At 40.6% G+C, this 57,671-nt stretch carries 41 protein-coding genes and 5 tRNA genes (1 of these 46 running past the window's edge); 39 read left to right on the top strand and 7 right to left on the bottom strand.

Translation table 11 applies throughout. From position 1 onward, the window contains the following. The 7 genes from L2764_RS04565 to L2764_RS04535 all read left to right on the top strand — a co-directional run. Nucleotides 1-606, top strand: partial view of an efflux RND transporter periplasmic adaptor subunit gene (locus tag L2764_RS04565; protein WP_248939062.1) — the 3' portion only. The gene continues 537 nt to the left of window position 1, outside the view; only the last 606 of its 1,143 coding nucleotides appear in the window; its start codon lies off the left edge, out of view; it ends in the stop codon at nt 604-606. A gap of 4 nt (nt 607-610) precedes the next feature. Then, on the top strand, nt 611-3,655 hold the full coding sequence (locus L2764_RS04560; RefSeq protein WP_248939061.1) for an efflux RND transporter permease subunit: 3,045 nt from the start codon (nt 611-613) through the stop codon (nt 3,653-3,655). Nucleotides 3,656-3,830: 175 nt separating this feature from the next. Continuing rightward, on the top strand, nt 3,831-4,370 hold the full coding sequence (locus L2764_RS04555) for a GNAT family N-acetyltransferase (RefSeq protein WP_248939060.1): 540 nt from the start codon (nt 3,831-3,833) through the stop codon (nt 4,368-4,370). 252 nt (nt 4,371-4,622) lie between these two features. Continuing rightward, nucleotides 4,623-5,627, top strand: coding sequence for a hypothetical protein (locus tag L2764_RS04550; RefSeq protein WP_248939059.1), 1,005 nt, complete (start codon nt 4,623-4,625; stop codon nt 5,625-5,627). A 157-nt stretch (nt 5,628-5,784) separates the two neighbouring features. Continuing rightward, on the top strand, nt 5,785-6,189 hold the full coding sequence (locus L2764_RS04545) for a GFA family protein (protein ID WP_248939058.1): 405 nt from the start codon (nt 5,785-5,787) through the stop codon (nt 6,187-6,189). 54 nt (nt 6,190-6,243) lie between these two features. Continuing rightward, nucleotides 6,244-6,537, top strand: coding sequence for a DUF4144 family protein (locus tag L2764_RS04540; RefSeq protein ID WP_248939057.1), 294 nt, complete (start codon nt 6,244-6,246; stop codon nt 6,535-6,537). Nucleotides 6,538-6,734: 197 nt separating this feature from the next. Then, nucleotides 6,735-7,274, top strand: a complete 540-nt coding sequence (locus L2764_RS04535) for a DUF2937 family protein (protein WP_248939056.1) — start codon at nt 6,735-6,737, stop codon at nt 7,272-7,274. Between the two features lie 96 nt (nt 7,275-7,370). Here L2764_RS04535 and L2764_RS04530 read toward each other — a convergent pair whose 3' ends face one another. Further along, the gene (locus tag L2764_RS04530; RefSeq protein ID WP_248939055.1) at nt 7,371-7,847 is read right to left on the bottom strand and encodes a T3SS effector SopD family protein; all 477 of its coding nucleotides are present in this window, start codon (nt 7,845-7,847) and stop codon (nt 7,371-7,373) included. A 370-nt stretch (nt 7,848-8,217) separates the two neighbouring features. Beyond that, nucleotides 8,218-8,706 (bottom strand): hypothetical protein, encoded by a 489-nt coding sequence (locus L2764_RS04525; protein ID WP_248939054.1) that lies wholly within the window; start codon nt 8,704-8,706, stop codon nt 8,218-8,220. A gap of 384 nt (nt 8,707-9,090) precedes the next feature. Here L2764_RS04525 and L2764_RS04520 point away from each other — a divergent pair, with 384 nt between their 5' ends. Continuing rightward, on the top strand, nt 9,091-10,011 hold the full coding sequence (locus L2764_RS04520) for a manganese-dependent inorganic pyrophosphatase (RefSeq protein ID WP_248939053.1): 921 nt from the start codon (nt 9,091-9,093) through the stop codon (nt 10,009-10,011). Nucleotides 10,012-10,075: 64 nt separating this feature from the next. Here L2764_RS04520 and L2764_RS04515 read toward each other — a convergent pair whose 3' ends face one another. After that, a complete protein-coding gene (locus L2764_RS04515; RefSeq protein ID WP_248939052.1) occupies nt 10,076-12,481 on the bottom strand; it encodes a Lon protease family protein in 2,406 nt (801 codons plus the stop codon). Nucleotides 12,482-12,886: 405 nt separating this feature from the next. Further along, nucleotides 12,887-14,569 carry a DUF8614 domain-containing protein gene (locus L2764_RS04510; RefSeq protein ID WP_248939051.1) on the bottom strand — a complete coding sequence of 561 codons (1,683 nt, stop codon included), beginning with the start codon at nt 14,567-14,569 and terminating at the stop codon, nt 12,887-12,889. Between the two features lie 247 nt (nt 14,570-14,816). On the opposite strand from L2764_RS04510, the gene L2764_RS04505 reads away from it, so the two are divergent. From L2764_RS04505 to L2764_RS04495, 3 genes are all read left to right on the top strand, one after another. Then, nucleotides 14,817-15,398 (top strand): GNAT family N-acetyltransferase, encoded by a 582-nt coding sequence (locus L2764_RS04505; RefSeq protein ID WP_248939050.1) that lies wholly within the window; start codon nt 14,817-14,819, stop codon nt 15,396-15,398. A gap of 46 nt (nt 15,399-15,444) precedes the next feature. Beyond that, nucleotides 15,445-16,791, top strand: a complete 1,347-nt coding sequence (locus L2764_RS04500; protein ID WP_248939049.1) for an NAD(P)/FAD-dependent oxidoreductase — start codon at nt 15,445-15,447, stop codon at nt 16,789-16,791. A 124-nt stretch (nt 16,792-16,915) separates the two neighbouring features. Then, a complete protein-coding gene (locus L2764_RS04495; RefSeq protein WP_248939048.1) occupies nt 16,916-17,194 on the top strand; it encodes a hypothetical protein in 279 nt (92 codons plus the stop codon). Nucleotides 17,195-17,652: 458 nt separating this feature from the next. Here the strand turns inward: L2764_RS04495 and gap are convergent, their stop codons facing one another. Then, the gene (gene gap, locus L2764_RS04490) at nt 17,653-18,660 is read right to left on the bottom strand and encodes a type I glyceraldehyde-3-phosphate dehydrogenase (RefSeq protein ID WP_248939047.1); all 1,008 of its coding nucleotides are present in this window, start codon (nt 18,658-18,660) and stop codon (nt 17,653-17,655) included. A gap of 751 nt (nt 18,661-19,411) precedes the next feature. Here gap and L2764_RS04485 point away from each other — a divergent pair. The 6 genes from L2764_RS04485 (at nt 19,412) to L2764_RS04460 (ending at nt 21,961) form a co-directional block, all read left to right on the top strand. Further along, nucleotides 19,412-20,848: a glyceraldehyde-3-phosphate dehydrogenase gene (locus L2764_RS04485; protein WP_248939046.1), complete on the top strand. Its 1,437-nt coding sequence runs from the start codon at nt 19,412-19,414 to the stop codon at nt 20,846-20,848. 302 nt (nt 20,849-21,150) lie between these two features. After that, a tRNA-Gly gene (locus L2764_RS04480) sits at nt 21,151-21,226 on the top strand. 51 nt (nt 21,227-21,277) lie between these two features. Further along, nucleotides 21,278-21,351: transfer RNA gene (locus tag L2764_RS04475), tRNA-Cys, on the top strand. A gap of 83 nt (nt 21,352-21,434) precedes the next feature. Beyond that, nucleotides 21,435-21,520 (top strand) — tRNA-Leu (locus tag L2764_RS04470). Nucleotides 21,521-21,655: 135 nt separating this feature from the next. Beyond that, a tRNA-Leu gene (locus tag L2764_RS04465) sits at nt 21,656-21,741 on the top strand. 134 nt (nt 21,742-21,875) lie between these two features. Beyond that, nucleotides 21,876-21,961: transfer RNA gene (locus L2764_RS04460), tRNA-Leu, on the top strand. Nucleotides 21,962-22,354: 393 nt separating this feature from the next. Here L2764_RS04460 and L2764_RS04455 read toward each other — a convergent pair. Beyond that, a complete protein-coding gene (locus tag L2764_RS04455; protein ID WP_248939045.1) occupies nt 22,355-23,689 on the bottom strand; it encodes a hypothetical protein in 1,335 nt (444 codons plus the stop codon). A gap of 327 nt (nt 23,690-24,016) precedes the next feature. On the opposite strand from L2764_RS04455, the gene L2764_RS04450 reads away from it, so the two are divergent. Both L2764_RS04450 and L2764_RS04445 read left to right on the top strand, forming a co-directional pair. Beyond that, complete coding sequence (locus L2764_RS04450) at nt 24,017-24,313, top strand: cupin domain-containing protein (protein WP_248939044.1); 297 nt, start codon at nt 24,017-24,019, stop codon at nt 24,311-24,313. Between the two features lie 214 nt (nt 24,314-24,527). Beyond that, on the top strand, nt 24,528-25,727 hold the full coding sequence (locus L2764_RS04445) for an amino acid aminotransferase (protein WP_248939043.1): 1,200 nt from the start codon (nt 24,528-24,530) through the stop codon (nt 25,725-25,727). A gap of 103 nt (nt 25,728-25,830) precedes the next feature. Here the strand turns inward: L2764_RS04445 and yvcK are convergent, their stop codons facing one another. Next, on the bottom strand, nt 25,831-26,736 hold the full coding sequence (yvcK, locus tag L2764_RS04440) for a uridine diphosphate-N-acetylglucosamine-binding protein YvcK (RefSeq protein WP_248939042.1): 906 nt from the start codon (nt 26,734-26,736) through the stop codon (nt 25,831-25,833). A gap of 178 nt (nt 26,737-26,914) precedes the next feature. Here yvcK and L2764_RS04435 point away from each other — a divergent pair, with 178 nt between their 5' ends. The 20 genes from L2764_RS04435 to L2764_RS04340 all read left to right on the top strand — a co-directional run bounded on the left by L2764_RS04435 (nt 26,915) and on the right by L2764_RS04340 (nt 57,568). Further along, complete coding sequence (locus L2764_RS04435) at nt 26,915-27,742, top strand: glucosaminidase domain-containing protein (RefSeq protein WP_248939041.1); 828 nt, start codon at nt 26,915-26,917, stop codon at nt 27,740-27,742. Beyond that, entirely contained in the window at nt 27,720-28,379 is a 660-nt protein-coding gene (locus tag L2764_RS04430) for a DUF2987 domain-containing protein (RefSeq protein ID WP_248939040.1), read from the top strand. Before L2764_RS04435 ends, L2764_RS04430 begins: the two co-directional genes overlap by 23 nt. Before the next feature lie 218 nt (nt 28,380-28,597). Beyond that, nucleotides 28,598-30,076, top strand: a complete 1,479-nt coding sequence (locus L2764_RS04425; RefSeq protein ID WP_248939039.1) for an ATP-binding cassette domain-containing protein — start codon at nt 28,598-28,600, stop codon at nt 30,074-30,076. A 431-nt stretch (nt 30,077-30,507) separates the two neighbouring features. Next, nucleotides 30,508-31,092 carry a contractile injection system cap protein gene (locus L2764_RS04420; protein WP_248939038.1) on the top strand — a complete coding sequence of 195 codons (585 nt, stop codon included), beginning with the start codon at nt 30,508-30,510 and terminating at the stop codon, nt 31,090-31,092. A 1-nt stretch (nt 31,093) separates the two neighbouring features. Further along, nucleotides 31,094-31,972, top strand: a complete 879-nt coding sequence (locus tag L2764_RS04415; protein ID WP_248939037.1) for a contractile injection system cap adaptor — start codon at nt 31,094-31,096, stop codon at nt 31,970-31,972. Nucleotides 31,973-31,974: 2 nt separating this feature from the next. After that, the gene (locus L2764_RS04410; RefSeq protein ID WP_248939036.1) at nt 31,975-33,528 is read left to right on the top strand and encodes a contractile injection system sheath protein; all 1,554 of its coding nucleotides are present in this window, start codon (nt 31,975-31,977) and stop codon (nt 33,526-33,528) included. A gap of 68 nt (nt 33,529-33,596) precedes the next feature. Beyond that, complete coding sequence (locus L2764_RS04405; protein ID WP_248939035.1) at nt 33,597-34,070, top strand: phage tail protein; 474 nt, start codon at nt 33,597-33,599, stop codon at nt 34,068-34,070. Between the two features lie 80 nt (nt 34,071-34,150). Next, on the top strand, nt 34,151-34,624 hold the full coding sequence (locus L2764_RS04400) for a phage tail protein (protein ID WP_248939034.1): 474 nt from the start codon (nt 34,151-34,153) through the stop codon (nt 34,622-34,624). Nucleotides 34,625-34,626: 2 nt separating this feature from the next. After that, a complete protein-coding gene (locus L2764_RS04395) occupies nt 34,627-34,794 on the top strand; it encodes a hypothetical protein (protein WP_248939033.1) in 168 nt (55 codons plus the stop codon). 11 nt (nt 34,795-34,805) lie between these two features. After that, nucleotides 34,806-35,447: a CIS tube protein gene (locus tag L2764_RS04390; RefSeq protein WP_248939032.1), complete on the top strand. Its 642-nt coding sequence runs from the start codon at nt 34,806-34,808 to the stop codon at nt 35,445-35,447. Nucleotides 35,448-35,555: 108 nt separating this feature from the next. Next, nucleotides 35,556-37,346, top strand: a complete 1,791-nt coding sequence (vgrG, locus tag L2764_RS04385; RefSeq protein ID WP_248939031.1) for a type VI secretion system tip protein VgrG — start codon at nt 35,556-35,558, stop codon at nt 37,344-37,346. Nucleotides 37,347-37,521: 175 nt separating this feature from the next. Then, on the top strand, nt 37,522-37,821 hold the full coding sequence (locus tag L2764_RS04380; RefSeq protein WP_248939030.1) for a PAAR domain-containing contractile injection system baseplate protein: 300 nt from the start codon (nt 37,522-37,524) through the stop codon (nt 37,819-37,821). 73 nt (nt 37,822-37,894) lie between these two features. Next, nucleotides 37,895-38,308, top strand: a complete 414-nt coding sequence (locus L2764_RS04375) for a gp25 family contractile injection system sheath assembly initiator (RefSeq protein WP_248939029.1) — start codon at nt 37,895-37,897, stop codon at nt 38,306-38,308. A 15-nt stretch (nt 38,309-38,323) separates the two neighbouring features. Beyond that, nucleotides 38,324-42,682: a baseplate J/gp47 family protein gene (locus L2764_RS04370; protein ID WP_248939028.1), complete on the top strand. Its 4,359-nt coding sequence runs from the start codon at nt 38,324-38,326 to the stop codon at nt 42,680-42,682. Continuing rightward, nucleotides 42,683-43,552, top strand: a complete 870-nt coding sequence (locus tag L2764_RS04365; RefSeq protein ID WP_248939027.1) for a contractile injection system tail -fiber like adhesin — start codon at nt 42,683-42,685, stop codon at nt 43,550-43,552. Between the two features lie 80 nt (nt 43,553-43,632). After that, the gene (locus L2764_RS04360; RefSeq protein WP_248939026.1) at nt 43,633-46,269 is read left to right on the top strand and encodes a contractile injection system baseplate wedge protein; all 2,637 of its coding nucleotides are present in this window, start codon (nt 43,633-43,635) and stop codon (nt 46,267-46,269) included. A 35-nt stretch (nt 46,270-46,304) separates the two neighbouring features. Further along, nucleotides 46,305-52,079, top strand: a complete 5,775-nt coding sequence (locus L2764_RS04355; protein ID WP_248939025.1) for a contractile injection system tape measure protein — start codon at nt 46,305-46,307, stop codon at nt 52,077-52,079. A gap of 80 nt (nt 52,080-52,159) precedes the next feature. Then, nucleotides 52,160-53,578: an ATP-binding protein gene (locus L2764_RS04350; protein WP_248939024.1), complete on the top strand. Its 1,419-nt coding sequence runs from the start codon at nt 52,160-52,162 to the stop codon at nt 53,576-53,578. A 1-nt stretch (nt 53,579) separates the two neighbouring features. Next, entirely contained in the window at nt 53,580-56,663 is a 3,084-nt protein-coding gene (locus tag L2764_RS04345) for a hypothetical protein (RefSeq protein WP_248939023.1), read from the top strand. A gap of 569 nt (nt 56,664-57,232) precedes the next feature. Continuing rightward, complete coding sequence (locus L2764_RS04340; RefSeq protein WP_248939022.1) at nt 57,233-57,568, top strand: thiamine pyrophosphate-binding protein; 336 nt, start codon at nt 57,233-57,235, stop codon at nt 57,566-57,568. The last annotated feature ends 103 nt before the right edge of the window (nt 57,569-57,671 follow it).

The raw sequence follows: 57,671 nt of genomic DNA, 5'->3' as shown, positions 1-57,671 counted from the left end.
GCTGCTAAGCAGGATGTTTTTGCTCTTCAAGGAGTCAATAGTTTAGATGTGGTGATTAATATTCCCGAGTCCATCGTACGAAATTTACGGGCGAGTGCAGTAGAGGAAAGGAAGCGAAATCTTACTGTTTACGCTGAGTTTGACGGCAAGAAAGAACATCATTTCCCATTACAAGTTAAAGAAATAGCCACCAAGGCCGATCCCGATACGCAAACGTTTCAAGTGCGTTTAACCATGCCATCACCTAACGTTTTTACGGTATTACCTGGCATGACTGTCAGTGTGGTGATTGATTTTTCAAAATTCACTCAAGCCGAGCCTGTTTTTTGGATCCCGTCTTCTGCGGTGGTCGCTAATTCGGTTTTAGGCTCGCAAGTATGGGTACTCGATCCAGACACTATGACCGTCAGTGCGAAGGCGGTGAAAGTCGGGCGTATGAAACGCGATCAAATACAAGTGACAGAGGGGCTTAGCGGCAATGAAGAGATTGTTGCTGTTGGGGCAGCCTATTTGGCACAGGGGATGACGGTTTCTCGTATGCCGCAATCTGAGCAGGCGATCCCTCGAACAGGTGAACCAAATCAAAAGCAGGCTGAAGGGGAATAGCAACATGAATATTGGTGAGTATTCAGTTCACAATAAAGTTATTTCTTGGTTATTTATCATTGTGCTATTGGGCGGCGGGATCATTGCGTTCAATCAAATGGGCAAGTTAGAAGATCCGGAATTTACCATTAAACTCGCAAAAGTCATTACGTTATACCCAGGAGCCACAGCACAAGAAGTGCAAGATGAGGTGACCTATTACATTGAAGATGCCGTTCAAAAATTGCCCCAAGTCAAGTGGATTAAAATGTCGGTATCTCGCCCTGGTCTCTCCGATATCACGATTGAGTTTAAAGATAAGTATAGAAAGAAAGACTTTCCGAATATCTTTGATGAATTGCGTCGAAAAATTGCCGATGTCACGCCGTCTTTACCTTCAGGTGCAAGTGCACCGATGGTGATTGATGACTTTGGGGATGTGTATGGCGTGTACGGTATTTTAACGGGGAAAGGTTATTCTTGGCGGGATTTGTGGGATACGGCCGATAAAGTCAAAAAACAAATGGTACAAGTACCAGGCGTAAGAAAGATAGTCATAGATGGGGAGCAAAAAGAAGTCGTTTATGTGGAAATATCTCGTTCAAATTTAGGTGAGTTGGGTATTTCGTTACACAGTATTGCCAGTATTTTAGCCTCACAGAATGAAGTGATTGATGCGGGGGGGATCCGCGTGGGCGATGATTATCTTAGGATTAGCCCAACAGGGACGTTCCAGTCTGTTCAGTCTATTGGTGATGTACTCATTAGCTCTAAAGATAAGCGGTTGATCTATTTGAAGGATATCGCCACCATAACGCGAGCATATAATGATGTGCCCAATAAACTGTACTATGTTAATGGTGAGCCAGGGCTTGCAATTGGTATATCGATGTTACCCGGTGAAAATGTGGTCAAAGTAGGTAAACGATTAGCACAGCGTTTTCAAGAGCTTAAATCTATTATTCCCTTGGGTATGGGGTTCAAACTTATTTATAACCAGCCTCAAGAAGTGGATAAATCGGTGAGTGGTTTTATTGTAAGTGTGGGGCAAGCCGTTGCCATTGTGATTGTGGTTTTATTACTGTTTATGGGGATGAGAGTCGGGTTGATCATTGGCAGTGTGTTACTGATCACCGTTGCAGGTACCTTATTCTTTATGGATTTGTTTGCTATCGATTTACAGCGGATCTCTTTGGGAGCCTTAGTGATCGCCTTAGGCATGCTGGTGGATAATGCCATTGTGGTTGCCGAGGGCATGATGGTTCGTATGCAAAGGGGAATGAAGGCCGCAGAAGCCGCTGCGCAAACAGTAGGGTCCACCATATGGGCACTATTGGGCGGCACAGCCATTGGTATTTTAGCGTTTTCGGCTATTGGTTTATCGCCTGATTCCACTGGAGAGTTTGCCGGTTCATTATTTTATGTCATTTTTATTTCCCTTTCTTTATCTTGGCTGACGGCCGTGAGTACGACCCCCTTGTTGTGCGCTTTATTGATGAAGCAAGGCGATGAGTCTGCGTCTGAGTCCGATCCTTATAAAGGCCTCTTTTTCACCGTGTATCGAAAACTGGTGTGCACTGCGATCCATTATCGTTGGGTGACGGTGGGCAGTGTTGTGGTGTTATTTGTTATTGCTGTGATGGGGTTTAGTTATGTGAAGAGTGGCTTCTTCCCAGAATCGAATACGCCAATGTTTTTTATTGATGTATGGGAGCCTGAGGGCAGTGATATTCTTAACACCCGCGATACGGCGTTAAAAATCAGTCAGTATTTAGATAATTTACCTGGGGTATTACAAACCAGTACGGTGATTGGCGGGGCGCATCAACGCTTTACCCTTGTTTATGATTCAAAAGAGCCTGCGCCTGCCTATGCGCAAATTATTGTTCAAACTGAGTCGAGGGAAATGATCCCTGAGGTGTGGCAACAAGTTGAAGACTACATGCGAGCCAATACGCTGTCTAACGATCCCATTATTAAGGCATTGCGCATAGGGCCCGGTCGAGATGGTAAGATTGAAGCGAGGTTCAGTGGGCCTGATGCGAGTGTGCTAAGGGAGTTGTCAGTGAGGGCGCAAGCGATTATGCGCAGCGACAATGAGGCCAGAGATATTCGTGATGATTGGCGAAATCCGGTGAAAGTCATTACCCCTGTCTTTAATGAACAAGTGGGGAGGCAGCTTGGGATCACCCGAGAAGATTTAGCCCTTGCATTGCAATATTCATCAGAAGGTAACACGGTCGGTGCATATCGGGATAGTCATCGTTCATTACCGATAAAGTTGAGAGCCATTGATGATGAAAGAGGCGATGTGGCCAGCTTGCGAGATGTACAAATTTGGAGCCCTGTACTGGGGAAAACCATTCCCGCGTCTCAAGTGGTGAGCGAATATCAAACCCGTTGGGAAAATACGGTGCTACGGGGGCGGAATCGTATTCAAACGATTATTGCATCGTGTAATCCTAAAGGCGAATTTACCGAACCGTTATTCGAACGGTTAAAATTGAAAATAGACGCGATGACATTACCGCCTGGCTATCATTTGTCTTGGGGAGGAGAATATGAAGACTCTCAAAAAGCACAAGCAGGGTTAGCGGGTGCATTACCTGTTGGTTTTTTATTGATGATTTTAACCTCTATTTTACTCTTTGGTAAATTGCGTCAGCCGCTGATTATCTGGCTGACGGTGCCGCTGGCCATTATTGGGATCACTGCAGGGTTATTGGCGACCGGCGGGGCATTTGATTTCATGTCAATACTTGGGGCGTTGTCGCTAGTGGGGTTATTGATTAAAAATGCCATCGTACTCATCGATGAAATCGATCAGCAAATTGCAATGGGAAAGCAGGGGTTTGATGCGATTGTTGACTCATCCATGAGTCGGTTAAGGCCGGTGGTGTTAGCGGCCGCGACCACTATTTTGGGCATGATCCCGCTGTTACCGGATGTGTTTTTTGTGAATATGTCGATTACGATTATGGCGGGGTTAGGTTTTGCAACCTTTCTTACTATGCTGGTGGTACCGACTTTGTATGCGATTTTCTTTCGCATTAAAGCGATTAATGAATAAAGAGTGTTCACTTTTTATGGTGTTGATTTTTGGGACTTGATAAAGGGTCGTTAGCTACGCAAAAGTGATAAAGATGTGTTAATTGGATGATTATGAGGGAAAGTATGTATACCTGAGTCATAAAGGTATAGACTGGAACAATAAATAAAAATAAGTATAAGAAGTGGGTAATATAATGAATATTAGGCTGGCTAAACCTGATGATATCAGTCATTTTTTTGAGTATTTACAGGCACATTTATCTGATGATAGTGTTGGCGATACCCATCTTTTTCAGTCCTTGTCGAGTGCGGAGTCGAATATCACCACGCTAATCAAGTCTCAATTCTATGATGGAATCAAAAAAGGCATTGAACAAACGGGTTGGCGTCGGCTTTGGCTTGCATTTGAAGATGACATCGTTGTTGGGCATATTGAGATCCGTGCTCACCCTCAAGCCTATACTCAACATCGAGTATTATTGGGGATGGGGGTGTCCAGAGACTATCGGCAGCAAGGTTTGGGGAAACAATTATTGAATACCCTAATCACTTGGCTTAGCGGTTATCCTCATATTGAGTATTTAGATTTATGGGTGGTATCGAGTAATCTAGCCGCAATAGGTTTATATTCGCGCAATGATTTCAAAGCGGCAGGTGAAATTGAGGACATGTTTAGAATAGCAGGTACCCCTTTACCCTATACTTTTATGTTTCGCCAACTCAATATTGAATAGTCTTTGATAGCAGAATAAAGATAAAGGGTGACGACGCTTATTTTATTGGTATGCTAAATAGAGTATTGGTTACCACAAATAAGCGAAGCTTGAGCTGAATGCATTTTATTTCTAGCATTTTAGCGGTAATTTATTAAATAAAAGGGGATATTGGGTCGCAGTAAGCCCTTATGACTCGATACTGTAGCGTATGAGTAATCGCAAAATACATATTACCTCAATAATGGAATACTAGAGAGGGTTAACCAATCAATGGCTCATGCAAGAAAACTTAATCAGCCTAAATCAAATACAGTCGACATTGTTGAAACAAAACCCACAAAAATAGCATCGCCATCTCGTCGTAAGTCGTCCCCGAAAAGGCATAGGCAGTCGTTGTCAGCAGAAGATATAGTGGTGATCATTGCCATCGTCATGACGCTTCTTTTAGCCCCTATTTTAACCATGCTGTGGTATATGAAAGATCCTATTTTAGTGCCACCGCCCATTATTGCGATTTTTCTGGGCATTGCTGTTTCCTCTATTCTCTATCGGTTTCTTGGGGGCGTTCATAATGCGTCTTTTACCATTGGGGCGTTAAAGGTGACAGGCTCTGCGGCAATATTGATTTTTGTCGCTTGGTGGGCCAATGATGAGCTAAAAACATTCATGCCAGTGCTTACCCTGAAAAAGCCTGCTTTTGATTTAGCAAAAGACGTGGTACCGACACATACCAGTTGGTATGCGGTGAGTACAGCAACGGGTAACCCTATTTCACTGAACTTTCCTCATCATCAGCAGCAGCATCTGGCACCGTCTTTTGCTCGGTTAAGTGAGCAAAATTTACAACGTTCATTGAATTTACATCAAGGGGATGACGGGATTGTGGTTGCTGTAGATAATCATGCAAGGCACATCATAGGGACATTATCTCAAGGGGAACTCAATGAATTGGGCTTCTTTAATAAAGTGGATATGAGGCTCAATCCTTTTGAAGTGGCGACGTTTGGTGCATTACAAGGCATTGATATGAGTTCAAAATTACCTTTTACGATTCACACTAAGGGATTTTCTGAAAACTATACCCGTTTTGCGCTTAAATCCCGAATCGATGATCAAGTGATTTATGAAGACTCCATTTTGTTGAGGGGGGCTAAATTGTTTCAATATCATGATCAGTACTATTTAATCAGTGTGGTACAAGTTAATCATGCACCAGAAGACATTGAACCTTATGCTAAGATCTATCTTGCTGAGCTTAGCGTCAGTTACTTATAGTTCAGTTATTTATAGTATTGAAATGAAATAGCAGTGAAGTAAAGAGACCTTTAAATGAATCGTATTGGTAAGCAGCACTGACAATATACAATATTGGAATGAATCATTTATAATCACCAACATCAATGATATAGAGTTAGTTATACAGAGGGGAAATATGTACCAAGGACGTTGTCTTTGTAAAGGCGTTAAAATTGAACTGCAAGGCGCGATTGAACACATTATTCATTGTCATTGCTCTTTATGTCGAAAATCTAGTGGATCCGCTTACGCGACTAATGGGTTTATTCAGCAATCCGACTTCAGTATTGTTAAAGGTCATGATTTAGTGAGTTTTTATGAGGTGAAATTGGGGCGAAAACGTTATTTTTGTCGTCGTTGTGCTTCCCCCTTGTACAGTGAAAACAGTGCTGATCCTGTACGTTATCGATTACGTCTAGGGCTACTGGATTCAGATATTGTGGAGCGACCTTTATCACACAATTTTATTGACTCTAAAGCCTGTTGGGGTACGATTGAGACGTCTTTGGCTTGTTATAGTGAGCATGAACCTGGACGATAAGCTGAATAAACACGCCTCGGTTAAAATATGACCAGTTTCAGATGGGCCAATTGAATGAAAAATGATACAATATCAAATACACTTAACCCCGATGTCCACTGGCCTGCGGTGATTTGTTATCATGGCGATGATGAACTCATTTATGTTGCAGATGAAGCGGGTTGGCAAGAGAATACTCAGGGTGATACTAGTATCATTGAAGGGGAAGATAATTTAATTGATTCAAAAGGGCAGGTTTTTAATTTAACAGAACACAAAGGTAAATTGAGGCTGATGGTCACGAATAAAAGGATTTTGTTAGTCGATTTGTTATTGTTGATACAACAAAATGCTTGTTTAGTACAGTAAGTGTGTTCAGCAAAAATTCATACGACAACTTATTATCAAGCCATTGAAATTATCAGTGATATTAATGAAATTGCGGCTTTATAATGTGTGAATTTTTCATTATGAGTCATTTATTTCGTTGTCATTTATATTCAATCACCCATTGTCGCTCTTATACCGTATGATAAATATACCTTACATACTGGCTGTGGATCATAATGAAAAAAATAATTGAATATTTACGTTTAATGTTGTTTATGGCTGGCGTGCTGGTGGGCATACAAGCACCGAGTGTGGTGGATCAATATGGTAAACGTCTGCAGGCGCAATTAACCGAGTCGAAGCTTAGTCTTAACGCATTTCAGGGGGATGCTGATCGTTACTTTGGCGGCAGCATTGACAAACTCATTACTTATTATCAAAGTAATGATGATCCTGTTTTTAATGATGCCGGCACCAATGTTGAAGGATTAATGCAAAGACAAAATAGCTTGTCGATGGCATGGCAACGCTTTTCAGCAGATGAATATAGCCCCTATATACAGTTTATCTGGGATCCTTTGCTGGATATCAAAGCGGCTGTGTTAAAAAATTATACTTACTCTATCGTATTAAACAGTAAAGCCATTATGGTCGGTTTGATTGCGGGTGGATTACTGGCTGCTGCGGCCGAACTGTTGTTAACCTTGATTTGGCAAACGTTACGTTTAACAAGGCGAGTTGTCTTTGGTCCGGTGCATCCCAGAAGACGTCTTTAACATGCTTCGGGAAATGTGTAATCATTTCCCGAAGAGGCTAAGTGAATAACCACAAGCTAATTGGTGGTTATTCTTATGAAAATGTATTGGCGGATATTACCAGTTTAAATCTTCTTCAATTATTTCGCTATTATTTGAATTTGTAATGGCATTAGCTGAAGCAATAGTATGACCATCTATTTTAAATGTTGTTTTGGTAGGATTTTGATTTGTGTCAATCATAAATTTACCTTTTGTGCCATCGTCGGCAAGGTCAAATAATTTTTGAAAATTGTTCTCTAGTCTAATTAGTAAGTCAGCCTCTCCACCTTTTTCCCATTCTGGGAGGTTGGCATTCTCACTTTCCCAGCCAATCATTTCACTGATAGTTTGTAGTGCTTCTTCTTTATTGTAAGAAGGATAAAAAAAGTCGATGATATTATCCCAAAATGACATTTTTGTGGCTTTATCCATGTCGCCTGAGATGAACCCTTCTAATTGACTTTTATTTAGGGTGACTTCTGAGTGTGCATTATCGTCTATATTTGAGGTACAACGAGGTATATTAAGAGTCGCTGATGCGAAAATAGTCATAAGTTATTCCTTAGCTAATGCTGTAATAATGAAATCATTTTTTGAACTTGAAATGACTGATAACCACTGGTTTAATCTTCTTCAGTTAAACTAGGATTTACTGGGTTGTACTGTTAGCTCAAGTAAGCAGCGATTATCGATTAAGCTAACCTGTACCGCTATCAGTTTTAGCATAAATATCGGTAAAGTCATCCGATCAGTTAGACCAAAGGTTAGTTTACTGCTTGCTAATGTATTATCGATAAATCAATGTGTGATTATTTGATGGGATCATAAGCCACTATGAAGGTGGCTTATATTGTATTTAGTTGTTCTTTTTATCTTTGCTTATTAAGGATAGGGGGGCTTGGAGATATTAAGTTTGTTTGGGTTAAATACTCAACTCTTCTGCTATCCAAGCGCCTGACGCTGACATTTCTTGGCTATTTTCAAACCCACCACAGACGGCGTTGATTTTAGCAATGGTATGATTGTCGATGATGAAGGTCGTGGTGCTTTGGGCATCATTTCGTACCACTTTAAATAACCCGTTATTCCCTTCACCTGCGAGTGTTTTCAATTGTTGAAAGTTTTTCTCTATCGCCAGCAGTTGTTCGCTTGGACTATTCTCTTTATAAGTCATATCCAGTTTGATCATATCATTAATAATGTTTAGGGCATTGGTTTTTTTACTGGCACAAAAGTGCCTATCAATGGATATTTCAAAGCAACCAAGTTGAGTCACCTTGTCCATATTGCCTTCAACAAAAGCCGTTAGGCGACTCTTGCCCAAAGACACGTCTTGGATCGGTTGCTCTGAGGCGTGAAATTGAGTGCTCGGTATCGTCACTTTTGGATGAAACAGGTGAATAGTGGGCATAAGTTTCCATTGCGTTAATCAATAAGCCGTTAAGATCATTTAAGATGAAAAAGAGTGTTCATTTTCATCTGTTTTCATTAAAAGGCTTAGCAGTTCGAAATTCAACCTAACTTATTGTAAAACAAGATAAGTTATTAAATTGATATTATCGTGATATAAGCTATGTAGGACTATCATTTTTACCCGTCATTTCTGTAAAGTGGACCAATCTCTCATTGGGAGTAAAGTTTTGATGGATGCAGGATTAAATTTATTGACCGATCTTGCATCAGTTCACGAATAAAGTGCGTTTTATGAGTATAATTTAAGCATCGTGCAGATTAACTGTTTCCGAAGTCCTTGACGTTTTGTTAAAATAAAGAAAATTACAGGAGAGATGTGTATATGTCAGTTTATGTAGTAGGCCACAAGATCCCAGATTCAGATTCGATTTGTGGGGCGATTGCACTAACCTATTTAAGAAATCAAATTGGTGAAGATTCTATTGCGGCTCGTTTAGGCGAATTGTCCCCAGAAACGGCTTTTATTTTAGATAAGTTTGGTTTCGATGCGCCAGAGCTTAAATTAAGTTACGCTGGCGAAGAAGTGTATATTGTTGATCATTCTGAATTAACCCAAGCACCGGATGATATCGCTGAAGCGACCATTGTCGGCATTGTGGATCATCATAAATTAGGTGATTTAACCACATCGACGCCTTTAGAGTGCTGGATCCGTCCAGTGGGTTGCAGTAACACCATTATTAAAATGATGTATGATTTTTATAATGTGGCTATTCCGAAAGAGATTGCAGGCATCATGATGTGCGCCATCTTAAGTGATACGGTGATTTTTAAATCACCGACTTGCACCACTGCGGACATCCGCTGCGTGGAAGCGCTAGCTGAAATTGCTGACGTGCAAGATTTTAAAGCGCTTGGCATGGACATGTTTATCGTTAAATCCGCTGTTCAAGGGACGCCTGTCCGTGAATTAGTGATGCGTGATTTTAAAGATTTTAATATGAATGGCAAAAAAGTCGGTATTGGTCAGCTTGAAGTGATTGATTTAGCCGTTTTTGATGATCTAAAAGCGGATTTAGAAACCGATATTGCAGCATTAAAAGCAGAAGGTGAGCGTCACAGTGTGTTATTACTGCTGACGGATATCATGAAAGAAGGCTCTGAATTACTGGTTAGCAGTGATGATGTGAGTCTTATCGAACAAGCTTATGCTAAACCACTTGTTGATGGAAAAGTGTGGCTTGACGGGGTACTGAGCCGTAAAAAGCAAATTGTTCCCCCATTACAGCAAGTGTTTAGTTAATATTGATCCGTTATCATGAAAATGAAGAGCCTCAAATGAGGCTCTTTTTTATGGGTGGGTAATGTTACGATTGAGGCGAATGAGGTGACTGAGCGCGCAGTGCCGCTAATTTGGCATGAGCGAGGCCTAATACCGATGTTTCAGGATAATGTCCTTGGGGATTGTGCTTTCCTATGGCCGTTCCCATCAAGAGTTCGATCGCTTGGTCCACATGATCTATCGCCCAAATGTGGAACTGACCTTTTTTAACGGCAGTAATAATATCTTTTCTTAACATTAAGTTATGGATATTTGAACGGGGGATTATCACCCCTTGTGTTTGTGTGTACCCTTTGATCTGACAAACATCGAAGAAACCTTCAATTTTTTCATTCACGCCGCCAATCGGTTGTGACTCACCAAATTGGTTCATTGAACCTGTAATGGCAATGTCTTGCCTTAAGGGGAGATCGGCAATAGAAGATAAAATGGTGCATAGTTCTGCCATGGTGGCGCTGTCACCATCAACACCGCCATATGATTGCTCGAAAGTGAGATGAGTCGAGAGAGGGATTTTATCAGTTTTACCCAATATGGATGCCAAAAAGGCGCTTAAGATCATTACACCTTTGGAGTGTATACTACCACTTAATTCTACTTTTCTTTCAATATCAAATACTTTCCCTTCACCAAATGAGGTTGTCGCAGTAATACGACTCGGCGCACCAAATAAATAATCAGAGGTAGACATCACCGATAAGGCGTTGACTTGCCCTATGGTTTTACCTTGAGTTTGTAATAAAGTGGTGCCGTTGACGAAGCTTTGCATAAACTCATCTTTGGCTCGACAAATGCGCAGTTCTTTATTTCGCAGGGCTTGCTCGATATGGCTGGCGCGAATGAGCGTGGCTTTTGCACTGCGGGCACAATAATTGGCCTCTCTTAATAAATTGGCCACATCGACAGAATGCAAGGAAAGCTGATCTTGGCAGTCAACCTGACGTGAGCTAAATTCAATAATGCGGGCGATAGCGGCGCGATCGCAATGCAGCATCTTATTACTGTGAACAATGCTGGAAATAAACTGAGCATAGTGACGTTCAGATTGATGAGTACGGGGCATTTTGTCTTCAAAGTCGGCGGTAACTTTAAAGAGTTCACAAAATTCAGGGTCAAAACGTTGTAGTAATTTATAAGTGTGGTGATCGCCAAAAAGAATAATTTTGATATTGAGTGGAATGGCTTCAGGATCTAAAGAAATGGCGCCCGATAAGGTGACTTCACGTTCGAGTGAACTGAGACTGAGCTTCTTAGAGCGTAAAGCACGTTTTAAGCCATCCCAAACATGGGGATGTTCCAGTACTTTCACTGCATCTATCATTAATACGCCACCGTTGGCTTTATGTAAACTGCCGGCACGAATTAATGAAAAGTCTGTAATGACGGTCCCTTTGTAGGTGGCATTTTCGACATAACCAAAGAGAGTATGATAATTAGGGCTATCTTCAATGATGATGGGCGGTGACTTTTTTGCTTGTGACACCAGTACATTGACTTGATAGCGTCGGGGCATTTTTTTACTCAGGGCGGCATAAGCCAACGCAATTTGTTCTTCATTTTCTTCAAGAAAAATGTCTAAATTATCTAAAATGTCTTTTCGCATTGCTTTCAAATACTGTTTAATTTGTGGCAATGCTTTATATTTTTCTTTTAATTTATGCAGAGAATGGCTAAGTACATCTTCAGCGACTTGTTCATCATGCTTTTGTTGCTTATCGGTGTACTCTTCTTCCCAAACGGTAATTTGCCTGATCAAGCCTCTGAGTTTGGCTTCAAGTTTACTGATGGCGGTTTGTAATTTTGTTTGCTGAGCATAACTCAGTTGGCTATAGCTTTCTTCGGTATGGGCTTCTTCACCATTGAGTGCGATTAATTCATAATTCCCTTTAGTTGAAATGCTTAAACTGACACCGAGTTTTTGTGCATCATTGGTGAGGGTAATGATGGCTTGCTCTTGCTTTGATGCTAATTGATTTTTAAGTTTATCGGCTCGAGCGTAATACATTTCATTATCGAAAGCCAAGGGCAAGGCTTTCGATAATTTTTGCATTAATGTTTCAATGTCTTTTTTTAATTTGGGGCCCATTTCTGCAGGGAGTTTCAGAACACGGGGTTGACGAGCATCATCAAAATTCACCACGTAGCACCAGTCATAGAGTGGATCGAATGATTGACTCTTATCTGAAGTGGATTGTTTGTTTAAATGACGTAGGATCATGGTGCGCTTACCAAGGCCATTACGACCTAATGCATAAATGTTATAGCCTTTTTCTTTCATCGATAGCGCAAATTCGACAGCGTGCTGAGCACGGGCTTGACCGACGATCTCATCGAGCGGCAATAAGTGTTTCGTGGATGTACAAGTGGCATCCAGTTCATTGAGTTCAGAGCGACGATAAAGTTGCTCACTGCTGAGAGGGTGTATGGGCATAAGGCGTCCTCTTGATGCGTGGTTTTTTCTACTTTATACGCTAAGTTCATTCATTACTGCAATAATTGATGGTTTTTGAGTATTTATTAACGAAATGAGGATTGTATGGTTGTTTTTTAACCTTAAGGAAAAGGGAGTGGCTGAGGATGGGAGCTCTTTTTGAAACAGACATTCAAGTCAGCGGGATCTTCAACTGACTCGGGTGGCTTCAGTCAATGTATAGGGAATGGATTGTTGATCGCCTAAGGTATTGATTATGATTCCACGTAGATCAGCCATAACGGCTAGATAGTAAAGTAACACGGAAGAGAGCAGTAATCTTATGAGCATTGTGAGGGGGTGATAGTGGCTAAAAAAGGCCACTTAGCGTGGCCTGTTAAATTGTATTTTATGGATGAGCATTGTTTAGATTTTAGGGTAAATAGGCTTAATATCCGTTGGGATGGCAGCCATTTTTTGGTTTACTTTCGCGACTTCATCCGCAAGGATGGCATATTTAGCTAAAAAATCTTGAGAGGCTTGGTAGTCTCCGAGCGCTTGGATCATGGTGACTTGTTTGACAAGATCGGTGATGGCCATTTCCATCTCAACAAAATTCACTTTAAAGGTCTGTGTTTTCTCATCGAAAGTGAATGCTTGTTTTTCTTTGAAATAATTATATTGGAAAGCGGCTCCGGCGCCATGAGCTTCATGAATGCCAAATCGCATAGAGCGGAATAACCCCGCAAAATAAGTGACTAGCATATTTTGGCGTTCCGTATTCGGTAACTCGCCTTTATCCATTAAGAATAGCATGTTATATGCGCCCATCACATCAGCTTTGCCTTCTTCTATTTTCGAATAAGTCTCTTTAAGCTGTTCACTGACACTGGTTTTTTTGCCCTTTAGCGTTAAAGTGCCAGGGCCTAACCCATGTGATAGTTCATGAAATAATGTTTCATTGAAGAAATACTTTTCCATCAATAAAGGTTGTTGTTCTTTGGTGATGATCAGTGATGAAATGGGTTGCATAATGGCTTGATATTTTGCATTGAGCACATTTTTTAGCATGACTTTTTTACTGCCTTTGACTTCCCTGACGTACTCATCATTGGGGAGGTTAAAGGCGACTGTTTGCACGCCGGGCTTATTATCGCCGCCGCCAGCGACTTGATCGACGACTGAAATGGGCGATTCTGCACCGCGTTGTAAGTTTTTATATTCATCTTTAATGGGTAAGTTAAGCTCCATTTGCGTTAAATATTTTTTATAAACGGCGAGCTTGGCACTGTCTTCTGGATTGCGGACGGTAATAAAGGCTTCAAAAAAAGTTTTGTAGCCAAACAGCTTATCGGTATAGGTTTCATAAGGACCGATAGCCACTTCCAAGTTTCCATCCAGATCCATCCAAGCCATTTCTGAATCGCGATAATCATCATTGAGAAACGCATCGGCGCGTTTAAGTAAAAATATCCGTAAACTTTTATCTTCAGTCATTGCGGCCGCTTGTTGCATTAATTTAGCAGCAGCTTGTAGATCCTTGGCATAATAAAGACTATAAGGGATGGCTTTTAGCTTATCGGCTTCACGTACAATCACGGTGTAACCACTTTTAAAAGCCGCTTCATCTTCAGGGTGTGAGACGATCCACTGATTAAACTCTTCGCGAGTCAGATCGACAGGGTAAACACCAGCACCATCCGGACGCTCTGTTTGGCCAAAAAACGGCTTATCACCTTCTAATGTATCCCAAGGGCCATAATGTAAGTCATACAGTGACAGTAGGGCTTGTTGATGAGGATCCTTCGAATCTTTAATGGCTTGTCGGATCTGCTCATTATTTTCATAGGTCTGTCTTAAATAAATGCCATCAAGAATATTGGCAACGTGAATAAGCTTCCTGAGTACTTGAATATCAAGATCGGATAAATTATTCAAATCGGCTTGCATATCGACGTCGACAAAGCGATTGAGCATTTGTTGGTAATCTTGTTCTGTATGCGTGCTGGCGGTTTTTGAAACCGGGGTTGAGAGATCATTTGTATCAGGTTTTGAGCAGCCATTTAACATGCCAATAAGGGCAAGTGAAAGAAGAGTAGGTTTTATCAAGAGGAAGATCTCCGTTTTTATGATTGTTCTTCACATTTATCGAGAGTAATCTACATCTTGTTGGCGCATTAATAAAGTTTATCTGGTTTTATTCTACTCAATGAGCCGTTATTGACCCTTTTATGCCCGTTTACGCGCTTACCTTGGTGTTTATTATGTTCTATAAGACAGTTTTTAATTTATATTAGGTTGTTAATATGTGATGATTATCCCCATGGGGTAGTAGTCAGTTAACAAGGTGAGTGCAGTGAAAGGTAGTTTAGATATTCACTCGGTGATTAAACCGTTAGAAATAGAAGATTTTTCGGCTGTTATTGCATTGGGAAACCATGTACATGGGGAAGGCTATTTAACGATGTCGAGTTTAATGACCATGAGAGATAAGGGCATTAAGGCGGGCGTGAATGCAAGCTTTGTCTTGCATCAACAAGAGACATTAATTGGCTTTAGACTGACTTATGCTCCAGGCCAATGGCAGATCGATCAATGGTGTAGCCCAACGTTATGGGGGGTGGATGTTCAAGACTTGTGTTATTTCAAATGCAATACCATTGATCCGCTTTTTCAAGGGCAAGGTAGCGGAGGGCGTTTATTAACGGCAGCAATAACGGCGGTAAAAAAACAAAGGGGACTGGGAGGCGTGAGTCATCTTTGGCAACAAAGTCCCAATAATGCGGCGGTTAAGTACTTTACAAAAGCGGGAGGAGAATTGATCGCGACTCATTTAGGGCGCTGGAGTGATCCAAAAGAATACAGTGATTATGAATGTGTATTATGTGGCTGTCCTTGCCAATGCAGCGCATGTGAAATGTTATTACGATTTAATTAAACCGATACCATCATCAGTAAGTTAGTTCATGGAGTTATGATTTCTCATGTTGAAGCATCATGTTAATTTCGATCCCCTCATACACGATTTTCCTCATCGTTTAGACATGCCAGATTCTTATTGGGCCAGTACACAAGATTTGCCGGCGATGTGTCCCCGTTTAAGGGGAACGCATCAAACTGAAGTCGCGATTATTGGCGGGGGATATACTGGATTATTAACCGCTTATTATTTAGCGAATGAATTTAATATTGATTGCTGTGTGTTAGAAGCCAATCGAGTCGGCTTTGGGGGCAGCGCCCGTAATGCCGGATTTGTACTGAAAGGTTCTGGGCGTTTAGGCTACCAGAAAATGGCCAAACGTTGGGATTTAGCCACGGCAAAAGGCATTTATCGAGAATTTAGTGATGCAGTCTCAAGAGTGGAGGGGTTAATTCAAGATCACCATATTCGCTGTGAGCCGGAGCAGAAAGGGTATTTAAAAATAGCGCATAATGAAAAGGCAATGACGCAGCTCACACAGGCTGCCCGTTTTATTAGCGAGCATTTAGGTGAAGATGCCGAATTTATTCACCGTGATCAATTAACAGCAGAGCTGATGGATCATAAGCAAGCATATGGTGCATTAAGGTTAAATGATGGATTTGGGATCAATCCCTTGAAATTACTATTGGGTTATAAAAAACTGGTTCAAGCACAAAAAGTACCTCTTTTTGAGGATGCGTGTGTGCTGCAATGGATTGAAGAGCGGGGGAAGCATAGATTAATCACCGGAACGGGTGAGTTAACCGCTAAAAAGGTGATCACAGTGGGGAATGCTTATACCCCAAAGCGTTTCAATCATCGAGTTGATAATCATTTTTTACCGATCTTAAGCCAAATATTTGTGACCGAACCGCTCACTGCTGAACAGTTAACGTTATCAGGGTTAAAGACTCATCAAGTCACCATGGATACTCGGATCTTAAAATACTATTATCGGCTATTACCCGATAATCGTTTATTATTTGGGGGGCGAGGAGCCATTAATGGTAAAGATGCCCATAAAGAGCGATATCTACAACGTTTGTATTTGGCCATGTTGCAGTGTTTCCCAAGTTTATCATCCATTAACATTGCCTATAATTGGACCGGTTGGATCGCGGCTGCGATGGATGATATGCCGCACGTATATGAAAAAAATGGGGTTGGATACAGTTTGGGCTATTGCGGTTCAGGAGTGTCTTTCAGCGCGCAGGCGGCTTTTCGATTGGCGCAACAAATCGCGGGTGAAAGTGTGCCTGATTTGCCATTATACACGCAAGCATTACCCGCTTTTCCTTTACCTAGATCCAGAAGAGCGGGGCAGTGGGCGTATTATCATTATGCTTGGTTAAAGGATAAATGGGGATAAAACCAACATATTTTAAGGAATAAATGGCCTTTTTGAATGAAGCCAGTAATGGGATATAATGGATCCCTGAATGTCTTGAAAGCAGGTTGTCGGGTGATTTATTGGTAACGTTAGGAGTGTAACGATGGCTTCAAAGAAAGTAGATAAAATGCTAAAAAAACATGACCGTTTAGTTCATTCTGAAGCAATGAAAATTATCAGCCACACACAAAGAGAAAAAGAAGAATGGGTACTACATACGTTAATGGCTGAAGGCTGTGAGACACCGTTTAAGTTTCGCCGTACTCAAAAATACAAGAGTTTGGCGGGTGCGAGAGTGAATATAACTTATTATAGTGAAACGGAGCAACTTGCAGGATTTGAGATTGATATATTTAAAATCGTACGTATTAAAAGAGCATGAATAAGGCAAAAGAAATGCTTAAGAGTCATACCAATCCGCTTTGATATGTGATCTTTTAGTGGGAATTCAACGCGCGGTAGGCATTAACGGACATTTCCGTCCTCTGCTCGTGAGGTCTTTGTTGTTCCAGACAACAATAAAACCTTTCCTATCTCCATAGAGGTCAGATAATAAATGTCGTGATCACATGGATGTGAGTGAACGACCATGGCGGTAAATGGATCCTTGACCGCTCATCGTTGTGCTCGGCTTTGGTTTAAACGTCGCTCTACTTTCCCCCATCTATGAGGGCGTATATTGAAAGTCTCCAGCACAGTAAACGTGTTTTGAAACCCGCACAGAGTGACTTTGAACTGTTCTCGGATTTGTTCATTGAGTTTGGGGTTGAATATGGTATAAAAAAACCTGTCAGCGACAGGTCTTTATTTTATCATATTAAGCGGTTACGGCTTATTATGTTATGCGCTCATGAATGCCACGGTGTTATCTAGCATGCGATTGCTAAATCCCCACTCATTATCATACCAAGCCATCACTTTAACAAGGCGACCACTTACGCGAGTTTGTGTTGCATCGAAGTTTGATGAATAAGGGTTGTGATTGAAATCAATGGAGACTAAAGGCTCATGATTGACGGCAAGCACTTCACTTAATGGCGAAGTGAGTGCTGCTTTTTCAATAATGGCATTGATTTCTTCGACACTAGTATCACGTGCAGCAATAAAAGATAAATCAACCAAAGAGACATTAATCGTTGGGACACGAACAGCAAGGCCATCGAACTTACCTTTCAATTCAGGCACCACTAAGCCTACAGCAGCAGCTGCGCCCGTTTGTGTTGGGATCATTGAGACGGCAGCAGCGCGTGCACGACGAAGATCGGTATGATAGACATCAGAAAGACGTTGATCATTGGTATAAGCATGAATAGTGGTCATTAGACCTGATTCAATACCCACTTCATCATTCAAAGGCTTAGCAAAAGGCGCTAAACAGTTAGTCGTACAAGATGCATTTGAAATAACAGTCATATCTGAGGTGATAACATCATTATTCACACCATAAACAACCGTCGCATCGACATTTTTCCCCGGTGCTGAGATGATAACTTTTTTAGCGCCGGCATTGAGGTGAGGTTGCACCGCTTCTTTTGACGTAAAAATACCCGTACATTCATAAACCACATCAATGTTGAGTTCTGCCCAAGGAAGATTGGCAGGATCGCGCTCTTGGAAAGTGGCGATTTTGTCTTCATTAATGAAAATGGTGCCATCAGAATGTTCCACTTTGGCGTTAAAACGTCCATGAACAGAATCATACTTGGTCAAATGCGCGTTAATAGAAGCGTCACCCAAATCGTTAATAGCAACGATTTGAATAGGGTAATCTTTTTCACTTTCATAAAGTGCACGTAAAATATTGCGGCCGATACGGCCATAGCCGTTAATTGCAACGCGGATAGTCATCTCATATCCCTCAAGTCATGTATAAACTGAAATTAGTTATAAAATTACCAAATTGACAGAAATCGTCAAGTTATATCGCATTATTTACCCCATTTGGGCGAAAAAAAAGGGTTTTTTATTACATTGAGCACATTTCCCGCTTTTAAATAGTACAAAGAGGCATATTATTTTATCATTAGACTGAGGTGGCGTTGCTCAAAGAAGTTCACAGCCTAGCTCCCTAAGTGAAAGTAAGCCGCAGTATCATTTTTATTTCACTGGCTATAGTAAAGCTTACTTCTATTCTTCCTGCGTTATTTTTACTCATTAAGGTCATTTATCTGAGAAACAGATCAAATTTTATCGATTAAATGAATAAGAACGCTAAGCCAATTATTGGCAGATAATCGGTGGTATGAGGCTGGAAAATCAGCTCTAACTTCTATCTGTGCCTATTTACTCATCTGTCAGTATAATAAAAGGTGTTTTTTCTTTTTATCTTACTGTAATAAAAAAGCGTTATTCAGTATTAATTGGGGGGATCGGAGGCTTAAAATCAAGAAATGATGTAAACATTACAAAATTATGAGCTATAACCCCCTTTAAATTCATTTATTGCTAATTAAATTACATGTTTATCAAAATGCCATGACTAGATTGACGAGACGCTTTTCATTACAATAGAGCCGTTTTTAATATGAATAATCATCTTTCTTTTTGTTACTCAATGAGTTCTGTTTTTCGACAGCAATATGAGATCAAGGATTTGTAAATGAGCGCTGATAAACACCTGCAAAGCTGGCAAGAACGTTTTGAAATGGCAGAGGCTATGCAGCCTTTGTTGGGAAAATTATATCGTAATCAAGGTGTTGAAGTTGTTGTTTATGGTAGGCCATTATTAAATGCTTCGACTATTGATATTATCAAAGCTCACCGTTTGGTTCGTCATCATGTTGGCGAGAAGCTGAGATTACGTGATAGTCTGCCTTTTATCGAGGCTTTGACTCGGTTAGCGGTTAAGCAATGTAAAGTGGATATTGGCAAAATTGCGGTTAATTATTGGCGCGAATATCAAGATGTTTCACAACTGGATGCTTACATGAGTGATGTGTTGGCATCCGCTATCAATGATAATAATGATGATGAAGCAAAAGATGTCGTTCTATATGGTTTTGGCCGTATAGGGCGTTTGTTAGCGCGTTTATTAATTGAAAGAAGTGGAGTCAGTAACAAACTGAGATTACGTGCGATAGTACTTCGTGGTGGGCGTAAAGGTGATTTAGAGAAGCGAGCGAGTTTATTACGTCGCGATTCCGTTCACGGACCTTTTAATGGCTCCGTTTCGGTTGATGAAGAAAACAATGCCATTATTGCCAATGGCACCTATATACAAATTATTTATGCAAATTCTCCTGATGAAATTGATTACACCCAATATGGCATAGCAGAGGCTCTCATTGTTGATAATACGGGAATTTGGAAGGATGAAGCTGGCTTAGGCTTACATCTTAAATCCAAAGGCGCGGCAAAAGTGTTATTAACGGCTCCAGGAAAGGGTAAGATTAAGAATATTGTCTATGGTGTTAACGAAGCGGATATATTATCAGAAGACACCATTATTTCTGCAGCCAGCTGTACCACTAATGCGATTACCCCAGTGTTAAAAGCGGTGAATGATGAATATGGCATTATTAATGGCCATGTCGAAACGATCCACTCTTATACCAATGATCAAAACTTGATTGATAATTACCATAAGGCGGATCGACGCGGACGCAGTGCGCCACTGAACATGGTGATCACTGAAACGGGCGCTGCACAAGCGGTTGCGAAAGCATTACCTGAATTAGAGGGGAAGTTAACCGGCAATGCCATACGGGTGCCAACCCCCAATGTGTCTATGGCCATTATTAATTTAAATTTAAATGTAGCAACCGATAAAGCTGATATTAATGATTATTTGCGCAATAAGGCATTACATTCTGAATTGCAAAATCAAATTGATTTTACTGGATCAACAGAAATAGTGTCGAGTGATCTTGTGGGTTCTCGCTATGCTGGCGTACTGGATTCCCAAGCGACGATTGCTGAGGGCAAGCGTGCCATTTTGTATGTATGGTATGACAATGAGTTTGGTTATAGTTGTCAAGTGGTTGGCGTGATGCAAAAAATGTTGGCATTAAATTATCAATCCCTGCCTCACCTTTAACGTTTTTGTTTAACCTTGCTGCTAGAAAGATAAAATATTGAACGCCTTAATGAGTTAGGGCGTTTTATATTTAATCAAAAAAATCAAAAAAACAACAGCTTGGTTGATTTGGCAGCAAACAAACCAATAAAATCATTTTGTTGATTGACTCTTAAAAACAAATCGGTAGAATGCCATTCCGTAGTCAAGACGAAGCGAAATAAACAAACTGTTTAGCGGTTTAACTCAGTAGCGTTTAGGTGTTGTCGGGGATGTTTTGAATAACAATGTGATAGCAGTCAGTACAGATGCATTTGATTAAGGCGACATTAGCTCAGTTGGTAGAGCGATACCTTGCCAAGGTATAGGTCATCGGTTCGAACCCGATATGTCGCTCCAATATTTCAATAACTTTTAGGCTTATACTGAAGTTGAAATAGAGGAAGAATTGGCGCGATGGCAGAATGGCTATGCTGCGGATTGCAAATCCGTCGATCTCGGTTCGACTCCGGGTCGCGCCTCCAAATATAGAGTAAGGTGAGTCATTTCAAAAAGGAATGACAGTATTAACTTCCGATAATACGTATTATCTTATTTAAACAGTTTTGCCCGAGTGGTGGAATCGGTAGACACAAGGGATTTAAAATCCCTCGCTCAATAGGCGTGCCAGTTCAAGTCTGGCCTCGGGCACCAATTTTAGATTAACGATTTGAAATCGTTAACAACAGGAAGTGAGTTGATAACACATTACGACTACCGAAGTAATGCGGTTAACAATGAAAGGGGATTGTTCCCGCTTTCTTAAAAACATTGAGAGTAAACAGTTTTGCCCGAGTGGTGGAATCGGTAGACACAAGGGATTTAAAATCCCTCGCTCAATAGGCGTGCCAGTTCAAGTCTGGCCTCGGGCACCAATTTTAGGTTAACAATTTGACATTGTTAATAACAGGAAGTGAGTTGATAACGTATTACGACTACCGAAGTAATGCTGTTAACAATGAAAGGGGATTGTTCCCACTTTCTTAAAAATGTTGAGAGTAACAGTTTTGCCCGAGTGGTGGAATCGGTAGACACAAGGGATTTAAAATCCCTCGCTCAATAGGCGTGCCAGTTCAAGTCTGGCCTCGGGCACCAGTTAAACGAATAAGCCTCGATATTAGTCGGGGCTTTTTTGTCTCTATGCTAATACCTCCAATGAATATCAAGGTGTTGAGTTGGGTAACACAAGGAGTGTAAAATCCCTCGCACTCTTGCTATAGAATGCGCGTGCCAGTTCAAGTCTGGCCTCGGGCACCATTCATCAAAGCCCTGACTCATGTCATAATGCCGATTTTTTATGTCTGAATTGTTGAAAGGACTACATGTTACTTCCGAGTTTTGCCAAGCGCATGAGATTGATGCATTTTAGTAAGCATATCCCATATTAGAATGGGTTGAAGAGGAATATTGGAGGGATCTGCGCCCCCTCTCCCTATAAGTGTAAGGAGAGGGGGGAAGCAGTCAATCAAAGCCGAACTTACAAACTACTTATTCTAGCGGGTCAATAACTAGTTGGTATGGATTGTTTTCGCTTCCAATAATCCAATTACTGTTTCCGGTTCCAGTCAAATGACAATGATAAAGATCAGGCTGATATTGTTCTATAACTGTCAGCACATTATAAGTAGACTTACTTATCTGACACATTGGCGAGCCATCGGCGGTCGTAAGTGTATATTGACGCTCCTCGATGTGCATGCGTTTAGTGTTTGAATAACTTTGCGGATAAGTTTCTAATAGACTTTGTAAAATAACACTTTCGTTAGTGTGATTGGCCAATTGAATTGTAGGGCTAGTAGTAGGCGCAATACCCAGAAATGTGTCGATTTGGTTAGGCCCAGTTTTTGAAATGGTGCAATAACCATTACCAAAATTGTCGGGATTTTGCGCAGCGATTTGTGGTACGCCAAATTTAGACAATCTAATCTCGCACAGATCTCGCTCCAGAGTATACTGAGTAGATATAAAATATTGATTGTTTTTTAAGACTGGCAAGTCATGAAGGGGTGACGTAGTGTTTATGTATGCATTTATTTGGAACTCTGGATCATTTGTGGCTGTCAACACATTGAATACGCCAGTTTTATTGGCTATTTGAACCTGTGGGGGTTTCTCCATAATAGATGCGGTATTAATATTCACAAGCATCTTTTGATCATTAATATTTTGGTTTCTCTGGGTAACAAATTGTGCACTAAGTGTTTCATTGTCCTCGTTTCGTATCCTCACAATCATAGCTAGTTCACTATGGTTAACTTTAATGCATCTTGCATTATCAGCGACTTGCGGGAGGCTCAGCCCAAAACCAACTCTATAAAACGACCCGAGGTGCTGTATTACAAGTGGAGTAGAAAATTTCGATACCGTTCCATTATCATGCTTATATGCTAAATCAAGCATGCCGATAAAGGCAAACTTAGACGTTCTAGAATTGGGGTCCACACCCCTCTCATCAGAGGTATTTTGACACGTAAGGCCATCTTGTATTTGAGATTGGTAGTAATGGTTATACCAAGCCAACGGTTCATGGTTCATATATGTTCCGCGAATGAAACTGATGCTGCACTTCAAAATGTTTGAGTCGTTATCCTGTGGGCAGTGATATGAAAAGTTCGTCGCAGATCTTGGGTTTACATTGCGATCCCCTCCTGGCCAGTAGGGATAAGGCCCAGGGGTAAAATTAACTATCTCCATGTTAGTAGGAGCAGAAAATTCCAAATCTATATTCATGTACGAGCTCTTTAGCGGCTGAGCTAACAATGATGATGAGAATAAAAGAACTGAACCAATAATAAAGGGAATGCTAATAATCAATTTTTTCATCAGATACTCCAATACTCTAATATTAAATCAACGGATATGATTCTAGCATGTAATTTATAAATTCATTTGTTATAATTGTTACTAAAAATGTCACGAAACAATCCCCACTTAGATATAAAAGAAAAAGCGCCACTTGCTCTTAAGCGAGTGGCGCTAGACTTATGTCAGGGCTTTTTTGTATCTTTCGCTTTATCGAGCTAAGCCATTTTGGTGATTAACATGGAAGGTAAAATAAACAGATGAAAACAACAGCACTAGCCGATAAACCAGATACACGATCGCCAGCTGGCGCCGATGTTTGTTTTATTATGGAGGGGAGCGGGTGGTATGATCCATAGTACACTCGGACCCTTTCAAATCAATAAGGCTGTTGTTCATGCGACTATTAATGAGTTTTGGTACGTTTTGGAAGGGAATGGGGAAATATGGAGAGATAATGGTGCTGAAAATAAAGTCACTACACTTGTTGCCGGCACGTCAATCGACATCCCACAAGGAACCGCTTTTCAGTACCGTAATGTATCCAATAAAGAGTTGAAATTCATCTGTATCACTATGCCACCATGGCCTAGTGATTCAGAAGCCAGCTATATTGATAGTGGTAAATGGACACCGACGGTTTAGCATCACTGCGCACCTCGTGGCCGTGGGGATACGTTACATTGGGTGGCGATAAATTTTGATTTTTTGTAAAAAAAAGTCACATTTGATAGTTAAAACAACAGTTGTTAATGAATATCATAATAAGGATGAAATCTCTCTTTGAGAGTCCTCGGGACAATGGTATAACTAAGCCAGAAATGAGACCCTTTTTATTATTCTTTTGAGGAAAACTGTCATGATATTCTCCCTGGTTGAACGTGCCGCTGCTGATCCTATTTTAGGTCTTACCGATGCCTTTAAAGCAGATAAGCGCACTAATAAGGTCAACCTTGGTGTGGGGATCTACAAGGATGAGTCAGGTCAGACGCCCATTTTAAAGTCAGTGAAAATGGCTGAAGCCAAATTATTGAGCGAAGAGATCAGTAAAAGCTATTTAGGCATGGAAGGCGTACTCGCTTATAATACGGCGGTACAAGGTTTATTGTTCGGTGAAGCGCATCGAGTTATTCAAGACAAAAGAGTGTTTACGGCGCAAGCGCCAGGGGGGACGGGCTCACTACGTGTTGCTGCGGAATTTGTGATGCGTCATACACCCGTCCGCACCATTTGGGTGAGTGATCCTACGTGGGCCAACCATCAAAATATTTTTAGCTCAGCTGGTCTTGAGGTTAAACAATATCGTTATTATCAAGCGCAAACGCATGGTTTAGATTTTGAGGCGATGATTGCGGATTTGTCTTCAGCTAATATCGGGGATTTAGTCTTATTACATGGCTGTTGTCATAACCCAACGGGGATTGATTTAAATATCGAGCAATGGCAACAGCTGGCGGATTTATGTTTAGAAAAGTCATTAGTGCCTTTGTTTGATTTTGCTTATCAAGGTTTCGGTGAAGGCGTTGAAGAAGATGCACAAGGGTTAAGAGTGGTTGCCAATACCGTTCCTGAATTGTTAGTGGCCAATTCTTTTTCTAAAAACTTTGGCCTTTATAATGAGCGGATCGGAGCGATTACGGTCGTCGGTAACGATGAAACACAAGCATCGAATAGTTTTAGCCAAATCAAGAGTACCATTCGTGGTTTATATTCAAACCCGCCAGCACACGGTGGTTTGATTGTGAGTACGATTTTAGCCGACAGTGGACTTAAAGCCTTGTGGTTATCTGAGTTGCAAGAGATGAGAGAGCGCATTGGTCAAATGCGTACATTATTTGTTCAGTCGTTGAAAGCTCATGGCGTGACACAAGATTTTAGCTTTATTTCTCAGCAAAATGGCATGTTCAGCTTTTCTGGCTTAACAAAAGCGCAGGTTGAGCAATTACGAGATGAGTTTGGCGTGTATATTGTGGGCTCGGGGCGGATCAGTGTTGCGGGTATGACAAAAACCAATATGCCGGTGATCTGTAAAGCCATCGCGGCGGTATTAGCGGTCTAAAACGGTTAGTATATTAATGAGGATGCCTTAAAAGGGCACTAAAAAGGACGATTGATATCGTCCTTTTTTAATGTTTCTTTCGTATTTTAAATAGGCAGTAATGTTAGGCTGTCATCGCTTTTAATGAAACCATGTTGGATAATGCATCGGCTAACGCTAATCTATCATGTAAGGCGATATGATGTTTACTTCTTAAAGGATAAAAGTAAGTATCCTGCTGTTGAAAAGGCATATCGGCATGACATAAGACTTTATCAACAATTTTTACCCCTAATATTTGGTGACACCAATCCAGTTTGTCATTGAGACTACAATGACTGATAGGAGAGGGCTCCTCTGTTAGATTGTCAATTAGAATTATTTCAGCTTTTGATTGCGCTAATGCATGGGAAAATTCAGGCAGTAATAAAGGTGGCATAATACTGGTTAAAAAACTGCCGGGCCCTAAAATAATCAATTCTGCCTCCTTTACCGCTTCACAGGCTTCAGCGGTAACGGTGACTTGAGGTTCTAGTGACAGTGCGGTGGGCCTATCGGTCATATTATCAACGTTTAATTCACCCAAGACCCGATTACCAGAAGCTTCAATGGCGACTAAATGCGTCGGCTGTTCTGACATGGGGATCACTCTTGTTTCAATTTTGAGTAATCGACGGATCAAATTAACAGCTTCAAGGGGACGGACACAGAGTTCATCTAATGCTAATAAAATAAGGTTACCTAAATTATGCCCTGCCAATTCTATGTCACCCGAAAAGCGATATTCAAATAATAAGGTTCCCATAGAAGGTCGTTCGGCTAACTGAGAGAGGCAATTACGGAGATCTCCCCAAGCAATACAATCTTGGCTAGCTCGTAAACGGCCTGTTGAACCGCCATTATCTGTGGTGGCGACAATACCAGTGAGACGATCGCCTAAAAAAGAGAGAGAAGAGAGCACACGCCCTAATCCATGGCCTCCGCCAATAGCAACAACATGATTAAAGCGATTGAGTGCATTATGTTTCATAAATGCCAATCCTTTTGAGTGTTTAAGTCATTTCTAAAACATAAAGAAAACACATTATACATGTTTGTTCGATGTTTTAGCTATGTAATCTTAACTAAGCTAGCATATAATAGGCTGAATTTGTCTACTTATACCCAAGCCCGTTGAAGATAAGTAGGCTTTATAATAAGGAGTCAGCGTGAAAACAGGAAAACTTGGACGTATTACAATTGTATTAGGTTGTGTCATTATTCTGTTTGTTGTGGTGCGCCTGATTTTCATTCCATCACTTTCAACGAAAGAGGGGGGAAGTCAGAAACTAACTAAGAATGCGACGCAAGCCAATAAGATCCCTAATTTTGCGGATATGGCAACGATCAGTGAAAAAAAACGGGCTTTTTTTCGTTATTTAAACCCGTTAGTTCATCAGCAAAATGCCATTATTAGTGATGAACGGCAGTTTTTATTTTCAATACGCACTGAATTAGCACAAGGGCGAACATTAACGACTGCAGAAGAGTTTCGTTTGAACCAAATTACTGAAAAATACCAATATACCCTAAGAAGTCTCAATCAGCAGACGTTAAATGCTTTACTGATCAGAGTCGATATTATTCCTGATCCTTTAGTGTTAATTCAAGCGGCAAAAGAATCAGGCTGGGGGAGTTCACGTTTTGCGCGTGAAGGGTTTAATTTCTTTGGGCAATGGTGTTATAAGAAAGGTTGCGGTTTAGTCCCTCGTTCGAGAAGCCAAGGGTTATCTCATGAAGTGGCTGTATTCAGTAGTGTTGAAGCTTCGGTAGCGGCTTATATGCGTAATTTAAATTCTAATGCGGCTTATAGCTTATTTCGTAAAATTAGAGCCGATCTACGGGAAAAAGGAGAAACACCAATAGCGGATCAATTAGTGTATGGGTTAATCAATTACTCTGAGCGTCAACAGGCGTATATTAATGAGCTATTGAGCTTGTTACGACATAATAAAAAATATTTAGTGGAAAATCATGAACAAAAACCTGCGGTCTAATCGTTTCTTACTGACTCAGTTATTATTGAGTTGTCTTATATTTACTCAATTTTGTGCTTATGCAGCCCCATTTTCGTTAGAATACCAAGGTTTTTATCAACGACTCAAAAAAGTCAATAAAGGGCATTTTCAATTGGTTGAGGTGGCTTTTTTAGTCCCCAATAAAGATAAATGCCGTATTCTAAGTGGGAATATTGCGACGGAGAATAATACTTACCCCTTAGCTTATAGTGATGCTCAACAGCTATACATTCCTTATGATCCAAAATTAAAATCGAATAGGGCCTTGATCAATATGGATATTGAAGGGGAATCAAAAGATTGCAGTCTCATGATGCAAGTGAGGGTTAAAACGCCAAAGCTATCTTATGATGCGGCTGAAGTGCAACAAATACAAACTGAAATGGATACTTTATTAAGTGATATGCAAGGTTTTCCAATGAGATATTTTTCTGATCCTATCTCTGGATTAAATGTTGAATTTAATGAACCAACCCAAGTGTCTATTGATGGAATAGAAGTGTATGTGGGTCAGAAATATCATTTAGGCCATAAAGAGGTTGAGCAATTTTCGCGTATTTATTTTAGTCACAAACCTAAATTAATCAGCCCTTGGATCGAAGCAAACGTACAATAACAATGGTGTTGAGTGTAAGCGAGCTGATATCAGCTCGCTTACTGGCCTTAGAGTTTATCTTCTGGTTTATTTAATTTCTCGATCCAGCATTTTTTTAAATTGTCGTCAACAAATATCACTACCTACATTCTATGTTCAGTGCGACATAGCCCTTCATTGCTTTCTATCGATGAGCAGAGTATAAAAATAGTCAAGTTATCGAAAGGGTAAGGTTTCTAATGGAAATAACGTTTGAGCAGTTTAGTACTCAAGATGAGAGCTCAATATTAACAATACCGCGTTGGATAATTGAGCATAATCAGTCATGGGCTATTTTTTGCCCTGAAGGAGAGGTGGGGTCATTACTGGCTAATGTGTTAGGTGGCACACTGGCATACCAAGGACAATTCAGTAAAACAGAGGGGAAAATTGCACAAGTTTCTTTGGGTAGACAGCAACTTTTATTAGAGGAAGAGTTGGCCAAGGATGAAACCGATTTTCTTGATGTGATTGATGCAGGTACAAGTGTTTACACTCTTATTTATCAAGAGTGTAAAAATGATGAATTAGCACAATCATTATTGATGGAATTGGATTTATTACACCTTAAGGACAGTGGTTTTCGACAACTTTCTTCTGGAGAAACAAGACGTGTTATGTTGGCTAGATCACTGGCCACAAAACCTGACTTTTTAATACTTGATAATGTATTGACGGGGCTTGATGTTGCTCATCGCCAATCTTTGGTTCGTTACTTTACGCGTTTATCACAAAGGGTGAAGCGACCCATACAAATGATGGTGGTTTTTTCCCGTGAAGAAGACATGCCGGATTGGATAGAGCATATTGCGCTGTTTAATCAGGGGGGATTTGAAGGTTTGATGGATAAAGTCACTTGGAATACACATCCTTTGATCACCCAAATCAAAGCGCAATCCATGCAGCAAAGTGAGAAAATGATGGCACTTATTCGCCATCATCAACACCCGTTTCAATTTGATAATCCTGTTTTTGAGATTAAAGATGGTCAAGTGAATTACCTTGATAATATTTTTTTTACGGGTGTTAATTGGCGCATTGAGAATGGTGATCATTGGCAAATAAAAGGGCCTAATGGCTGTGGTAAAAGCACGCTGTTAGGGTTGATTTTTGGCGATCATCCTCAGTGTTACAGTAATGACATCGATATTTTTGGTCGAAAACGTGGCTCAGGCGAAACCATTTGGGAGATAAAAAAGCATATTGGCATGGTTTCCTCAGCATTACATTTGCAATATCGCGTCAACTGTAGCGCATTACAGGTCATACTATCAGGGTTTTACGATTCCATTGGCTTATACAGTGAACCGACACGTAAAGAGCTCGCATTAGCCAAAGAATGGTTAGCCATTTTACACATGAGTCAATATGAAAAGACAAGCTTTAGACAACTAGCTTATAGTCAGCAACGACTCCTTTTGATTGCTCGTGCGATTGTTAAGCAACCAAGGTTGTTAATACTGGATGAACCTTATCAAGGACTTGATTATTTGGGGCGAAGACTTATGAAAAATACTCTTGAGTTGATTGCAAAAGAAAACTTGAGCCAGTTACTTTATGTTTCTCATTATCAGAATGATAGTTTAGACAGTGTTCATCATGAATTAGTCTTTGTATATGATGAGGCGCTTGATTGTTATCGAACGAGCGTTATGCATAAAAAAGAACAACCTGAATAAGATCCTTTGATTAAAGATAATAGGCTTTTCTATAGAGTGATTGAATTTTACCGATCGGACAGCCTTTAATGACCGTTGCAAAATAAGTCACTCATTCAATAAATCACTACCTACATTCTATTTTTGTTTTTGATAACACTGTTAATCCTTTATGACTAGTTCAATAGTATTGATGTTATTCCTGAGTTTTTAGCATTAATTTATTTTTTAATCTTTACTTACCTTGAGTTATATTTATTTTTTATTTAAATTTAGTCTTATTATTGTTGTTACCTTGTTGACTTTACAGCTGTGAGAACTAAATTTATTATTGCTTTAGAGGTGATTTTTAACGTTTAAATGTGATTGCTGAGTATGAATACTGGCCGTTAATGTATCAATGCTGGATAGTCGCGATGAGATGATAGTAGTGATATAGGTGGAGCGTATTGATGATCCTTTCGTGTGTTAATTTCATTGCACTGCAATTAAATCAGTATATCAAAAACACTTTTGATATAAATGAAGATATTGTGATTATTTCTAATTTAGTTGAACAAGATGGCTCTATTATTCCTCAAGTCAATAATAAATTAGTGTTGTGTGTGGTCAATTTAGAAAAAGAAACATCAGTACAAGGGCGAAACCATCACAAATCATCTATATCTGCAACGAGTTTGAGTAAGGCGCTACCAATCCATTTTAATGTTTATTTGCTTGTATGTGCCAACTTTAATGGTGACAACTATCCTGAATCATTGAAATTTATTTCAACAGCAGTTGCTTTCTTTCAACAACGAAACATGTTTAACCATCAAAACTCACCTGAATTGTCAGCGGGTATAGATAAACTTATTTTAGATATTGAGAACGTGAAAAGCCAAGAAATGTGTAGCTTATGGAATATGATTGGGGCCAAGTATATGCCCTCCATTTTATATAAAATAAGATTGGTCAGTATTGATCCTGACAGTCCAGAGTCTAGAGAAACCCGTATTTCCAAACCCGATTACAGTATTCATCAGCAGGCTAATTAATATGGGGTACACTCCATTCTTTTCAATTAAAGTGAGACATGAGTATTTTGAAAACAATATTTGTCAAAATATTATTTTTGAACCTTTAATAGAAACACAGCAACTGTCAGTGAATGCAGATTTTGTTTTTAGAGACAGTATTGAAGGGTTTTATATATTAGCGGATGAAAATAGTGTTGAAAAATTGAAATTATTTATGGCCGATGAACCCTTGTTGTTAACATTTTTCGTATATTGCCAAGATGAGGGTTTTTCTCGTTATACCACGCCTAATGTATTAAAGGATGAACAGATACTTTATTTTGAACTGGATCCTGAAAGTCATCTAGATTATTCATTAACAAAAAAAAAATGCGTGTCGAATAATGATTTTAAAAGTCTCAATGATATGGCTGATATCGGTCTATCGTCTGATGATATTCCTTTTAAGAAGCCGTTGTGTTTAGTGAATATCGCAATATCAAAAAACGATCCCCGATTTTTTAGTCATAATGATAAAGAGCCTTTCTTGGCACCAACCTTAATGATCCATTTCAAAACCCGTACGACTTTTTGGGAGTACGCGTTGACTGGGCATGATTTTACCGGAGAGCCCCTTATTCAAGACATGAATGATCAATGTGCTTTTGCATTACAAGCCAGTGATGTTGATAAGGATAACAATACGGCAATGCTACGATTTCGCTCGAGTATCCCACTGGCTTTAGAGCATAGAGGTAAAAGACGTTTCCAACTCATTGATAAACAAGCTAATGGCAGTAAGGTTATTGTGAAGCGTTTGCCTATTGCTTTGGCTGGGCAAGGATATTATGACTCGATTGATAACACGTTAGCGGAAATATCGGAAATATTTATTAACTATTCATTTAAAAGGAATTAATCATGGGTGTGATGAAAACTCCAGGTGTCTATATTGTCGAAAAAAATGCTTTTCCTAATTCGGTCGTTGAAGTTGCGACGGCGGTACCCGCTTTTATCGGCTATACGGAGCGGGCGGATAATGGGGGAAAAAGCTTATCGGGCAAGCCGTGGCGGATCACCTCAATGGCTGAGTTTCGCATGTACTACGGCGAAGCACCCAAATCATCCTTTGCGATTGCTGAAAAAGCGGCAGATGCTTTAGAAGAAGCGGCATTCACTTTAGATGATAAAGCCTATTTAGTGAGTCAGTCGGGAACAAATTATTCGCTTTATAATAGTATGTTACTCTTCTTTCAAAATGGCGGCGGCCCTTGTTACATAGTTTCTGTGGGTCATTATGGCGATGATATTGAAGCCGATAAGTTACGCTCAGGGATCACGCCTCTGCTCAAAGAGCAAGAGCCCACAATGGTGGTGATACCCGAAGTGGTTCAGCTCGCAGAAGATGATTGCATCAGTGTTCAGCAGGCCGCGCTATCTCATTGTGGTGGGGTGATGAAAAATAGAGTGGCTATTTTAGATGTCTATAATGGCTTTAAAGATCGACAATCCCCAGATGGTGATTGTATTGATAGCTTCCGCTCTAAACTCGGTATTAATTATCTAGATTATTCAGCAGCTTATTATCCATGGCTGAACACAACGATTGTGCAAGACAATGATCTTTCTTTTGAAAATCTCGATGATATGAAAATGTTGAGTGATCTATTAACCCAAGAGGTCGCTAATCAATTTAAAGATTTAGAAGGGTTAAGTGAAGATGATTTAGCCACCCCAGCCAATAAATTAAGAGCGGCAAAGAAAACACAAATGGAAGCAGAGATCAGTAGCTTAAGTACGGTTGATGGTCTTTCTGAGAAAAAATTGTTGCATAAAACCTTAACGACCATGAGCCCAGTATATTCACAAATACTCTTGGAAATTAAAAATACACTGAATTTATTACCTCCTGCTGCCGCGATGGCTGGTATTTATACTATGGTCGATAATGCGAGAGGCGTTTGGAAAGCGCCTGCCAATGTCAGCTTAAATGCGGTCGTGTCGCCAGCGGTGAATATTTCTCATGATGAACAAGAAGATTTAAATGTGACCACTCAAGGTAAATCCATTAATGCCATAAGAGGTTTTACCGGTGAAGGGACGCTGGTTTGGGGCGCGAGAACCTTAGATGGGAACAGTTTAGATTGGCGCTATATTAGTGTGAGGCGGACGCTCATTATGCTTGAGGAGTCTATTCGTCTCGCGGCTAAAGCTTATGTGTTTGAACCCAATACTGCCAATACTTGGGTAACGATTAACAGCATGATCACTAACTTCTTAACTGGCATTTGGAAACGAGGGGGATTAGCGGGCGCCTCTCCTGAGGATGCGTTTAATGTCAGTGTTGGCTTAGGCACGACCATGACCAGTGAGGATATTCTTGAAGGCATTTTACGGGTCTCGGTGTTAGTGGCTGTGACGCGTCCGGCTGAATTTATTGAGATTACTTTCCAACAGCAAATGCAAAAATCATAAAAGGACGATCGTAACTCGATTTGCGATTAATCAATTTTGACTTATTCATTTTGTAAAGGAGCAAGACTATGGCAGATGATGGATCAGCACAATCGGAAACGGTTTGGCCTATATCAAAGTTTTATTTTGAAGTGAAATGGGCAGGCGGTGCAGGCGAAGGTATGGTGTCTTCATTTCAAGAAGTGTCTGGTTTAGACGTGGAGGCACAAGTCATTGAGTATCGCGCAGGCGATAATAAGGTGTTTTCTACCATTAAAATGCCAGGGATCGTGAAATCCAGCAATGTGACGTTAAAGAAAGGGGTTTTTGTTAAAGATAACAAGTTTTACGACTGGTATAGCAAAATTAAGATGAACACGGTGGCCAGAACGGCAGTGACCATTAGTTTACTTGATGAAACCGGCGCCCCGACGATGGTATGGACTTTATCCAATGCTTGGCCGACGAAGATCACTGGGACCGATTTAAAATCAGATGGAAATGAGGTGGCGGTGGAAACCATTGAGTTAGCCCATGAAGGTTTAGTGATTGCCAATTCTTAATATTCATTGCGGTGTTTGTTCTGTTTATTGACGAGTTGTGCAAGTGCCGCGAATGATATCGCTAAAAATAAAGGGGGTGAATGATGCCGGGTGAGACACAAAATAACGATATTTGGCCCATTCCCGCTTTTTATTTTAAGGTGGCTTTTCATGGGGCTAAAAATAAATCGGATACGGCCTTTCAGGAGATCTCAGGTATTGGTTCGCAGCTCGATACTGATGAGGTTTTTGAAGGGGGGGAGAATCGGTTTAGTTACCATCTTCCTAAGGCGGTAAAGCACACCAATGTTGTGTTTAAACGGGGTATTGCAGAATTAGATTCTTTCTTAGTGAAATGGTGCAAAACGTTTTTTGAGGGAGACTTTAAAAGCCCATTAGTACCAAAAGATCTGTCGGTTCATTTGTTGGGAGAAAAAGGCACGGTGATCCGCAGTTGGAATTTTTTTCAGGCTTATCCTGTTAATTGGAAGGTTGATGGGTTTCATTCAACCAAGAATGAAGTGGCCATCGAGGAAATTGAACTCTGCTATCAATACTCAAACAGGGTGATGTAATTATGTCAGTTGAAGTGAAGCAAATGGTGATTAAATCTCAGGTTAAAAGCAAGGGGATAGAAGACACTGCATTAGCGATAGACGCATTTGATGAGCGACAATTAGAAGCGCGTTTAAAGCAAGAGATGCGATTAGTGCAGCAAAAAATCAATGATCAAAGAGAGCGCTAAAGGATAGCATAATGGCACAAAAACTGACCATTGAAACCCAAGATAAAAGCAGTCAATTTGAGGTGATGATTAATCCCAATAGTGTTAATCATCATTATGTGATCAAATATGATGATTCTAAAAATAAGCCGTTGGGAACATCGGGATTAGAGACTAAATTTGCCGGTTATAATTCAGAAAATCTTGATTTTAATATCACTATCGATGGAACCGGTGTGGTCAAAACGAAAAGCGCAGTGGATGTGGCAACACAGATCACCCAATTAAAAAAAGTGATTTATGATTATATCGGTGATATCCATCAGCCTAATATCGTGAATGTGATTTGGGGAACGTTTCACTTTGTTTGTCGGTTGACGAATTTTAAAGTGGAATATACTTTATTTAAACCTGATGGTACGCCATTGAGAGCTAAAATTCAGTTGGCTTTTATTGGTTATATGAGCAGTAAAGAAGAAGCCTTAAAGGCCAAGCGTTCGTCTCCTGACTTGAGTCATATTATTGACGTTAAAGTGGGGGATACTCTACCTTTATTGTGTCATCAAGTGTATCAGGATAGTAGTTATTACATTGATATCGCTAGGATTAATGATTTAACGCATTTTCGTCCCTTAACACCCGGTAGTCAGCTCTATTTTCCGCCTTTAGATTAAGGCGAATGGCTTTAAATGAATCGGGATTCATTTAGCGTTTTTCGATTTTAGCGATCTCTAGCTTAAGGGGTATTCCATTAAAAAGCACAATATTAATAAGGAAGCGCTATGGCGGCATCACCTTTAGCCAATAGTGACGGTGTACTGAGTTACAGTATCACCACTAATGGCGCGCCGTTAAAAGATACGGTGAATGTGCTGTCTATTGAAGTGAGCAAGATGATTAATCAAATCTCAAAGGCAAAGATTGTTATTGAAGATGGGGATATGCCAACCAAAGACTTTATTATTAGTAATCAAGATGATTTCAAACCGGGTGCCGAAATTGTGATTAAAGCCGGCTATGCGGGCAGTTTAAGCCAAATTTACAGCGGGATTGTGATCCGTCACGGGATCAGTATTGGTCAGCAAAATGATTCAAGATTAGTGGTTGAATGCCGAGATAAAGCCGTTGCGATGACCTTGGGGCGTAAGAGTAATAATTACGTTGATCAAAAAGACAGTGACATCATATCCACATTGATAGGTCAATCCTCAGGGCTCTCAGCTGATGTCACTGCGACGACGACGGAATATCCAGAGTTAGTGCAATTTAATTGTACGGATTGGGATTTTTTATTGGTAAGGGCGGAAGTGAATGGTTTTGTCGTGTGTGTGGATGATGGCAAAGTCAGTGTTAATGCTCCAAAAGTATCAAGTTCTGCTGTATTAACGGTAACTTATGGGGAAGACTTGATCCGTTTTAATGCCGATATCGATGCAAGATATCAATTTAAATCGGTGACGGGGATCAGCTGGGACAGTAAGAATCAAGCCAGTATTGAAGCAGAAGTGTCAGCACAAACCTTGAATAGTCAGGGAGATTTAACCACTGATGATTTGGCTGAGGCGTTAAATTTGTCAGAGTATCGGCTACAGACGTCCAGTGCTTTGGCGCAATCGGCATTAAAAGATTGGGCGACAGGTCAACAAGTTAAGTCAGGGCTATCTCGTATTCGGGGTAATATGGCTTTTCAAGGTAATGATCAGGTGATGATTGGTTCATTGGTGGAAGTCGCTGGGGTGGGTAATCGTTTTAATGGTGATGTGTTTGTCAGTCAAGTGCACCATGAATTAAGTAATGGACAATGGTTAACGGAAGTGGAATTTGGTATGTCGCCTAATTGGTCTGCTGAGCATCGTGATTTAGCCCCTCCAGCGGCTTCTGGGCTGATCCCTGGTATTGAAGGTTTACATATCGGTGTGGTGTTAAAGTTGGATGAGGATCCCGCTCAGCAAAATCGTATTCAAGTACAGGTTCCCGTTGCGCAAGCGCAGACCCAAGGCGTTTGGGCAAGACTGTCGACCTATTATGCATCAGAAGGTTTTGGCAATTTCTTTATTCCTGAAATTGGTGACGAGGTCGTATTAGGCTATTTTAATCAAGATCCAAGTGAGCCGGTGATTTTGGGGAGTTTATACAGTAGTCAGCGATCGCCCCCTGATGAACTGAGTGCTGAAAATAATATTAAAGCTATTGTGACCAAGAGTTTACTTAAAATTGAATTTGATGATGAAAATAAAGTCATTACTGTCATTACCCCTGGGAATAATAAAATTATATTGAGTGATAAAGATGAATCCATTTTATTACAAGATCAAAACAATAATAAGGTTGAATTGAGTAGCAGTGGCATCAGCCTTGAAAGTCCAAAAGACATTAAGATCAGTGCTCAAGGGACCTTGTCTCTTGAGTCTGAGGGTAAAATGAGCTTGAGTTCAAATGCCGATTTATCGGCTTCAGGTTTGAACGTGAATATGGAAGCGCAGGTCGGCTTTACTGGAAAAGGCAGTGCGACGGCAGAGTTGTCGGCTTCGGGGCAAACGACTGTGAAAGGGGCTATCGTTATGATTAACTGATTAACTGATTAACTGATTAACTGATTAACTGATTAACTGATTAACTGATTAACTGATTAACTGATTAACGATGTTGAGATGATTAGTTGTTGAAAGTGGTTGATAAAAGTTGAACAGGGTCATTCAAAAAAGCCATTCAAGGCAAGGCTACAAGGAGAAAGCTTAGGAGAAAGCGATGCCACCAGCGGCAAGATTAACCGATATGCATGTGTGTCCGATGGTGACGCCGGGATTGCCGCCAATTCCTCATGTGGGAGGGCCCGTTATCGGCCCTGGAGAGCCTACGGTATTAATTGTGAAGCTTCCAGCGTCAGTATTGGGTGATTCTTGTGTGTGTGTGGGGCCACCCGATAGTATTATCAAAGGCAGTGCAACGGTGATGATTGGAGGAAAGCCTGCAGTAAGAATGGGAGACAGTACCGCACACGGTGGCAGCATTGTACTCGGAGCGCCTACTGTTGTGATAGGCGGCTAAGGTGTTAGCCCGCTTTTTTATAAGAGGTCATGGTGAGGTTAAACAGGGTTAAGTTAAACAAGGAAGTGCAAATATGGATGATAATACATTCCTAGGTCGTGGTTGGTGTTTTCCCCCAGAATTCAGCTTTGATGATCGAAAAGTGAAAATGGTGACAGATGTCGATGATATCGATGAAAGCTTAACCATTCTATTGTCTACGACACCGGGTGAACGAGTCATGCAGCCAGATTATGGCTGTAGGATTAAAGCCATGGTGTTTGAAGAGATCAACCAGTCTATCTTAACCCAAATAAGGCATGCTATTGAGCAAGCCATTCTTTTTTTCGAGCCTCGAATAATATTAGAAGAGATTGATATTGATACTCATCAAAGCCTTGAAGGCCGACTCAGTATCCATCTGGACTATACCGTGATTACCACTAATTCTAGACGCAATAAAGTGTATCCTTTTTATATTCTAGAAGGCACCTTGGTCGATCTATAGCTTTAGGAGTGACTGTTGCAAAAAGCCATTAATAACAAGCCTCGCATGATCGGTACGACTCAAGCCAATCGCTTGAGCGAAGCGCTAGTAGAAGGCTTTTTTCATGTGGATGAAATGTCCTTTGAGGATTTACTCTTGTTGGCTAAAGAAATAGCCGAGCAAGTACATTATTATGACTTAACGCATAATCGTGTGGGACATTGGGGAGGATTATTTACCGCTCATGATGTGGTGATTATGGCGATGATGTTACGGCTTGATTGCAGCACTAAAATGGCTGGATTCAATCAATGCTTAGAAATCGATCGCTATCGTGCGGTTAATGAATGCATTGAATTGTTCATTGATATTGATTTTTATATTAATGCCTTGCAAAAGTCAAAGAGTGAGTTCGCGAATGAATTATGCCTAAAAATCATTTCCGTGGTTGATATGAAGCTGGGCAGTGAGCTTTTGAGCATTATGCCATTGGCATTTTCAGCGAGTCAGCAGGTAAGAACGGAGCAAAACAAATTAAAAATCAGTTTAGAAAAGGTTAATGCATTAAGTGCATTTTGGCCAAAAACGCTTAGAGATAAAATAGCGACCTGTTATCAAGCGACTTTTGATCCTCAAAGTACAGATAATACAGAGTGTGATGGCATTGAGCTTTATAGAGACGATGCCAAAACGCAACTGTATCGTTGTTTTTCAACGTTGATGAATAGTATTGATTATTTACAATTAGAAACTCAGGTCTATTTTCAACAAGCGATAGAAAGCTATCGTCATGATCCCGCTCTCGGATTATTGATGGCATTTCTAAAACTGTTTGGGAAGGCTCAAGATGAGCTTAATCAATTTACGGTTAAGCATCGGCAATTTTATTATTGCGATTTATTAAAGTTTGAGCCGATGAGTGAGCATTGCGAACAAGCTTATTTAGTCTTGAGTTTAGCGAAAGGCGTCAAAAGATCCGTATTATTGCCAAAAGGGACCGTGTTTAGCAGTGGCAAAGATAAGCCATTTCAAGAAAGCCTCTATGAGACGAATGAGGCGATCTGGTTGACTGACGTATTGGTCAAACAAATTTGCACTTTACACTTACAGCGAGATCCACTTATTTCCCCTGAGAGCGAATTGCATTATGTGACAGGTGTGCGTCATTGGCAGGGATGGGGGCAAGATGGGGTCAAAGAGAGTGATGAGGTACTCATCGGTAAGCGACAAAGAGGATTTTCTTTATTTGGTCATGGGAAGGATCCCGATGTGATATTTGAACAATCCGAATTAGGATTGGTGGTGACAGATCCTGTTCTATTGCTTAAGGAAGGTCAAAGAACGATTGAAATTGCGGTAACTTTAGTTGAACCTGATTCTGTCCCAGCCGATCAACTCAATGCATTGAGTCTGGCTGGTACTCAAAAAGATAAACAGCATGCATTGATGGCCATATTTAGCCATCTACTCGATGTTGATTCGGATTTTCATGACAATGCCTTTCGTCTCGATGAGGCCAGTTTACAAACATTATTATCTGAAAAGAATATTCATTCACTCAGGCGGAGTTTATATAAGTACTACTTATTGGGGTTATTAACGTCTTGCCAGAGCGTACCATTGCTGTATCGATTATTGGGGCGACTTTTTAGTCGCCACACACTTTCGATTGAAACGTCGAAAATGGATGAAACATCCATTGAACAATGTCAACCTTGGCTCAATGAAACCGATCTCCTTTTAGTAAAAAAGAAAGTGACGTCACTTCTCGATGGAAAAGATCTGTCCAGATTATTGCGCTTATTGAGTCAGTCTCGCTTACTGACCTTTTATCAGCTTTATGAAACCATGTTTAATATTCAATTAAGCACGGAGGTTGGCTGGAGATCACTTCAAAAATATCAAATACATCCGTTAGTCAATCATGATGAAGGGGAGTATGGTTTTAGGTTTACGTTGATCTTACCCCCCTCATTTCCTGCATTGATGCCTTATGCTTGTCAGTTTAATGGGCAAGATTGGACAATGCCTTCGCCAGGGGTGCAATTGACGATCAATCCCTTAGCGACTTTTTTCCCTTATTCCATTTTTAGGGCCTTATTACTCAGTAGTATTCAGTTTGAGGTGGATGTCGCTGGGATCACTGAGCTGGTCGCTTATAATCAGCATGGCCGAGTCGATCCGAGTAAGTCTTTTCATCCTTTTGGTGCTCAAGCGAGTCTGCAGTCTCATTTTATTTTCGGTAGTCATGAAATGGCATTGAAGAATATTAAGCATATTGCCATGACGATCACTTGGTCAGAACTGCCTACAGAGAAAACCGGTTTTGCATTTCATTATGCACAATACCCTGACAATATCGTCAATGAGCATTTTCTCGTTGAACTGGGTTGGTTAAAAGAAGGCGGATGGTGCTCTGATCATAAACGCTATTTATTATTTAGTGCGTCGGATGAGGACGTATTACGCAGTCAAAGTCATATTATTGCTAATGTTAATTATGACAGTGTGTTTGAGCCTAGTCGAAACAAAAAAGAGGTGTTTGACAGTGCTTCATTTGATTATAATTTAAAGAGTCGAGGCGGCTTTTTTAAACTGACGTTAGTGTCACCTAAAATGGGCTTTGGACATCGTGATTATACGCCTCTATTAACCCAGTTATTGGTTGACAATGCGAAGACAAAACGCCATCAAAGACCGCTGCCTAATTTACCTTACACTCCGATTATTGAACGGTTTAGTCTTAATTATAAAGCCAGTGCCATGATTGATTTTTCTCATACTCAAATGAACATGCAAAGCTTACAATCGGTTGTTCATATTCATCCTTTTGGTTTTGAACGCATTTATCCTTTTCAAACCGACTCGTCAACATCGCCAAAAAGAGTGTCTAGTCAAGACATGAGGCACTATTTATTTCCTCGATATCGCGCTGATGGGCATTTATTTATTGGATTATCGGGGACATCTTTAAGTGGGGTTATTCAGCTTTTTTTCCATCTTGATTCTAATATGGATCAAGAAAATAGCACCTTGTCCCATAATACAAAAAAAGAGAGTTATGATGAACGATCGGAGCCATCGTTAACCTGGTTATATCTAATGAATAATCAGTGGAAAACATTATCCGATAAAAACGTGCTTTCAGATTCCACGCAAGGCCTACTGACTTCTGGGATTGTGACTTTAGATTTACCGGAAGCCCTTAATCAAATTCATTCAATCATGCCCGCAGGATTATTCTGGATAAGTGTGGTATCAAATAATACATTATCATTATTTTCGAAGTGTTACAGTGTTTCCGTGCAGGGGGCGACGGTGACGCGCAAGCTTCCATCCACAGGCAACCTTGATAAGGGAGCGCCACAAGCACCCATTGCGCAAGGTGGCACCATCAGTGATAAATGGCGGGCGATCCCCAGTATTGCTGAAATGGGGACAATAGATCAAAAAACGCCTGTATTTGGGGGGCATAGAAAAGAGCAACAATGGGAATTGGTTCAAAGAGCGAGTGAAAGGTTAAGGCATAAAGGTCGCGCGATCAGTACATGGGATTATGAACGCCTTATTTTACAAGCTTTTAGTCATATTGATAAAGTGGCTTGTTTACCTAATATTGTGTATCCCAAACAAGGTGTTTTTCCTGGGCATTTATTGATCGTAGTCAGGCCTAAAGTGACTCAATGTCACCACGGACGTTGCAATGCCGTTAGTTTAAGTGATGTGCTCTTAAAGCAAGTAACAATATTTGTTCAGGATCTCTGCTCGGCATTTGTTCAAGTGGAAGTACGAGAACCTGAATATGAGTCTCTTCAAGTACGCTGCAAGGTTAAGTTTACGTCCAATATGAATAAAGGGGCGTTAATGGCCCAATTAAATCATGATATTTGTGAATACCTATGTCCTTGGACTGAAGCGAATAGAGGACAGACGGGGTTGGAAACCGCTGTCGTTAAAAATAGTAATCTAGGCTTAGGTTGGCATGTTAAAACGAAAGATATTGACTCTTTTATTCATCAATTGGATTACGTTAGTTTTGTGACTCAATTATCGGTATTACATCTTGTTGAAGAGCAAGACAGTCTGTTGCCTTATTATCAGTTAAGAGACTCGGCATTCGATAATACTGCTGCTCAAAATATGCGGCAAGATACTTCTCAAGAGGCATCCCCCACTATCGCGGTGCTTGAAACGGATATTTTTCCTAGTCGACCTTGGAGTATTTTAATGTCACTTGAGCATCATATGATTGAATGTATCGAGGAAGAAGTCTATTTAGCGCCAAGTATCACGGGGATCGATGCGTTAACGGTCGGTGAGAATTTCATTATTGGTGACGATTTATCTAGCCAAAGCTGTCAACAGCAGCCCGAAGAGAGTAATGAGGTGAAGTAAATGGCGAAACGCAATCGCAGTACCTTAAAAAACTATTTTAGGAAAGGGGCATTGCCTTCATCGGAACATTTTTCAGACTTGATTGATTCTTCTTTAAATACACTCGATGAAGGATTTGATAAAACGCAATCAGAAGGATTTAAAGTGTCTTCTTTAGGGGAGTCAGCAAGTTTAATGAGCTTTTATCGTGAAGAAGGTAATGGTTCAACGTTATGGTCGATTAGGTTCGATGATGCGACTGACTCACTTTTATTTCAGCCCAGTGCTCATAACCCATTAGAGACGCAAGTTGATAAGCCGTCTCAGCAGAGTATATTTTCACTAACTCAAGAAGGACACGTTGGGATCAACCGCACCTCTCCGGCTCAATGTTTAGATGTGAATGGCATTGTTAAAGCGAAGGGACGAATGGGAGGTTTGTTTGATGAAGAAAGCCATCATCTTCCTTATATTAAGGCTGATGGGCATTGGTACAATATTACCCCCTTGTTAGAAGGGTGCCAAGCATTTGAAATCATGGCTGGTGTTGGCATAAAACGCAGTGGACGATATGGATTACTGCATGCGATAGCCTTAAATACCTGTAATCCTAACGCATCATGGTTTTCTCGCTGGTTTAATCTCTTTAATTGGAAGAAACAAATTCATGCATATCATGCGTTTTATGGCTCTCGGGCAGATAAAGTCAAATTACGCTGGATAGAGGTTAAGGCGAATGATAATGATCATGGTGCTTACCGGCCCTATTATTTACAAATGCGTTCAAACACCCGTTATGGTGAGGGGATGGTGATCCGTTATCACATGACACGCCTTTGGTTTGATGAGTATATGGCAGACAGTCAATTGCCAGTGGATGGATCGCAATAAAGCTAATATAAAAAGCGGATGCGACAGATAGGTAGCGTACAGAACGAATGACAGCGCACAAAGGGAAAGGTGGATTGAATATGAGCCTGCAACCGAAGAGCCAATCTCAACCTGAAAAACAGTATAAAGGGCTTCAAGATAACGGTAGCCTTAAACGACATAGCCATAATAATCCCAAAGAGGCAGGATTAAGTTTTGATAGCTTAAGGCAAGCTGGGATCGCTTATGCACAGAGCTTTTCAGGCGAGGTATGGACTGATTTTAATACACATGATCCAGGCGTCACCATTCTTGAACAGACTTGTTTTGCTTTAACCGAATTAATGTACCAAACCCAGTTTAATGTTGAAAATTATTTAGTGGATCATTTAGATCAGCTGGATCTGGACCGTTTGGCTTTACATTCTCCACAAGATATTTTTCCAGCAAGACCCTGTACCCCGACCGATTATGAAGCCGTGATTTTAGATGCTGTGGAAGAGGTAGATAAGGTGTGGGTATGGCCTGTTGCACTGCCTGCTTTGAAAAGGGGCGCAGAAACAGACAATCAGTTGCAAGGATTGTATCGAATTGATCTCCAGCTGACGTCAGAGGCTTTTAAGCGATGTCAGCAACGTGACAGTTTGCGGCAAAAAATCATTGAGAAGGTCAGTGGTATTTATGGACGTAACCGACAGCTATGTGAAGATATTGAGGCGGTCAGGATCCTTGAATTACAGGGATATGAGTTGGTGGCTAATATTGGCATTGAGCCTACGGTTGATTGTAATGAGGTGTTAGCCGACATTTATTTTGCCACTCAGGAGTGGCTAATGGGTAAACGAGATATAGTGACTTATGAAGAGAGAAAAAGATTGGGAGCCGGTTTAGACACGATTTTACTTGGGCCTCAGCTAACCCATGGGAAAGTCATCAATCAGCAACAGTCGGTAAACACCTTATCATCGCTTTATAGTTTAATTCTGAACATTAAGGGCGTTAATCGAGTTTCAAATCTACAGCTACAAAAACTCGTCCAATTAGTCGAAGGCGTGTTTATTGCTGAAGGCATGACGATAGAAGACACTGCGGCAAAAAATCACACGCAATCAGCTCAAGAGCATGAGGTTATTCAAGACAAAGTTTGGTTTAAATTACCTCAAAAAGAAGCGGATCTTAAGGTGATATTAAGTCAGCAGCAAGAAAGTTGTATTAACAATATTAGTAATGTGAAGGCGCGTCTGGAATTGAGACGCTTTAAACAATACTCGTTACGTTTTGTTAGGCAAGAGATCAGTTCAATTTATCAATCTCCAAAGGGAATATATCCTTGGTTAATGCCTTATTCTTCCATTTTGGAGCAATTCCCTATTCATTATCAATTAGGGCAATATGGCATGATGGCTTCATCGCCAGCAGAAGACAAAGCCAAGGTGAGTCAGCTTAGAGGGTATTTATTGATCTTTGAACAATTAATGGCAAACTTCAGGGCGAATACGCAAGGGGTTAGGCAATTGTTTTCTATCGATAAACCTCAAAAAAGTTATCAGTTCCATACTTTTTCTCAAAATGAGATTAAACATATTCATACTTTATATCCCCAAAACGCGCAAACTGTTTTTGATTCTATCCTGGCTAAGTTTGATCCTTTTATTGAGCGTAAAAGCCGAGTGATAGATTATTTAATTGCCCTCTATGGAGAGCAGTGTGATGGGCATGTTTTAAGGCAATATCACTATGATGAAGAGCCTTCCCTTGATGAAAGGTTATTAGATCATAAAATTGCTTTTTTAAAAAATATCATCTCTATAGGGAAAGAAAGAGCCGGCGGGTTTGATTATCGTCGATACCAAGAACCGCATAAGAATAAAGGCGGCTTTCACGCTCGTCTTTGTCATCACTTAGGATTGTTTGAGAGTGCAGCTCCTTACTGTCAATATTTAGCTGGACTCACCTTAGTCACAGATGATGAGTATCAGCAAGAAATGAGTCCCCATTCTGAGTTTGAATGGATGGAAGGCTTAGCAGAAAGTCAGGCTGTGGCCTTTCAAGATCCTTTGAATGAAGTGCCTTTAAATGATGCCAGACAATCCTTGAGTATACTGAAAATAGAGAAAATATTGTTACAACTGCCTTTGTTTCATCATAAATTGATCAGCAAGACCTTTTTGACAAAGGGGCATAAACCGAAATATTTTAAAATATATCAAAAAGAGACCGTTTATCATCTCTTTTTTGAATATCGCTTCAATGATAAAGACAGTCTGCGTATTTATATTGGGGAGAGTCATAGCTTAAATAAAGCCGTTAGGCTTATACAATTGCTCAATCACTATATCAAGTATGTTAATACCCAAAGCGAAGGCATGTATGTCGTTGAGCCGATATTATTACGACCTCTTTCTACGTCTCCTCCATCATTGAACGATACTCCTCAAGCGGCGAAAACGGTAAAGAACACCGACTCTTTGTCTTTTTTTGTTCATATTGTTATGTCTGGATTTACCAGTCGTACCATTGAGCAAGGCTTTAGAGGTTTGGTTGAGGATGAGGTCAATAAACATTGCCCAGCTCATATTCAACCCATATGTCATTGGCTCGAGTTTGAAGCACTGCATCATTTTGAATCGTTATATCTTCCTTGGATTGAGGCGAGACGATTATCACTTTGCCCCTCTAAAGAGTGTGACGGATTGGCTGCGCAGTTATTAGATTTTTTACAAGTAAGCCATTCATAGTAGCAACACCTTACTTGACCCAGAAGCGGACGAATATGGCAGAATGTGAGCATTTAATTGAGCAAGCAACGTTTGATGTGACTTTCGATTCACAGTATCAAAATGATCTGTTTCAAATGCAAGCTGGACGCTTTATGACTCAGACGATTTTGCCCCTTATCGATAAAGTGTTTAGTGAGTGTGCTATTCATCATCAAGTGATCCAAATTGATAAGTTAGAAATTGATTTAGGCTGTATTCAGGGACAAGATTTTTTCACTCAATTAGAAGACAAATTACCGAGAGTATTAAAACAGACATTGTTAAATCTGATGTCATCAGCTTCAGGCTGTGGGGTAGATAATGTAGTAGAGAGTGTAATCGATAATGTCATTGATAATAGGGGGGAGGGAGAGACTCACATCGCCAATAAACCACTTCACTCCAGCCTTGGAGCAACGGATAACAACCCATTAGTCAATATTCGTCATCAGCAGGCGATAAAATGGCAGCAATTATCATTTTATTTGTTATTTGGCTACTTGCCTTGGAATGTGGATCAGGCTGATTTTGAACGGAATTTGTCTGGCTATGTGCTGCAATATGCTGATCATATCTATCGCTACTTACTTGATAAAGCCAATACATCCACTTCTAGCACGTCTCATCAAGCGAAAAAGAGAAGTGATATGGTCAGACGCTTGATTTTGCAATTATTGCCATTCGCGTTGAAAAGATTTTTCCACGGGTTATTAAAGCGGCTTTCCTGGGGTAAAGGCACCATTTCTGATATTGATAACGTCGATGATATGCCGTTCATGATAATGTGTTTGGGTACACTTGAGGATTATTTGCCGACAGAAAATGTTGTAGGGATACGAAGTCATGTAGAGCATTGGATACAGACAGGAGAAAGCCACTTAAAGCGCCAAATATTAAACGATCAATTAAAAGACCAAAAGCAGAACATTTATCCTTTAGCGTCACATGCGAATACCCATTCATGGGGCGTTATTTTACCGCCTAGGCATGGACTGCAATCGCATAATGTCCATAATAATACATTTCCTGTCTCGGTTGCAATAGACTTACATCCGCAAGCTGAGGGGCAACGTTTTAATCAAACGTCAGTGAGTCGTGAGCCACATATTACATTGGATAATATGACTTCTTATCATCGTCCAGTATTAGCAGATGATATTGTTATACAAGGTAAGATATTACAAGGCCTAATAGAGAGTCGTAAGGATAAGCTCTTCGAGTGTTGGCCGTTGGCAATGGGACCCTATCGACATTTTTTCATTCATGCCTTTCGTCATCATGCTCAGCAAAGTCAGCGTAGAGGTAAGCTTGCGAGAGTACTGAGTTTGTCCATGCTAATTGATATCCTTAAGCTGCTGGAGCCGGTGGAATATGTGTTTATTGTTGAGTTGCATAGGCAATTACAATCGGTTGAAACTCTCACGTTTGAAAAGAGTCAAAGTGAGAAAACAAGTACGGCGCTAAAGGAGGGGTTGCCTTCTCGTGTGGTTCATCATGACAGGCAAGGAAAAAGCGTAAAGCATCGACAGCCTGCTATAGCATCAAAAGGTCCACTGCCTATTGCATCCCTTAATGGGCACTTTTGGGAATTTACGCTTGGGTATTTGCTGGTGGATAGAGGCAGTCAATTTAATCGTAAAAGTTATTTGACTCATATGATTAAAAATATGGCGTCACATCATAATGTGTATGCTGGGCAATTACATCAAAGTTTATGTGTGTCCTTAGCCGGTGTGACAAAACCTTCTCCCTTGAAACTTAGTATGTTACAGCTGCTTCAAGATATGGACTTTCAAACGCGTGTTATTGATGAGGAACAGAATGTTGAAGAAGAGATCCATAAGGAAATAAGTAATGAGCATATTGTGCAAGCCTTTGAGGAGGATCCCTTTTGGTTGTATAGGCTCCATACAAATAAAGATAAGGGGATACATGAGGGCATAGAAAGACTCAATGCGCTATTGATCGAACTCATTTATGCGAAAAATGAACCTCAATTGTTAACGCTTCTGGCTCAATTGACACTCAATCGACCTCAAGGGCTGCAGCTTGTGTTGAGTCGTTTGCTGTTACAATCTTCCATACAGAGGCAATTAGTTGTCTTCATATCAGAAAAGTTGTTTTTTACCTTACTGAGTCTTGTTGACATTATGCCGAACGTCGTGTCATTGATCCAATGGCTGATGAAGCAAGAAGCGATGCAGTGTCGGCTCATATTGACTAAGGCCATCAAGGATGATCATCATAGACAAGGGCTGACGGCGCCGATGAGAGTGGATAGGCTGGCAAAGATGCTGGATCCACCGACGATGTGGCAAGCGAGTCTAACGTATTTATGTTGTTATGCGGGCAGTCAGCTTTGTCCGGTTAATTATATTGCTTGGCTTATTGATTGGTTAGCTCAAAAAAGTCAATGTTCCTATGCTATGTTGTTAGCGATCCTGGGTAGGCGGACGGTTTCAATCGGTGTGTCGTCACCTGATGATATTTTATTTCATTCTAGTGTGAGTCAACTGATCATCAGTGAGTCTGCCATTGCTAATGGTGAGAGTCGTTATGACAGTGATACTCGTTATAAAAGTGGACAGTATAAACGTCACAAAGCGGTTTCTGCTTTTCCAGAGCCAGAGCAAGGGCATAAAGGCGGAGAGGGTGAAGTCGGCATTGCCGTTTCTCATGACGCGGCACTTTTATCCTTGGAGTTTTCATCTTTGGCACGGGCCTCAAATACATTATTAACGACCCATGATGCCTTTTTAGTGCCTGCCACTGCTTCATTAGCCTATTTAAATCGAGTGGGTCCAAGATTACAGGATAAGCGGGATAATGGATCTCAAGACAACTTTTTACCTAAAGTCAAAGAAGATCGCTTTGTATTTTTAGCACTCTTTGGGGAAGCGCTAAAAATGCGTAACGTAGAGCAATTACAAGGTGTATGGCCAAGCTTATTTCAGTATGCTGATCATCAACATAATCCCCACAAAACCAGTATAAAACACTTGTTAATGCATTATGGCGCGCAGTCGAATGTACGCTACTTTTTATCATTTCATCTCACAGAGCAACAACTCATTCAGCTCTGTTTATTATTTGTCCCCGCTGCTGGTGGCCTTTTACGCTCGATGCTTGAGCTCGCGCCGTATTGTTATCTCTCTCCGGCGCTTTTTAAGGCAAAAAGTCCACATGGACATCGAATGAATGCCAATAGATCGAATGGGAGTCGAGAGCATGATCAAGGGGGTCACACAGGGTTAAGCTTGATGTTTAATCGGGCCTGCACTGTCAATAAGGGGGACATCGCTCCTTATTTATGGGGGGCGACGTTATCTTATCTCTTCTTAGCAAAAGAGAAACCGTTTAATTCTCAATCCTATCTTGATAGCCTGATAAAACAATTAGCGGCGCATTATAATCTGCATTATGGACACTTTTTACACTTAGTCATACAAGGTCTCAGTACCCGTTCGACTGTGTCTTTTAAGCTAAGACGATTAAATCACATGCTCATTCAATCATTGAATAGACTAATTGAGCCGCATGCCTTGGTTGAAAAAACGGATAACAGGGCTCTGGGCCTTTTACAAAAAGAGGTCGGCTTACAAGCCCCTAGAGATGATAATGAATGGGATCGTATGGGACACCACACTCGTCATAGCGATCCTGATACGGTTGATATTGGCTCTGGGGTCGCAATATTGGCCAATGCTCATGTCTGTGAGTTTCACATTGAGCGCTTGCTTCAAATAGAAGAGGCGCAAATACACCAAGTATTAAATGCAGAGAGGCTTTATTTTTCACTATGGGATCGGCTTAAACAGTCTTGGATTAAACCAAAGAGTCTCAAAGGCGCTGCATGTGATGATCAAGGGCAGGGCGATGAAAATGAAATCACGGTATTATCCAGTGGATTTACGGATGACTTTATATTGTTAGCAAAAGTATATCCATTACTCTTCTGGCGGCTATGCCTTCGTTTATCCCATGATAAAATGCCTTGGGCACAAGTGTGTGGATCATTCACATCATCCCAAGCACGAAGGTTATCGAGACTGCTATGCGCGTTTTATCAAGAGGCCGTGTCTAAAGCCGCTTTCTACAAAGACTCTAATCAAGAGCGCTATCAAGCAAGCCCTGTTTTGCGGGATCATACGCAACAGGCGAATGTTATCACTGAGGATAACAATAATCATGATTGTGATAGCCAAAAGAGTGAAACTATTTCACTTTGGTTTCAGTCTGTTGCTGATTTTGAATGTTTATCATCAGCGCTTTCACCTTCAGCATGCTCATCTGTTGAACGTTTATCCCAAGCTCCCCCCAACAAAACGCCATCAACGGCTTCGCATGAGATCATGGTGGAAGATATACCCACGAGAGGACCTAAAAGAGTCTCGTTACGGAGGAAAAATAAACATTACTTTTTATTAGTTGACGCTTTATATGCCGTGATGCAGAGGGCAGAGGATCACCAAGCTCAACAACAAGGCGATCCTTTAAGGGGAAATAGACGCTCAGATGAGCAGGACCTTTTTGTTCAACAGATGCAAACCTGTTTAGACGAAGCGCCTGAGATGGTATTGCGATTATTTTCAGCTCTCAGCGAGGGAGCACTCAATATGAGTCCCCCACATGGAGTAAAATCGCTTGAGATCGCATCGTTCACTTCGTTGTCTCAAGCAGAATGTGTATTACAGCAGTTTGATAAAGCTGATGTCTTACAAAGAGTAGTGATGTTTTTACCTGAGGAGGTATTACAACATTTGCTGGTTTTATCAAAAAGTACGGATTATTTAAAAGCCCAAGTGCTATCAGATTTACTGATCCAAGCTTGTTATGGTTTGTTTTCATGTACCAAGGAACTGGAAAGACTCAAGTGGCGTTATTTATATCAGTTTTTTATCTTAGAGGAACGGCGCTTTTCTCAAACGGTATTGACAGATTTATTTGTGGACTTCTTATTAGAGGTGATCCCTAGCAGTCAATATTCACCGCGATTGGCGACGTTATTATCGAAGCCTTCGTTACAGGCTAACGCTTCAAAAGAAGCATTAGCCACAGTCGCCTCAACAAAAGAATGCAAGCAAGCGATGTGCCACGCACTGAAGGGCTATCGATTGAAGGAGTATCAGCCGGAAGTGGAGATATTGAAGGCGATCTTGGCCCCTGATATTGGGTCGTCAGTATTCAATCAACAGCAACAGGCGAATAAGAAGCTGTCAACGGTTAAGCATTCTGATCAAACGTCTCAATGGGATTTTGATCCTCAAGTTGAAGAACAATCCCAGCGTATTTATATTAATAATGCGGGCTTAGTGCTAATCGCACCTTATATTCCCAGATTATTGACCGTGTTAGGCGTGGTATCGCCACCGCAAACCCATATGATCCAAGATAAACAAAAAGCGGTGCATTTATTGGCTCAGTTGGTTAGTGGAAAAGATGTCAACGCGGAATATTTATTGGTATTCAATAAATTATTATGTGGCCTTTCTCTGAGTATGCCAATATCGACGAGCACAGACATCACGCTCAAAGAGAAACAGACAATAGATAACTTACTCAATAGTGTGATCACGCATTGGCAGGCGATAGGGAAAACGTCTATTAGTGGTTTTAGGGAGACATTTTTACAACGTGATGGCGTGTTAAGCAAAGATAATGAAAAAAACCATTGGCATTTGCAAGTGCAGCCGAAAGCCTTCGATATGTTGTTAGATAAGCTACCTTGGAGCTATTCATTAATCAAATTACCTTGGATGGAATGTCCACTGCATGTGACATGGCGATAAAGACATAAATAGGGCGTTGTTATGATAATCGCAAATATTTTGGTTGGTATAATTTAAGGCTGCTTTAGATAAGGAATATCATGAAAATAGCAAGGGTGAGGCCTCAGGGTGAAGGCGCTATGCATACTGTAGAGCATGCATTGACAGAGGATGAGCAGATATTCGATGATAATGCGGCTTGTTTACAGCGAGAAATTGATTGGTTTTCGCAAGCGTTAGAGATTCGGTTGCAGCAGTATTTTACGTCATCAGCGGCATCGAGCATATTCACCAGCCTTCCTCCACCGGATCTTCATTTAGATAATGCTTTATATGCCCAATGGGCTCATAAAAACAAATTAAATCAAGATGAACGTTTGCTGCTTATCTTGGCGTTACTGCCCCATATTCAACCTCAAATACTGGATACATTTTTTATTCATAACGCACAATGTGAGCGTCAATTTACGGAGTTTGGTGGAAGAAAAGGGCAAGTGCATTCTGGTTTTTTACCAACGGGTGAAACGGCGATGTTTATTATTGCGGGTAACGATTTAAACAAACGTTTACAGCTGTTGTCATTATTCGATAGTGGCCATGTTTTTAGTCAAGAGCAGGTGCTCGTTTTTAGATCATCGTCTTCTGATGAACCCTTGTTAACTTGTCTGTTAACGGTGAGCTGTGAATTTATTAATCGCATACTGAGAAACCGTCATGATTTGCTGGATTATAGCAGTACCTTTCCTGCTAAGCGTATTACCAGTGATTTAGAATGGGAAGATCTTGTTTTGCCCCCAGAAGTGGTGGATGACATTGAGCATATTCGCATGTGGATCAAGCATGGTGAACATATTTTGTCTCAATGGTCAGTGGGAAAGAGCCTAAAACCCGGTTACCGTAGTTTATTCTATGGTCCTCCTGGGACAGGGAAAACCTTAACGGCCACCTTAATCGGATCTGAGCTCAACATGGCCGTTTATCGGGTGGATTTATCTTCGTTGATTTCCAAATATATTGGTGAAACAGAGAAAAATTTAGCTCATTTATTTGATCAAGCTGAAACAAAAAATTGGATATTGTTCTTTGATGAAGCTGATGCATTATTTAGCACTCGAACGCAAAGCAGTAGTGCAAATGATCGTCATTCTAATCAACAGATTGCGTATTTATTACAAAGAATAGAGGACTTTCCTGGGGTGGTGATACTGGCCAGTAACTTACGTGCCAATATTGATCCTGCTTTTTCTCGTCGTTTCCAATCTTTGATTTACTTTCCAATGCCCAATGCAACGTTGAGGTTACAGTTATGGTTGCAGATTTTGAGTGGACACTACGCAGACGAAGAGCAAGATAAACTCATTGAATTAGCCGAAAAGTATGAAATATCTGGCGGCGCGATCACCAATGTGGTGAGGTTTGCAGCCATGAGTGCACTGCAATCTGAGCGAGAGATCATTGAACATCAAGATTTAATTAAGGGTGTCATGAAAGAGCTAAGAAAAGAAGGGAGAACGATTTAACATGAATAATAGGACATTCATCATGCCCCCCACTGCCTTGTTATTATCTGATAACCAACAGTGTCATGTGAGATCATCCTATTTGAGGGGGCTCATTATTATTGTTAACCTCATCCGTTTAAGCCTATTGAGCCTGCTATTGATGAAGTCGGTATTGGCGGCAGCCCCTTATGAAAAAAAGGAGATCACCGCCCCCGATTTGTCATCTACCTCACCATATTCTCTTCAACCGTCTCAGATTGAACGCTCTCCGTTAGCGGTTACCGATAACGACGGGAACAATAATGATACGGATTCAAAAAAAGAGGGCATAAAATCGAATCCAATAAAGGTCAATGAAGCAAAGGGCAGTGTGAGCAGTGATAGTTCAGATTCTACGACACGACCTACTAGTGATGACTCTATTCAAGTGACTGAAAAAAAGTCTGATAAAGCAGCGAAGACAAGCGTTACCGTTGATCCGGCTGTCGATAAGAACGGAAACGTTCATTCTAGTCAAGATCTCGTTAAGGACAAGAGTCAAGCGCAGGAAACTGTGCCGCCCAAGGCTTCAAAAGATGATGCAAGTGGCGTTACCACTCAAGAAAGCAACCACAACCAGCCTAATGATAAAAGCCAAGCCCAAGCTGGCAATCAATTGAGATCGCAGGTCATATCTCAACCATTATCTTGTCAGAGGGCATTAAACCAAACAAAGCTGACGCCGTTATTGCGTAATAAAATGTTTGGCGACTTAGTACAGACTAATTTATATATTATTTATCAATATAATAAAGATTATCAAAAGGATAGAAATCAAAGACCCGGTACCTTACTGTCTGACAGCATTGTTGGCAGAGTGACGGAACGCTGGCTGAAGCATTTTTGTGAAGAGTTTACACTGAATACTGGGTTACCCATTGATGAATTCGTGACTCAGTTTTTTGGTGATTTGGTGATTATTGCTGAGTTAACAGAGATTTACCCTGATTGGCGAACAACGGTGGAAACGGCGGCATTCAAGCAGTGGTCAGCAACGCAAAAAACACTCACGGGACAAACGCTGACAAAACAGGGGGCTTCTCAGGTTGAAAAGACCTCAAATTCAGACAATAAAACGGAGAAAGTGGCGACAAATTGTGTTGAGATGATGTCTTGTTTTGGTCAGGTAACAGCGTTGCATATTTTAGTCGATAAGTATTATTTACAACAGCTTAATCCAGCTGTTTTGTGGTTACCCAGTGCTGAACAAATACCTCAACGATATTACCGGTTAACCTCTGAAGATATTGAGCAGTTAACGATTTGGCAGACGAATATAGCTAAACTTAAAAAAATTGTAGGACAAACCTTTGAGAGTCAAGCCAGTATTGATAAAATACTGGTTCCTTTATTAAATCCACTACTGAATACCTCGTCAAAAAGCCAATCCATGCGGCAAGATATTGCCCTTTTAGTGCATATTCAGCCTGCGACGAAAAAGACAGATGATAAGGCCGCAGCGCCAGCACAGTTTTATGTGACCAATGAGTCTCTTGCAAAAATGCAAACGCGATTAAATCTCGTCTATTTATCGAGCCTACAATTAACCGTGCTCACTCAGTTAGAAAATAAGCAATTCCTTAATGCTTACCTGTTTAAAGTCGCATTAAAGTGGACTAATGTGACGGCATTATCGAGCAGTACCATTAATGGATTAGTTGAACTGGCGCTAAAAAACACTCAGAAAGAGGGGGGGGAGCCATTAATCTGGCAACCAACGGCGAATTGTCCCTGTGCAGAAAACATCAGTATTAGAAATTCCCCTCAATTCTTTTATGGTTTTTCGCCTTATTGGGACAGTACTCCTCAATCAATCAATTTTAGTCAATTAACGCGTATTGGTTACTTTTCTGCTGCAGTCAGTGCAGATTATAAATTACAGTTACCCATGAACTGGAAAAACAGTCACCCTTACTCTGATTTTATCGCGACGGCACATAAATACCGAGTGAAAGTGGATTTGGTTATTTCAAATGAACAAGGCGTTACGTCTGGTACATCAACCGATAAGGGGAGTGATGAGCTGACGGATCAAAATCGCTTATCGGCTTATTATTTTAATGACGATCTCATTGATGACATTAATCAAACCATCAAGCAACCCTTATTGGATTACCCTATAAATCGGGTTAAACCATTGATAAGTTTAGGAGCTAGTCCCGTAAGAACCATGGCCGATGGGGTAACGCTTAATTTAGCGTTACCGGTATTAACCCCGAAAGAGCAAAGCTTAATGATCGACTTTATTAAGAAGTTAAAATTAAAATTAAACGGTGAAATGGAGACTGGGAGTGGAGTCGAAGATAGGTATTATGTGAATGTGATGATCCCCGCTAATGAGCTTCAGAAAAACGATGGCTTATATACCGTTGAAAACCTGATAAAAATAGAACCATATGTTAATTTATTCATTATGTTGTTTGAACCTTTATCATTAACTTCTCCCATGCCACTCAGTGAGGATAGGGTGGCTGCAATGAAAGCGTTAAGGACCCTATTTGGTGAAAAAGATTTTGCGGATGGTGTGAGTCAAGTGTTTGATAAAACGGTGCCGTTAGTATTAACAAATGATAATAACTCAGCGCTTAAACAAGTATTGAGTTATTCAAAGTGGAGCTACTTAAATACGGCTTTTTGGACATTGCCTCTGAGTAAAGCTGACAGTCAACTGATCGATAGTGCTTTTTTTTATAAAGGGAATAATTCGGATATTATTAACACTACAAATAGTGTTATTAATACCGCGATGAGTTTAGCCACCCAAACCTGCGATCTTATTTGTCCGAATCGTTGGTATTTAAGGGCTGGGCTTTTTATGATCACGTTAATCGCATTATTTCATGCGTTAGCCTCGATAGGCTTCTATCAGTTGAGGCGTATTTATAGAACTTGGTATTTTATTGGATTTATCTGCGTGATGGCGATACTCGTCATGCTAGCTTTTAATTGCGATCCTTATTGGAAAGCCCAGCAAGAGCTTATCTTTTTTATTTTCATCATATTGCTGTTAGCCGCGAATTTTTTCTGGTGGATTAAAAGAAATAAAGAGGGTAATTTACCCTAAGTTTATCGTCAGTTTTCAACTATCGATATATTGATAGTTGAAAACGTCGGATCCCGCTGAAAGTAAATGGAGCGTTTTGTTTTAGAAGATAATCCATAATAGTACGCTTTTGCGGTTATAAGATGAAGATATTAAAGTTTATAACCGCAGATGTACAAATATTATCTTTTTGTCTGTAACATCAATGCTCAGAGTTAACCCCCTCTGCTAATCGAAATCGAAGCTCAATATTGCTTAGCGAGACTTGATGTGGTGGGAGAACGGTCTCTCATCGATTTAAATCAGGAGGCGCCATTACACAAGCTGGTCTATGATGTTCAAACATTGGCTAAACTAAAACGGGTGGACGTTTAGCGGGGTGAGAGTGTCTGCAATTTGGGTTTTAGTATGATAATCATCCAGATCTGTCAAAAAGTAACCAGAGGCTAAATGAATACCTAGGTGGTAATACATCATATTTTGGTTATCGTAAGGGGTTGTGCTTTAGAGAAAACTTTCAAATTCCTTACCGTCTAAGGTGGGGGGGAATAGCCTATACTGATTACTGAAACAATATAGGAAAATTAATTATGATAAAACATTCAGTGGCTGCAGAATTTGTTCATCAATTGTCAGAGTATGGTGTTACTCAAGTATTTGGTATTACAGGAGATGCAATGAATGCATTTACCGATGCAATTAGAAAAGATGGCAGAATAAAGTGGCATACAGTCCGGCATGAAGAATCGGCTGGTTTTGCTGTAGCAGCTCAAGCTGAGTTGTCACAAGAGCTTGCAGTTTGTGTGGGAACTATTGGTCCTGGCGCAATCCATTTAATTAATGGTATATACAATGCCACACGTGATAGATCCCCTGTGTTAGCTATTACTGGTCAGGTTCCAAGAGCTGAAGCTCAATCTAATTAACAAACGGTAAACCCCCGGCTCTGCCGGGGTGACTCGCATAGGTTTCACCTATACCGCGGTATAGGTAGGCTCAAGTCTCGACCAAAAGACAGGAGAGCAACCT

This window comes from Shewanella surugensis (genome assembly GCF_023284005.1).
In the GTDB taxonomy this organism is placed as follows: domain Bacteria; phylum Pseudomonadota; class Gammaproteobacteria; order Enterobacterales; family Shewanellaceae; genus Shewanella; species Shewanella surugensis.
Note: the sequence above shows the minus strand (reverse complement) of the source record. Positions and strands in the feature narration are given on the sequence as shown.

What these genes read in the sequence shown, in the direction of transcription:
- L2764_RS04560 (WP_248939061.1), top strand. Translation starts at nt 611, where the DNA reads ATGAATATTGGTGAGTATTCAGTTCACAATAAAGTTATTTCTTGGTTA.
- L2764_RS04555 (WP_248939060.1), top strand. Translation starts at nt 3,831, where the DNA reads ATGAATATTAGGCTGGCTAAACCTGATGATATCAGTCATTTTTTTGAG.
- L2764_RS04550 (WP_248939059.1), top strand. Translation starts at nt 4,623, where the DNA reads ATGGCTCATGCAAGAAAACTTAATCAGCCTAAATCAAATACAGTCGAC.
- L2764_RS04545 (WP_248939058.1), top strand. Translation starts at nt 5,785, where the DNA reads ATGTACCAAGGACGTTGTCTTTGTAAAGGCGTTAAAATTGAACTGCAA.
- L2764_RS04540 (WP_248939057.1), top strand. Translation starts at nt 6,244, where the DNA reads ATGAAAAATGATACAATATCAAATACACTTAACCCCGATGTCCACTGG.
- L2764_RS04535 (WP_248939056.1), top strand. Translation starts at nt 6,735, where the DNA reads ATGAAAAAAATAATTGAATATTTACGTTTAATGTTGTTTATGGCTGGC.
- L2764_RS04530 (WP_248939055.1), bottom strand. Translation starts at nt 7,847, where the DNA reads ATGACTATTTTCGCATCAGCGACTCTTAATATACCTCGTTGTACCTCA.
- L2764_RS04525 (WP_248939054.1), bottom strand. Translation starts at nt 8,706, where the DNA reads ATGCCCACTATTCACCTGTTTCATCCAAAAGTGACGATACCGAGCACT.
- L2764_RS04520 (WP_248939053.1), top strand. Translation starts at nt 9,091, where the DNA reads ATGTCAGTTTATGTAGTAGGCCACAAGATCCCAGATTCAGATTCGATT.
- L2764_RS04515 (WP_248939052.1), bottom strand. Translation starts at nt 12,481, where the DNA reads ATGCCCATACACCCTCTCAGCAGTGAGCAACTTTATCGTCGCTCTGAA.
- L2764_RS04500 (WP_248939049.1), top strand. Translation starts at nt 15,445, where the DNA reads ATGTTGAAGCATCATGTTAATTTCGATCCCCTCATACACGATTTTCCT.
- L2764_RS04495 (WP_248939048.1), top strand. Translation starts at nt 16,916, where the DNA reads ATGGCTTCAAAGAAAGTAGATAAAATGCTAAAAAAACATGACCGTTTA.
- gap (WP_248939047.1), bottom strand. Translation starts at nt 18,660, where the DNA reads ATGACTATCCGCGTTGCAATTAACGGCTATGGCCGTATCGGCCGCAAT.
- L2764_RS04485 (WP_248939046.1), top strand. Translation starts at nt 19,412, where the DNA reads ATGAGCGCTGATAAACACCTGCAAAGCTGGCAAGAACGTTTTGAAATG.
- L2764_RS04455 (WP_248939045.1), bottom strand. Translation starts at nt 23,689, where the DNA reads ATGAAAAAATTGATTATTAGCATTCCCTTTATTATTGGTTCAGTTCTT.
- L2764_RS04450 (WP_248939044.1), top strand. Translation starts at nt 24,017, where the DNA reads ATGATCCATAGTACACTCGGACCCTTTCAAATCAATAAGGCTGTTGTT.
- L2764_RS04445 (WP_248939043.1), top strand. Translation starts at nt 24,528, where the DNA reads ATGATATTCTCCCTGGTTGAACGTGCCGCTGCTGATCCTATTTTAGGT.
- yvcK (WP_248939042.1), bottom strand. Translation starts at nt 26,736, where the DNA reads ATGAAACATAATGCACTCAATCGCTTTAATCATGTTGTTGCTATTGGC.
- L2764_RS04430 (WP_248939040.1), top strand. Translation starts at nt 27,720, where the DNA reads ATGAACAAAAACCTGCGGTCTAATCGTTTCTTACTGACTCAGTTATTA.
- L2764_RS04425 (WP_248939039.1), top strand. Translation starts at nt 28,598, where the DNA reads ATGGAAATAACGTTTGAGCAGTTTAGTACTCAAGATGAGAGCTCAATA.
- L2764_RS04420 (WP_248939038.1), top strand. Translation starts at nt 30,508, where the DNA reads ATGATCCTTTCGTGTGTTAATTTCATTGCACTGCAATTAAATCAGTAT.
- L2764_RS04415 (WP_248939037.1), top strand. Translation starts at nt 31,094, where the DNA reads ATGGGGTACACTCCATTCTTTTCAATTAAAGTGAGACATGAGTATTTT.
- L2764_RS04410 (WP_248939036.1), top strand. Translation starts at nt 31,975, where the DNA reads ATGGGTGTGATGAAAACTCCAGGTGTCTATATTGTCGAAAAAAATGCT.
- L2764_RS04405 (WP_248939035.1), top strand. Translation starts at nt 33,597, where the DNA reads ATGGCAGATGATGGATCAGCACAATCGGAAACGGTTTGGCCTATATCA.
- L2764_RS04400 (WP_248939034.1), top strand. Translation starts at nt 34,151, where the DNA reads ATGATGCCGGGTGAGACACAAAATAACGATATTTGGCCCATTCCCGCT.
- L2764_RS04395 (WP_248939033.1), top strand. Translation starts at nt 34,627, where the DNA reads ATGTCAGTTGAAGTGAAGCAAATGGTGATTAAATCTCAGGTTAAAAGC.
- L2764_RS04390 (WP_248939032.1), top strand. Translation starts at nt 34,806, where the DNA reads ATGGCACAAAAACTGACCATTGAAACCCAAGATAAAAGCAGTCAATTT.
- vgrG (WP_248939031.1), top strand. Translation starts at nt 35,556, where the DNA reads ATGGCGGCATCACCTTTAGCCAATAGTGACGGTGTACTGAGTTACAGT.
- L2764_RS04380 (WP_248939030.1), top strand. Translation starts at nt 37,522, where the DNA reads ATGCCACCAGCGGCAAGATTAACCGATATGCATGTGTGTCCGATGGTG.
- L2764_RS04375 (WP_248939029.1), top strand. Translation starts at nt 37,895, where the DNA reads ATGGATGATAATACATTCCTAGGTCGTGGTTGGTGTTTTCCCCCAGAA.
- L2764_RS04365 (WP_248939027.1), top strand. Translation starts at nt 42,683, where the DNA reads ATGGCGAAACGCAATCGCAGTACCTTAAAAAACTATTTTAGGAAAGGG.
- L2764_RS04360 (WP_248939026.1), top strand. Translation starts at nt 43,633, where the DNA reads ATGAGCCTGCAACCGAAGAGCCAATCTCAACCTGAAAAACAGTATAAA.
- L2764_RS04355 (WP_248939025.1), top strand. Translation starts at nt 46,305, where the DNA reads ATGGCAGAATGTGAGCATTTAATTGAGCAAGCAACGTTTGATGTGACT.
- L2764_RS04350 (WP_248939024.1), top strand. Translation starts at nt 52,160, where the DNA reads ATGAAAATAGCAAGGGTGAGGCCTCAGGGTGAAGGCGCTATGCATACT.
- L2764_RS04345 (WP_248939023.1), top strand. Translation starts at nt 53,580, where the DNA reads ATGAATAATAGGACATTCATCATGCCCCCCACTGCCTTGTTATTATCT.
- L2764_RS04340 (WP_248939022.1), top strand. Translation starts at nt 57,233, where the DNA reads ATGATAAAACATTCAGTGGCTGCAGAATTTGTTCATCAATTGTCAGAG.